General features: G+C 59.6%; 53 protein-coding genes and 1 tRNA gene. 29 read left to right on the top strand and 25 right to left on the bottom strand.

Annotation, left to right across the window (positions count from 1 at the left end; translation table 11 throughout):
* Nucleotides 1-69: 69 nt before the first annotated feature.
* The gene (locus KGB21_RS21335) at nt 70-972 is read right to left on the bottom strand and encodes a LysR family transcriptional regulator (RefSeq protein ID WP_223506627.1); all 903 of its coding nucleotides are present in this window, start codon (nt 970-972) and stop codon (nt 70-72) included.
* A 100-nt stretch (nt 973-1,072) separates the two neighbouring features.
* Between KGB21_RS21335 and KGB21_RS21330 the strand changes: the two genes are divergently transcribed.
* On the top strand, nt 1,073-1,822 hold the full coding sequence (locus KGB21_RS21330; RefSeq protein WP_223506626.1) for an SDR family oxidoreductase: 750 nt from the start codon (nt 1,073-1,075) through the stop codon (nt 1,820-1,822).
* Nucleotides 1,823-1,830: 8 nt separating this feature from the next.
* On the opposite strand, the gene KGB21_RS21325 is transcribed toward KGB21_RS21330, so the two are convergent.
* Nucleotides 1,831-2,109: a Rho-binding antiterminator gene (locus KGB21_RS21325; protein WP_223506625.1), complete on the bottom strand. Its 279-nt coding sequence runs from the start codon at nt 2,107-2,109 to the stop codon at nt 1,831-1,833.
* Between the two features lie 365 nt (nt 2,110-2,474).
* Between KGB21_RS21325 and KGB21_RS21320 the strand changes: the two genes are divergently transcribed.
* From KGB21_RS21320 to KGB21_RS21310, 3 genes are all read left to right on the top strand, one after another.
* On the top strand, nt 2,475-3,812 hold the full coding sequence (locus KGB21_RS21320; RefSeq protein WP_223506624.1) for an MFS transporter: 1,338 nt from the start codon (nt 2,475-2,477) through the stop codon (nt 3,810-3,812).
* A gap of 24 nt (nt 3,813-3,836) precedes the next feature.
* Nucleotides 3,837-5,099 (top strand): gallate dioxygenase, encoded by a 1,263-nt coding sequence (locus KGB21_RS21315; RefSeq protein WP_223506623.1) that lies wholly within the window; start codon nt 3,837-3,839, stop codon nt 5,097-5,099.
* A gap of 134 nt (nt 5,100-5,233) precedes the next feature.
* Nucleotides 5,234-6,481, top strand: coding sequence for an OprD family porin (locus KGB21_RS21310; RefSeq protein WP_223506622.1), 1,248 nt, complete (start codon nt 5,234-5,236; stop codon nt 6,479-6,481).
* Between the two features lie 1,392 nt (nt 6,482-7,873).
* On the opposite strand, the gene KGB21_RS21305 is transcribed toward KGB21_RS21310, so the two are convergent.
* Entirely contained in the window at nt 7,874-9,106 is a 1,233-nt protein-coding gene (locus tag KGB21_RS21305; RefSeq protein WP_223506621.1) for a LysR family transcriptional regulator, read from the bottom strand.
* 156 nt (nt 9,107-9,262) lie between these two features.
* Here KGB21_RS21305 and galB point away from each other — a divergent pair, with 156 nt between their 5' ends.
* The 5 genes from galB (at nt 9,263) to KGB21_RS21280 (ending at nt 13,748) form a co-directional block, all read left to right on the top strand.
* On the top strand, nt 9,263-10,009 hold the full coding sequence (galB, locus tag KGB21_RS21300; RefSeq protein ID WP_223506620.1) for a 4-oxalmesaconate hydratase: 747 nt from the start codon (nt 9,263-9,265) through the stop codon (nt 10,007-10,009).
* On the top strand, nt 10,006-10,722 hold the full coding sequence (locus KGB21_RS21295; protein WP_223506619.1) for a 4-carboxy-4-hydroxy-2-oxoadipate aldolase/oxaloacetate decarboxylase: 717 nt from the start codon (nt 10,006-10,008) through the stop codon (nt 10,720-10,722). Before galB ends, KGB21_RS21295 begins: the two co-directional genes overlap by 4 nt.
* Nucleotides 10,723-10,724: 2 nt before the next feature.
* On the top strand, nt 10,725-11,795 hold the full coding sequence (locus tag KGB21_RS21290; RefSeq protein WP_223506618.1) for a 4-oxalomesaconate tautomerase: 1,071 nt from the start codon (nt 10,725-10,727) through the stop codon (nt 11,793-11,795).
* A 63-nt stretch (nt 11,796-11,858) separates the two neighbouring features.
* Nucleotides 11,859-13,079 carry a helix-turn-helix domain-containing protein gene (locus KGB21_RS21285; RefSeq protein WP_223506617.1) on the top strand — a complete coding sequence of 407 codons (1,221 nt, stop codon included), beginning with the start codon at nt 11,859-11,861 and terminating at the stop codon, nt 13,077-13,079.
* A gap of 36 nt (nt 13,080-13,115) precedes the next feature.
* Nucleotides 13,116-13,748, top strand: a complete 633-nt coding sequence (locus tag KGB21_RS21280) for a PQQ-binding-like beta-propeller repeat protein (RefSeq protein ID WP_223506616.1) — start codon at nt 13,116-13,118, stop codon at nt 13,746-13,748.
* A 47-nt stretch (nt 13,749-13,795) separates the two neighbouring features.
* Here KGB21_RS21280 and KGB21_RS21275 read toward each other — a convergent pair whose 3' ends face one another.
* Nucleotides 13,796-13,957, bottom strand: coding sequence for a hypothetical protein (locus tag KGB21_RS21275; RefSeq protein ID WP_223506615.1), 162 nt, complete (start codon nt 13,955-13,957; stop codon nt 13,796-13,798).
* 61 nt (nt 13,958-14,018) lie between these two features.
* On the opposite strand from KGB21_RS21275, the gene KGB21_RS21270 reads away from it, so the two are divergent.
* Nucleotides 14,019-14,726, top strand: a complete 708-nt coding sequence (locus KGB21_RS21270; protein WP_223506614.1) for a TetR/AcrR family transcriptional regulator — start codon at nt 14,019-14,021, stop codon at nt 14,724-14,726.
* Nucleotides 14,716-15,492: a pyrroline-5-carboxylate reductase family protein gene (locus KGB21_RS21265; RefSeq protein WP_223506613.1), complete on the top strand. Its 777-nt coding sequence runs from the start codon at nt 14,716-14,718 to the stop codon at nt 15,490-15,492. The genes KGB21_RS21270 and KGB21_RS21265 overlap by 11 nt, the downstream gene beginning before the upstream one ends.
* Nucleotides 15,493-15,629: 137 nt before the next feature.
* Here KGB21_RS21265 and KGB21_RS21260 read toward each other — a convergent pair whose 3' ends face one another.
* A complete protein-coding gene (locus tag KGB21_RS21260; protein WP_223506612.1) occupies nt 15,630-17,666 on the bottom strand; it encodes an NADH:flavin oxidoreductase in 2,037 nt (678 codons plus the stop codon).
* A gap of 253 nt (nt 17,667-17,919) precedes the next feature.
* Between KGB21_RS21260 and KGB21_RS21255 the strand changes: the two genes are divergently transcribed.
* Nucleotides 17,920-18,828 (top strand): glycine betaine ABC transporter substrate-binding protein, encoded by a 909-nt coding sequence (locus tag KGB21_RS21255; RefSeq protein ID WP_223506611.1) that lies wholly within the window; start codon nt 17,920-17,922, stop codon nt 18,826-18,828.
* A gap of 358 nt (nt 18,829-19,186) precedes the next feature.
* On the opposite strand, the gene KGB21_RS21250 is transcribed toward KGB21_RS21255, so the two are convergent.
* Both KGB21_RS21250 and KGB21_RS21245 read right to left on the bottom strand, forming a co-directional pair.
* Complete coding sequence (locus KGB21_RS21250; RefSeq protein ID WP_223506610.1) at nt 19,187-20,047, bottom strand: CAP domain-containing protein; 861 nt, start codon at nt 20,045-20,047, stop codon at nt 19,187-19,189.
* A 259-nt stretch (nt 20,048-20,306) separates the two neighbouring features.
* On the bottom strand, nt 20,307-21,116 hold the full coding sequence (locus KGB21_RS21245) for an alpha/beta hydrolase (RefSeq protein WP_223506609.1): 810 nt from the start codon (nt 21,114-21,116) through the stop codon (nt 20,307-20,309).
* Nucleotides 21,117-21,167: 51 nt separating this feature from the next.
* Between KGB21_RS21245 and KGB21_RS21240 the strand changes: the two genes are divergently transcribed.
* The 3 genes from KGB21_RS21240 (at nt 21,168) to KGB21_RS21230 (ending at nt 24,193) form a co-directional block, all read left to right on the top strand.
* Nucleotides 21,168-22,445 (top strand): NTP/NDP exchange transporter, encoded by a 1,278-nt coding sequence (locus KGB21_RS21240; protein ID WP_223506608.1) that lies wholly within the window; start codon nt 21,168-21,170, stop codon nt 22,443-22,445.
* A complete protein-coding gene (locus tag KGB21_RS21235) occupies nt 22,442-23,386 on the top strand; it encodes an aldo/keto reductase (RefSeq protein ID WP_223506607.1) in 945 nt (314 codons plus the stop codon). Before KGB21_RS21240 ends, KGB21_RS21235 begins: the two co-directional genes overlap by 4 nt.
* Before the next feature lie 153 nt (nt 23,387-23,539).
* Nucleotides 23,540-24,193, top strand: a complete 654-nt coding sequence (locus KGB21_RS21230; protein WP_034150600.1) for a peroxiredoxin — start codon at nt 23,540-23,542, stop codon at nt 24,191-24,193.
* 143 nt (nt 24,194-24,336) lie between these two features.
* Here KGB21_RS21230 and yghX read toward each other — a convergent pair whose 3' ends face one another.
* From yghX to KGB21_RS21200, 6 genes are all read right to left on the bottom strand, one after another.
* Nucleotides 24,337-25,224, bottom strand: coding sequence for a YghX family hydrolase (gene yghX / locus KGB21_RS21225; protein WP_223506606.1), 888 nt, complete (start codon nt 25,222-25,224; stop codon nt 24,337-24,339).
* Nucleotides 25,225-25,365: 141 nt separating this feature from the next.
* Nucleotides 25,366-25,764 carry a heme-binding protein gene (locus KGB21_RS21220; protein ID WP_034150602.1) on the bottom strand — a complete coding sequence of 133 codons (399 nt, stop codon included), beginning with the start codon at nt 25,762-25,764 and terminating at the stop codon, nt 25,366-25,368.
* Nucleotides 25,765-25,785: 21 nt separating this feature from the next.
* Nucleotides 25,786-27,003: a glycolate oxidase subunit GlcF gene (gene glcF / locus KGB21_RS21215; RefSeq protein ID WP_223506605.1), complete on the bottom strand. Its 1,218-nt coding sequence runs from the start codon at nt 27,001-27,003 to the stop codon at nt 25,786-25,788.
* 3 nt (nt 27,004-27,006) lie between these two features.
* Nucleotides 27,007-28,071 carry a glycolate oxidase subunit GlcE gene (glcE, locus tag KGB21_RS21210; protein ID WP_223506604.1) on the bottom strand — a complete coding sequence of 355 codons (1,065 nt, stop codon included), beginning with the start codon at nt 28,069-28,071 and terminating at the stop codon, nt 27,007-27,009.
* Nucleotides 28,071-29,570, bottom strand: coding sequence for a glycolate oxidase subunit GlcD (gene glcD / locus KGB21_RS21205; protein ID WP_223506603.1), 1,500 nt, complete (start codon nt 29,568-29,570; stop codon nt 28,071-28,073). The genes glcE and glcD overlap by 1 nt, the downstream gene beginning before the upstream one ends.
* Before the next feature lie 322 nt (nt 29,571-29,892).
* Complete coding sequence (locus tag KGB21_RS21200) at nt 29,893-31,656, bottom strand: L-lactate permease (RefSeq protein ID WP_223506602.1); 1,764 nt, start codon at nt 31,654-31,656, stop codon at nt 29,893-29,895.
* Nucleotides 31,657-31,837: 181 nt separating this feature from the next.
* Between KGB21_RS21200 and KGB21_RS21195 the strand changes: the two genes are divergently transcribed.
* Nucleotides 31,838-32,074 (top strand): hypothetical protein, encoded by a 237-nt coding sequence (locus tag KGB21_RS21195; protein WP_034150607.1) that lies wholly within the window; start codon nt 31,838-31,840, stop codon nt 32,072-32,074.
* 381 nt (nt 32,075-32,455) lie between these two features.
* On the opposite strand, the gene KGB21_RS21190 is transcribed toward KGB21_RS21195, so the two are convergent.
* A complete protein-coding gene (locus tag KGB21_RS21190) occupies nt 32,456-32,875 on the bottom strand; it encodes an organic hydroperoxide resistance protein (RefSeq protein WP_034150608.1) in 420 nt (139 codons plus the stop codon).
* A gap of 285 nt (nt 32,876-33,160) precedes the next feature.
* Here KGB21_RS21190 and KGB21_RS21185 point away from each other — a divergent pair, with 285 nt between their 5' ends.
* From KGB21_RS21185 to KGB21_RS21170, 4 genes are all read left to right on the top strand, one after another.
* Nucleotides 33,161-33,541 (top strand): RidA family protein, encoded by a 381-nt coding sequence (locus KGB21_RS21185; RefSeq protein ID WP_034150609.1) that lies wholly within the window; start codon nt 33,161-33,163, stop codon nt 33,539-33,541.
* A gap of 185 nt (nt 33,542-33,726) precedes the next feature.
* Nucleotides 33,727-35,724 (top strand): peptidase U32 family protein, encoded by a 1,998-nt coding sequence (locus tag KGB21_RS21180; RefSeq protein ID WP_223506601.1) that lies wholly within the window; start codon nt 33,727-33,729, stop codon nt 35,722-35,724.
* Between the two features lie 216 nt (nt 35,725-35,940).
* Nucleotides 35,941-36,015: transfer RNA gene (locus tag KGB21_RS21175), tRNA-Gln, on the top strand.
* A 289-nt stretch (nt 36,016-36,304) separates the two neighbouring features.
* The gene (locus tag KGB21_RS21170; protein WP_034150611.1) at nt 36,305-36,766 is read left to right on the top strand and encodes a cupin domain-containing protein; all 462 of its coding nucleotides are present in this window, start codon (nt 36,305-36,307) and stop codon (nt 36,764-36,766) included.
* A 30-nt stretch (nt 36,767-36,796) separates the two neighbouring features.
* On the opposite strand, the gene KGB21_RS21165 is transcribed toward KGB21_RS21170, so the two are convergent.
* A complete protein-coding gene (locus tag KGB21_RS21165; RefSeq protein ID WP_223506600.1) occupies nt 36,797-38,209 on the bottom strand; it encodes an MFS transporter in 1,413 nt (470 codons plus the stop codon).
* 133 nt (nt 38,210-38,342) lie between these two features.
* Between KGB21_RS21165 and KGB21_RS21160 the strand changes: the two genes are divergently transcribed.
* Entirely contained in the window at nt 38,343-39,236 is an 894-nt protein-coding gene (locus tag KGB21_RS21160; protein WP_223506599.1) for a LysR family transcriptional regulator, read from the top strand.
* Nucleotides 39,237-39,304: 68 nt separating this feature from the next.
* Here KGB21_RS21160 and KGB21_RS21155 read toward each other — a convergent pair whose 3' ends face one another.
* On the bottom strand, nt 39,305-39,565 hold the full coding sequence (locus tag KGB21_RS21155; protein ID WP_034150614.1) for a hypothetical protein: 261 nt from the start codon (nt 39,563-39,565) through the stop codon (nt 39,305-39,307).
* A 400-nt stretch (nt 39,566-39,965) separates the two neighbouring features.
* Here KGB21_RS21155 and KGB21_RS21150 point away from each other — a divergent pair, with 400 nt between their 5' ends.
* Nucleotides 39,966-41,033, top strand: coding sequence for a hypothetical protein (locus tag KGB21_RS21150; protein ID WP_223506598.1), 1,068 nt, complete (start codon nt 39,966-39,968; stop codon nt 41,031-41,033).
* 16 nt (nt 41,034-41,049) lie between these two features.
* On the top strand, nt 41,050-41,403 hold the full coding sequence (locus KGB21_RS21145; protein WP_223506597.1) for a DUF1428 domain-containing protein: 354 nt from the start codon (nt 41,050-41,052) through the stop codon (nt 41,401-41,403).
* Between the two features lie 15 nt (nt 41,404-41,418).
* Here the strand turns inward: KGB21_RS21145 and KGB21_RS21140 are convergent, their stop codons facing one another.
* Entirely contained in the window at nt 41,419-41,613 is a 195-nt protein-coding gene (locus KGB21_RS21140) for a hypothetical protein (RefSeq protein WP_223506596.1), read from the bottom strand.
* 416 nt (nt 41,614-42,029) lie between these two features.
* On the opposite strand from KGB21_RS21140, the gene thpR reads away from it, so the two are divergent.
* Entirely contained in the window at nt 42,030-42,569 is a 540-nt protein-coding gene (gene thpR / locus KGB21_RS21135) for an RNA 2',3'-cyclic phosphodiesterase (protein WP_223506595.1), read from the top strand.
* 230 nt (nt 42,570-42,799) lie between these two features.
* On the opposite strand, the gene KGB21_RS21130 is transcribed toward thpR, so the two are convergent.
* From KGB21_RS21130 to KGB21_RS21110, 5 genes are all read right to left on the bottom strand, one after another.
* Nucleotides 42,800-43,897 carry a polyamine ABC transporter substrate-binding protein gene (locus KGB21_RS21130; RefSeq protein ID WP_034148933.1) on the bottom strand — a complete coding sequence of 366 codons (1,098 nt, stop codon included), beginning with the start codon at nt 43,895-43,897 and terminating at the stop codon, nt 42,800-42,802.
* A gap of 150 nt (nt 43,898-44,047) precedes the next feature.
* A complete protein-coding gene (locus KGB21_RS21125; protein WP_223506594.1) occupies nt 44,048-44,932 on the bottom strand; it encodes an ABC transporter permease subunit in 885 nt (294 codons plus the stop codon).
* Entirely contained in the window at nt 44,929-45,843 is a 915-nt protein-coding gene (locus tag KGB21_RS21120; RefSeq protein WP_223506593.1) for an ABC transporter permease subunit, read from the bottom strand. The genes KGB21_RS21125 and KGB21_RS21120 overlap by 4 nt, the downstream gene beginning before the upstream one ends.
* Entirely contained in the window at nt 45,840-46,982 is a 1,143-nt protein-coding gene (gene potA, locus KGB21_RS21115) for a polyamine ABC transporter ATP-binding protein (protein WP_034148930.1), read from the bottom strand. The genes KGB21_RS21120 and potA overlap by 4 nt, the downstream gene beginning before the upstream one ends.
* 330 nt (nt 46,983-47,312) lie before the next feature.
* Nucleotides 47,313-48,074: a gamma-glutamyl-gamma-aminobutyrate hydrolase family protein gene (locus KGB21_RS21110; RefSeq protein WP_034148929.1), complete on the bottom strand. Its 762-nt coding sequence runs from the start codon at nt 48,072-48,074 to the stop codon at nt 47,313-47,315.
* Between the two features lie 283 nt (nt 48,075-48,357).
* On the opposite strand from KGB21_RS21110, the gene KGB21_RS21105 reads away from it, so the two are divergent.
* From KGB21_RS21105 to KGB21_RS21090, 4 genes are all read left to right on the top strand, one after another.
* Nucleotides 48,358-49,734: a glutamine synthetase family protein gene (locus KGB21_RS21105; protein ID WP_034148928.1), complete on the top strand. Its 1,377-nt coding sequence runs from the start codon at nt 48,358-48,360 to the stop codon at nt 49,732-49,734.
* Nucleotides 49,735-49,940: 206 nt separating this feature from the next.
* Nucleotides 49,941-51,431 (top strand): aldehyde dehydrogenase, encoded by a 1,491-nt coding sequence (locus KGB21_RS21100; RefSeq protein ID WP_223506592.1) that lies wholly within the window; start codon nt 49,941-49,943, stop codon nt 51,429-51,431.
* A gap of 51 nt (nt 51,432-51,482) precedes the next feature.
* Complete coding sequence (locus tag KGB21_RS21095) at nt 51,483-52,766, top strand: NAD(P)/FAD-dependent oxidoreductase (protein ID WP_223506591.1); 1,284 nt, start codon at nt 51,483-51,485, stop codon at nt 52,764-52,766.
* A 262-nt stretch (nt 52,767-53,028) separates the two neighbouring features.
* A complete protein-coding gene (locus KGB21_RS21090) occupies nt 53,029-53,577 on the top strand; it encodes a cupin domain-containing protein (RefSeq protein ID WP_028623608.1) in 549 nt (182 codons plus the stop codon).
* Between the two features lie 204 nt (nt 53,578-53,781).
* Here the strand turns inward: KGB21_RS21090 and KGB21_RS21085 are convergent, their stop codons facing one another.
* The 3 genes from KGB21_RS21085 to KGB21_RS21075 all read right to left on the bottom strand — a co-directional run bounded on the left by KGB21_RS21085 (nt 53,782) and on the right by KGB21_RS21075 (nt 55,343).
* Nucleotides 53,782-54,273, bottom strand: coding sequence for a hypothetical protein (locus KGB21_RS21085; RefSeq protein WP_223506590.1), 492 nt, complete (start codon nt 54,271-54,273; stop codon nt 53,782-53,784).
* A 217-nt stretch (nt 54,274-54,490) separates the two neighbouring features.
* Nucleotides 54,491-54,916, bottom strand: a complete 426-nt coding sequence (locus KGB21_RS21080) for a hypothetical protein (RefSeq protein WP_223506589.1) — start codon at nt 54,914-54,916, stop codon at nt 54,491-54,493.
* Between the two features lie 208 nt (nt 54,917-55,124).
* A complete protein-coding gene (locus KGB21_RS21075; RefSeq protein ID WP_034148924.1) occupies nt 55,125-55,343 on the bottom strand; it encodes a PLD nuclease N-terminal domain-containing protein in 219 nt (72 codons plus the stop codon).
* Between the two features lie 157 nt (nt 55,344-55,500).
* Between KGB21_RS21075 and KGB21_RS21070 the strand changes: the two genes are divergently transcribed.
* Nucleotides 55,501-55,941: an anti-virulence regulator CigR family protein gene (locus tag KGB21_RS21070; protein WP_223506588.1), complete on the top strand. Its 441-nt coding sequence runs from the start codon at nt 55,501-55,503 to the stop codon at nt 55,939-55,941.
* The last annotated feature ends 216 nt before the right edge of the window (nt 55,942-56,157 follow it).

Raw genomic sequence — 56,157 nt, 5'->3', positions numbered from 1 at the left:
ATCGAAGGTTTTGCAGGACTTGCGTGGCTAATGTCGATTGACTGATTGAAACGAGGTGATCGTATGACTCTAGGTTTGGCGCCCGCCCAAGCGCAGCAACTCTTGCTGTACAAAATCCGCAAACAATTTGATCCGGATCGGCGTTAACGCGCCAAACGCATGCAGCGAATGAATCGCCATCGACGGCAAGCGTTGCTCGCACAGCACCTGCTGCAGCGCACCTGAATCCAGATCTTGCTGCACGGTGCATTTCATCAGGTAGGCGATCCCCATGTCGCCTAACGCGGCGGCGCGCAAGCCGAAGCCCGAGTCCAGGCCGATTCGTCCACGTGGGACCAGGGTTTCACCGTTTTCAAAGACGATGGGCAGTGTTCGCCCGTTCAGTTGATAGCGGGCGAAGGACAGGGCGCGCAGGTCTTCGATGGAGGTCGGTGTTGTCCATTCGCGCAGGAACGCCGGGGAGGCAACCAGTGCCATGTCGAGGTGGGCGAGGGTGCGGCTTTTCAAGTCACTGTCGACAAGGGTGCCGACGCGGAAAATCACATCGTAGCCTTCGCGAATCACATCTACGTGATGATCCAGTAAGGTCAGGTCCAGCTCCACGTCGGGGTGTTCGGCGAGGAATACCGAATTGATCCGCGGCATCAGCAACCGCCCCAGTTCGCTGGGCATGCTCACCCGTAAGTGACCACTCGCGCCGCCGGTATGGCGCAACGCGTCGGCAGAATCATCGATGGCTTGCAGCAGCGGTGCGACACGCTCGAAAAACGCCTGGCCTTCGGGCGTCAGACTGAGCATGCGCGTGGAGCGGCGAAACAACTTGGCGTTGAGTTCTGTTTCCAGCCGAGCAATGCCTTTTGATATCGCCGATGGCGTGGTGCCGGCGTTGCGCGCGGCGGCGCTGAACGAGCCGGCTTCGACCGCACGGACAAAGGCAATCAGGCTGGCCGACTGGTTCAACAGGCTGGGCATCTTGTGACTCCAGGGCACAACAGATGTGCCCTTTGCGGGACTGGTTGGCAGGTGGGCGAGCGCCATAATACTGCGCTACTTCAACTAGCGGAGTCAGCAAATGCAACGTCTTCAAGGAAAGGTCGCGGTCATCACCGGCGGCAACAGCGGGATTGGTTTGGCCTCGGCCTGTCTGTTCGCCAAAGAGGGCGCGCAAGTGATTGTCACGGCGCGTCGGCAAGACGTGCTGGACGATGCCGTCCGCCAGATCGGCCATGGTGCGATTGGCATCAAGGGCGATGTCGCAAGCCTTGAGCATCATGCCGACGTGGCCGGACAAGTCCGGGAGCAATTCGGTGCGCTGGATATCTACATGGCCAACGCCGGGGTGATCACCCTGACACCTTCGCATCAGGTCACGCCCGAAGCATTCGACGCGCAGTTCAACATCAACACGCGCGGTGTCTTCTTCGGTGTGCAGTCGGTCATGCCCTTGATGCGCGACGGCGGCAGCATCATTTTGACCAGTTCCCTGGCCGCCTCAAAAGTGCTCGACGGTCACGCGGTATATGCAGGTTCCAAGGCTGCCATCGCGGCATTCGCCCGTAATTGGGCACTGGAACTGCGCTCACGGCGGGTTCGCGTCAACGTGCTGAGCCCTGGCCCGGTGAACACTTCCATCATTGGCAAACTGGGCGTCTCGGAAGACGACCGCCCAGGGTTCATGCAGATGATGGCGGACATGATCCCCGCCGGCCGTTTGGGCGAGTCTGAAGAACTGGCGCAAGCGGCGTTGTACCTGGCGTCCAGCGACAGTTCGTTCGTCAACGGCATTGAATTGCACGTGGATGGCGGGATGTCGCTGGTCTGATGTCGACGCTACAGCTTGCAGGCGGCATCCGTAAGCAACACCCGACCGAACTGCGCGTTGGCGTCCAGTGGCGTGATGGCCAGCAGTTGGTCCAGACGGATCTCCTGCTGCCCGTCCGCAGTCACGACGACGAGGAATTCTTCCTTGTTGCTGGAGGTTCGCGTGGTCAGCGCTTTGGCCTTCAGTTGTGCGCCATCCTTCAACTCGATAACCAGTCGATATCGGCGCATGCAGAAGATCTCCAGATAGTCATGCAGGTCGCAGTTCATGGGTTGGTATTTGTCCATGTCGTTACTCCTGACAACGATGCGGGTTGAATGAGCATAGACAGATTGGAAATCAACTGTCTGTACGGGCCTCATCGCGGGCAAGCCACGCTCCTACAGGATTTGGACTGGGCCATTTTTTGTGTCCGGCATAAACCTTGTAGGAGCGTGGCTTGCCCGCGATGGCGCCGGTACAAACACCGCAGATATCCCTGAAAAAAATCACCCGATAAGAAAAACCGATACCCGCTTAAGGATTTCCCAGAGGCGGGGCGGGCACGTGCGGCTTTAGAGTCACGCCCAGCGTTCGATGGGTGGATGGCTGCCTGGCCAGCCGCCATTGCCGAGCCCGTCGCAATTTCTAAAAAAATAAGAAGGTGAAAAGCATGAGTCACGAAACGGTCGATATCAAAGCGTGGATCGACAACCGACCGGTTGCCAGATACCAGTGGCTCATCATGAGCCTGTGTTTCTTCGTTGTGTTGTTCGATGGCTTTGATGTCGCGGTCATGGGTTTTATCGCGCCTTCGCTGATTCAGGAGTGGGGGCTTTCCAAAGCGGCTTTTGGCCCGGTCATGAGCGCCGGCATGGTTGGCCTGGCCATTGGTGCCTTGACCGCTGGCCCTTACGCCGACCGTCTGGGCCGCAAGAAAGTGTTGTTGATTGCTGTGACAGGATTCAGCGTGCTGAGCCTGGCCTGTGCCTTTGCTCGCAACCCTTACGAACTGGCAATCCTGCGGTTGTTGACCGGCGTGGCCCTGGGCGCCGCAATGCCCAACACCACCACGCTGCTCTCCGAATACCTGCCGGCGCGCAATCGTTCGCTGTTCATTACCATCATGTTCACCGGTTTCAATATGGGGTCGGGGATGGGCGGTTTTCTCGCGGCCTGGTTGATCCCGCAACACGGCTGGCAATCGGTGCTGCTCGCGGGTGGCATCCTCCCGATGGTGTTGCTGCCGTTCCTTTGGCTGCTGTTGCCCGAGTCCCCGCGCTTCCTGGCGGCACGTAATGCATCGGCCAGTGAAATCGCCAAGGTGTTGAACAAGTTGGGCGGGCAGTTTTCGGCGAGCACGAAATTCACCCTGAGCGAGCCTCAGGTCCAGCACAAGGCACCGGTACGCAAGCTGTTCACCGAGGGTTTTCGGTTCGGCACGCTGGCGCTGTGGATGACCTACTTCATGGGCCTGCTGGTGATCTACCTGACCATGGGCTGGATGCCTACCTTGTTGCGTGAGGGTGGCCTGTCCATCGAGCGCGCAGCGACCATCACCGGTCTGTTCCAGATCGGTGGCACGGTTGGCGCGATCGTGGTCGGTTGGGCCATGGACCGCCGTAACCCGAACACCGTGATTGCCACCTCCTATGCCTTGGGTGGTGCATTCATCCTGCTGTTGGGGGCTTTCAGCCTGGAGTCGAGTCTGTTGGCGTTCGGCGTCGTCGCGGCAGGCTTCTGCATGAGCGGTGCGCAGACCGGCCTCAACGCTTTCGCGCCCGGTTACTACCCAACCGATTTCCGCGCCACGGGCGTCAGCTGGATGCTCGGTATCGGGCGTTTCGGGGCTATCTTTGGTTCTCTCATCGGTGGTGCGGTGCTCAGCCTTGGCCTGGGTCTGCCGCTGTTGTTCGCCCTGTTGAGCGTGCCGGCCTTCATCGCCGCGCTGGCGATCCTGGCTAACGGTCATGCACGGCGTCGGGTCAGTCAGACGTTGCTGGCGCAATAATTTTTTCGAACACAGGAACTTGTTATGGCACGCATCATTGGTGGCCTCGCTGTATCCCACACACCCACCATCGGCTTCGCGGTCGATCACGATAAACAGAATGAGGCTGCCTGGGCGCCGATCTTCGAAGGCTTCGAACCGATCAAGGTGTGGTTGAAGGAGCAACAACCGGACGTGTTGTTCTACATCTTCAACGACCATGTGACCTCGTTCTTCTTCGACCACTACGGCGCGTTCTCCCTCGGTGTGGACGAGCGTTACGAGGTCGCTGACGAAGGTGGCAACCCTCGTTCGTTGCCCGCCGTCGGTGGACATGCGGCGCTGTCGCGGCACATTGGCCAGAGCCTGGTGGCTGACGAGTTCGACATGAGTTTCTTCCGCGACAAGCCGCTGGATCATGGCTTCTTCTCGCCGATGTCGGCGCTGTTGCCCTGCGATCCGCAATGGCCGGTGGAAATCGTGCCGTTGCAGGTCGGCGTGTTGCAGTTCCCGATTCCCAGCGCGTTGCGTTGCTACAAACTGGGTCAGGCCCTGCGCCGCGCCATCGAAAGTTATCCCGAAGACCTGAAGGTGGCCATCGTTGCCACCGGTGGCGTGTCTCACCAGGTGCACGGCGAGCGCTGCGGTTTCAACAACCCGGAGTGGGACGCGCAGTTCATCGATCTGCTGGTCAACGACCCGATTCGCCTGACCGAGATGACCCACGCCGAGTACGCCACGCTCGGCGGCATGGAAGGCTCTGAAGTCATCACCTGGCTGATCATGCGCGGCGCGTTGTCGGCCACGGTGAAGAACCTGCATCAGGATTACTACCTGCCATCCATGACCGGAATTGCCACCCTGTTGCTGGAGAATCAGGACCGTCCCTTACCCGCTGAAGTGACCGAGCGCCACTTGCAGCACATGCAGCACCAGTTGGCCGGTATCGAAAAACTCGAAGGCACGTACCCGTTCACCCTGGAGCGCAGCGCCAAGAGTTATCGGCTGAACAAGTTCCTGCATCGCATGATCGAGCCGCAATGGCGCCAGCGTTTTCTCGAGGCACCGGAAGCGCTGTTCGAGGAGGGCGGGTTGAGCGAGGAGGAACGTGAGTTGCTGCGCCAGCGCGACTGGCGCGGGTTGATTCAGTATGGGGCGATTTTCTTCGTGCTGGAGAAGCTCGCGGCGGTGCTCGGGATTCCCAATCTGCAGGTTTACGCGGCGATGCGTGGCCAGAGCCTGGACGAGTTCATGAAAACCCGTAATCAGCAGGTGCTGTATTCGGTGGCGGGTAAAGCGCCACGCTGATCATCGGGCGATAACGCGTACCAGTAACCGGCGACTCTTCCCGAGTCGCCATCACCCATTTTGTTTGACCTCACTGTGCCGGCACTGAACGGGCGCAGGGCATTTCTTTACCCAAAAATCGGAAAACAATAACAATGAAGAACACCGTTAATCAGCGGTTCGTCTGCACGTTGGCCGTCGTCTCGGCGCTTCCCCTGGGGGCCTCGGCGGCCGGTTTTGTCGACGACGCCAGCGCTAACCTTAACCTGCGTAACTTCTACATCAATCGCAATTTCACCAACCCGGCTTACCCGCAAAGCAAGGCAGAGGAGTGGACCCAGAGTTTCATTCTCGACGCCAAATCCGGGTTCACCCAAGGCGTGGTCGGGTTCGGTGTCGATGTGTTGGGGCTCTATTCGGTCAAGCTCGATGGTGGCCAGGGTACTGGCGGCACGCAGCTGTTGCCGCTCGATAGCGATGGTCGTCCAGCCGATGACTTTGGCCGTCTGGCAGTCGCCGGAAAAATGAAAGTGAGTAAAACCGAGTTGAAGGTCGGTGAGTGGATGCCGGTGCTGCCAATCCTGCGTTCCGACGACGGCCGCTCGCTGCCCCAGACCTTTCGCGGTGGGCAGGTCACCTCGCAGGATATCGATGGCTTGACCCTGTACGGCGGCCAGTTCCGCCAGAACAGCCCGCGTAACGATTCGAGCATGGAAGACATGTTCATGCAGGGCAAAACTGCGTTCACCTCCGATCGCTTCAATTTCGTCGGCGGTGAATACAGCTTCAACGACAAACGCACGATGATCGGTGTGTGGAATGCCGAGCTGAAGGACATCTATCAGCAGCAGTACCTGCAAATCGTTCACAGCCAACCGCTGGGTGCCTGGACCCTGGGCGCAAACCTCGGTTACTTCTGGGGCCGCGAGGACGGCAGCGCCCGTGCTGGCGACCTGGATAACCGAACCGTTTCGGCATTGCTCTCGGCCAAATATGGTGGCAACACCTTCTACGTTGGCCTGCAAAAACTTACGGGTGACGATGCCTGGATGCGAGTCAACGGCACCAGCGGCGGCACCCTGGCCAACGACAGTTACAACAACAGCTACGACAACGCCCGGGAAAAATCCTGGCAGGTGCGCCACGACTACAACTTCGTCGCCCTCGGCATCCCCGGCCTGACGCTGATGAACCGCTACATCAGTGGCGACAACGTACACACCAGTGCAACCAGCGACGGCAAGGAATGGGGCCGCGAATCGGAACTGGCCTACACCGTGCAGAGCGGCAGCTTCAAAAGCCTCAACCTGCGCTGGCGCAACTCCAGCATCCGCCGGGACTACAGCAGCAACGAGTTCGACGAAAACCGCTTGATCATCAGCTATCCATTCAGCCTGCTTTAACACCGTCGACACAAAAACCTGTGGGAGCTGGCTTGCCAGCGATGGCGGTGTGTCAGTCACCCGTGATGTTGGATGTACCGGCCTCATCGCCGGCAAGCCAGCTCCCACAGGTATCGGCCGCGCGCACAAACGCGATGTACGCCAAAAATCCCCTGTAGGAGCTTGCCAGCGATGGCGGTGTGTCAGTCACCCGTGATGTTGGATGTACCGGCCTCATCGCCGGCAAGCCAGCTCCCACAGGTATCGGCCGCGCACACAAAAGCTGCGTTCGGCCACAATTCCCCTGTAGGAGCTGGCTTGCCAGCGATGGCGGTGTATCAGTCACCCGTGATGTTGGATGTGCCGGCCTCATCGCCGGCAAGCCAGCTCCCACAGGTATCGGCCGCGCACACGAACGCGATGTACGCCAAAAATCCCCTGTAGGAGCTGGCTTGCCAGCGATGGCGGTGTGTCAGTCACCCGTGATGTTGGATGTACCGGCCTCATCGCCGGCAAGCCAGCTCCCACAGGTATCGGCCGCGCACACGAACGCGATGTACGCCAAAAATCCCCTGTAGGAACTGGCTTGCCAGCGATGGCGGTGTGTCAGTCACCCGTGATGCTGGATGTACCGGCCTCATCGCCGGCAAGCCAGCTCCCACAGGTATCGGCAACGCACACGAACGCGATGTACGCCAAAAATCCCCTGTAGGAGCTGGCTTGCCAGCGATGGCGTTGTATCAGTCACCCGTGATGTTGGATGTGCCGGCCTCATCGCCGGCAAGCCAGCTCCCACAGGTATCGGCCGCGCACACAAACGCGATGTACGCCAAAAATCCCCTGTAGGAGCTGGCTTGCCAGCGATGGCGGCGTGTCAGTCGCCCGTGATGTTGGATGTACCGGCCTCATCGCCGGCAAGCCAGCTCCCACAGGTATCGGCCGCGCACACAAACGCGATGTATGCCAAAAATCCCCTGTAGGAGCTGGCTTGCCAGCGATGGCGGTGTATCAGTCACCCGTGATGTTGGATGTACCAGCCTCATCGCCGGCAAGCCAGCTCCCCAGGTATCGGCCGCGCACACAAACGCGATGTACGCCAAAAATCCCCTGTAGGAGCGGGCTTGCCAGCGATGGCGGTGTGTCAGTCACCCGTGATGTTGGATGTACCGGCCTCATCGCCGGCAAGCCAGCTCCCACAGGTATCGGCAGCGCACACAAACGCGATGTACGCCAAAAATCCCCTGTAGGAGCTGGCTTGCCAGCGATGGCGTTGTATCAGTCACCCGTGATGTTGGATGTGCCGGCCTCATCGCCGGCAAGCCAGCTCCCACAGGTATCGGCCGCGCACACAAACGCGATGTACGCCAAAAATCCCCTGTGGGAGCTGGCTTGCCAGCGATGGCGGTCTACCGGTCACCGGGAAAGTGACTGACTGTCCCGAACCAACGCCTGCTCACGAATCACCCGTCGAATCATCTCCATCAAGGCTTGGGCCACAGGCGAATGCAGGCAGCCGTTGCGATAAGTCAAACCGATGGCCCGGGTGGTCTGTTTCAGCTCCAGCGGCAGGATGCACAACTCACCGGAGGCAATTTCCTGTTCCAGTTGATGCGCAGAGACCGCCGCGAGCATGTCCGAACGCAACAACAACCCACGAATGATCGCCATGTCGGCGCTTTCCACTACCGGCCGGGGCGGCGCAATGCCAAACCGGGTGAAGCACTCATCGAGCATTTTCCGGGCCGGCGATCCGGCGCGGGGCAGCACCCACTGGGCGGAGCTGAGTTCGTCGTGCAAAGCCGTTTTCGAATACAACGGATGATTACGCCGCGCCAATACCACCATGTCTTCCGTAAGCAACGCCTCACCGGTCAAATCGCTGGCGTAGGCCTCCGAACGCAAGGCTCCGAAAATGAAATCGACATCGCCGGCGCGCAGTTCCGTCGCCAGCAAATCGAAGGGGCTTTCATTGGTGATCACCTGGATTTCCGGGTACTCGGCCACCATGCGCACGATGGCCTCCGGCAGTATCCGGGTGCGACCAAGGGGCAGGGCGCCGACATGCACCACCCCTTGCAGGGCGCCGCGCAGGGCGGTGATGTCGGTCTCGATATGGCGCAACTCGTTCAGCGCCCGACGGATCGGAAACAGGATTTCATGGCTGGCGCGGGTCGGCTGCAAGCCACGAGGTGTGCGCTCGAAGAGCGTCTGCCCGCAGCCATTTTCCATGACCTTGATGGTCGAACTGATCGCTGGCTGACTCAGGCCGAGCAGGCTGGCGACGGTCTGCATGTGGTGGGTTTCACAGAGTTTGACGAACACTTGCAGGCGTCGGGCCTGGAACAGGTAAAGCGGTTCGACCGCACGTTTATCCCCGCTACTCAACAGCCGTGGAACGCTTTCCAGCTCGGCGAGCACGCGGCGTGCACGGGGCAGCAGACGTTCGCCGTAATCGGTCAAACGCATGCCGTTAGCGTGGCGTTCGAACAGCACCACGTCGAGCCGGGCTTCCAGCTCGGAAATCGACCGAGTCACCACCGACTGTGCCCGATACAGGGCCACGGAAGCCTTGGAAACGCTGCCGTGATCGGCCACGCGGACAAAGGCGCGAACGTGCATCAGGCTGGGCAGTTCACTGGTTTCCATGGGGCGGCGGCTCTTCAGATCGGTGTTTGACTCGGACTATGCCGCCGCCCTGATCGAGTGGCAATAAAAAAAACGCATACCTGCAACACCGCAACGCATTACTCCGCAAGTGGGTGCGGTGCGATGCTCTTTCGAAACGCAGGAGGAGTATCCGCAATGATCGATTCACCGAAAAACGCACCGAAAAACGCGCTGGTCGTCAGCGCCCACTCTGCCGATTTCGTCTGGCGTGCGGGCGGTGCTATCGCACTGCATGCGCAACAGGGCTACAACGTGCACATCGTCTGCCTGTCCTTTGGCGAGCGCGGCGAGTCCGCCAAGCTGTGGCGCAAGGGCGAGATGAGCGAAGAGAAAGTCAAAAGCGCGCGCCGCGAAGAAGCCCAAGCGGCCGCCGACATCCTCGGTGCCAGCGTCGAGTTCTTCGACATCGGCGACTACCCGATGCGCGCGGACAACGAAACCCTGTTCCGCCTCGCCGATGTCTTTCGCCGGGTGCAACCGGAATTCGTCCTAAGCCACTCGCTGAAAGACCCGTACAACTACGATCACCCGTTGGCCATGAACTTGACCCAAGAGGCACGCATCATCGCCCAGGCCGAAGGCTACAAACCGGGCGAGAAAATTGTCGGTGCGCCGCCGGTCTACAGCTTCGAACCGCACCAGCCTGAGCAATGCGAATGGCGCCCTGACGTGCTGCTGGACATCACTTCGGTCTGGGACAAGAAATACGCGGCCATCCAGTGCATGGCCGGCCAGGAACATCTCTGGGAGTACTACACCCGCGTGGCCCTGCAACGTGGCGTGCAAGCCAAGCGCAATGTCGGGATCACCTCTAGCCGCGACATCATTTACGGCGAAGGCTATCAAAGCATCTTCCCGCGCGTGACGGAGAACCTGGGATGAGCGAGTTGATCGGAAAAACCGGCATCGTCGTACGCAACATCGCCCGGGCCGAACAGGCGCTGGTCGAAGAGCTGCAACGCTACGGCGTCGCGACGATTCACGAAGCGCAGGGCCGCAAAGGTCTGCTGTCGTCTTCGATCCGACCCATCCAGCGGGGCACCGTGATCAGTGGTTCGGCGGTGACGGTGCTGGTCGCGCCGGGTGATAACTGGATGTTCCATGTGGCCGTGGAGCAATGCCGTCCCGGCGATATTCTGGTGGTTGCACCGAGTTCGCCGTGCACTGATGGCTATTTCGGCGACCTGTTGGCGACGTCGCTCAAGGCCCACGGCGTGCGCGCATTGGTGATCGACGCCGGCGTGCGCGACACCCATACACTGCGCGAGATGGGCTTCCCGGTCTGGTCCCGCGCCATCAGCGCCCAGGGTACGATCAAGGAGACCCTCGGCTCGGTCAACCTGCCGCTGGTGTGTGGCGGTCAGTTGGTCAACCCCGGCGATGTGGTGGTAGCGGATGACGATGGCGTGGTCATCGTGCGTCGCGCTGACGTTGAACATGTGGTCGAGGCCAGCCGCGCCCGCGCCGATCTGGAAGAACAGAAGGCCCTGCGCCTGGCCAAGGGTGAGTTGGGCCTCGACATCTACAACATGCGCGGACGCCTGGCGGAGAAGGGTTTGCGGTACGTCGACAGCCTCGACGAACTCGGAGACTGAGCATGGGCCAGACACGAATTCCTTGCCTGCTGATGCGCGGCGGGACGTCGAAAGGGGCTTACTTCCTGGCCAGTGATTTGCCCGAGCAGCAGGCGCTTCGCGACCGTGTGTTGCTGGCGGTCATGGGCTCGCCGGATGCGCGGCAGATCGATGGCATCGGCGGCGGTGATTCGCTGACCAGCAAAGTGGCGATCATCAAGCCCTCGGCCCGCGCCGACGCCGATGTCGATTATCTGTTTGCCCAAGTGCTGGTCGACGCGCCGCGTGTCGATTACGGCCAGAACTGCGGCAACATCCTTGCCGGTGTCGGACCGTTCGCCATTGAGCGCGGGCTGGTGGCGGTGCAGGGTGATGTAACGCCGGTGCGGATCTTCATGGAAAACACCGGGCAGATCGCGATTGCGCATGTGCTCACACCGAGTGGAGCTGTCAGCTACGCGGGTGAAGCGCGGATCGACGGGGTGCCGGGTTACGCCGCGCCGTTGATCGTCGAGTTCGAGGATGTCGCTGGCTCCAGTTGCGGGGCGTTGCTGCCGACCGGCAATGCCGTCGATGTGTTCGAGGGTGTTGAAGTGACCTGCGTCGATAACGGCATGCCGGTCGTGCTGATCCGCGCCGGAGACCTCGGTCTCAGCGGCTATGAAAGCCCGGAACAGCTGGATGCGAATGCGCCATTAAAGGCGCGGATCGAGAAGATCCGACTACAGGCCGGCCTGCGCATGCACCTGGGCGATGTCAGCCAGCGCAACGTGCCGAAAATATGCCTCGTTGCGCCGGCGCAAGCGGGCGGAGCGCTCAGCACCCGCACCTTCATTCCCCATCGTTGCCACACCAGCATCGGCGTGTTCGGCGCGGTCAGCGTAGCCGTTGCGTGCCTGATCGAGGGCAGTGTGCCGGCAGGCCTGGCGCGTATCCCCGCGGGTGATGTGAAGCAGCTTTCAGTCGAGCACCCGACCGGCGAATTCACCGTCGAACTGCGTCTGCAGGACGGCGAATTGGTGGGTTGCGGGCTGATGCGCACCGCCCGATTGCTGTTTGATGGAAACGTGTGTGTGCCGGATACGCTCTACTGAGGGGTGAGATAGACTCATCACGGGGCTTTTCACGGCAGGAGTGACACGCGTGGCAGGACTGCAATGGACTCGCTGATCACCGCCGCAGCGCACGCGCTGGCGGCGGGCGATCCGCTCGGCGCGCTGGACCGCATCGCATTGCGCGACGATGCGCCTGCGTTGGCGCTGCGCGGGATCGCCATGGCGCAACTGGGTGATCTGGCGCGGGCCAAGGCGCTGGTGCGCAGGGCGGCGCGGGCCTTTGGTCCGAGAGAGGTCGTGGCACGAGCGCGCTGCATCGTCGCCGAAGCCGAAATCGCCCTGGCCTCGCGGGATCTCGGCTGGCCGGTGAAGGCGCTTGAAGCGGCGCGTGTCACGCTGGAGGCCCATGGCGACCTGGTCAACGCTGCCCACGCGCGATATCTGGACATCCGTCGTTTGTTGCTGATCGGGCGGCTTGATGAGGCCCAAAAAAATCTCGATGAGCTGGATCAGGCAACATTACCGCCATCCTTGCGGGCGACCCATGAACTGGTGGTGGCAGGGATCGCGATGCGACATCTACATTCCCACGCCGCGCGGGCCGCACTCGCCAGGGCTGAACTCGCCGCGCAACTCGCCGGTATTCCTGCGCTGACCGCAGAAGTCGAAAATGCGGCGTCGATACTGAACAGCCCCGCCGCACACCAGATCGTTGGTGGCGAAGAACGACCTCTGTTGCTCGACGAAGTGGAATCGCTGCTCGCCTCGACATCGCTGGTGGTGGACGCTTGTCGCTATGTGGTACGTGGCGCGGGCATGTCGGTTTCCCTGTCCAAACGACCCATCCTCTTCACCCTCGTGCGTACGCTGGCCGAAGCCTGGCCGGACGATGTGCCCAGGGCAACACTCATCGCCCGGGCCTTTCGGCTGAAACTCAGTGATGAATCCCATCGCGCCCGTTTGCGGGTTGAAATCGGGCGATTGCGCGCCACGTTGAAGCCTTTGGCGACGGTGACCGCGACCCGGCGCGGATTTGCCCTGGTCGCGCAGGTTTCACCGGACGTGGTGCTGCTGACGCCACCGGTCGAAGAAAAATATGCAGCGGTGTTCGCCTTGCTCGGTGACGGTGAATCCTGGTCCAGTTCAGCCCTGGCGATAGCCCTCGATACCAGCCAGCGCACCGTGCAGCGTGCGCTCGACACACTGGCGGCGGCAGGCAAAGTGCAGTGCTTTGGTCAGGGCCGCGCGCGGCGCTGGATGACCCCACCGGTACCCGGTTTCGCGACGACCTTGTTACTCCCGGTGCCGCTGCCCGGTGGCTAGGATGAACGCCACCAACCCCTTTCGAGGAACACCAAGATGAAACAGTCAGCCGCCGAAATCGTCCGTGAGTATGGCCCTTTTGAAGGTGTCGACACTGTGCACGGCCTGACCTGGGACGGTCAGCAGGTGTGGTTCGCCAGTGGCGAAAAACTCAACGCCCTCGATCCCGAAAGCGGAAAGACATCGCGCTCGATCGACGTCGCCGCCCATGCCGGCACCGCCTTCGACGGGACGCATCTGTTCCAGATTGCCGAGGACCGCATCCAGAAAATCGACCCTCGCACCGGTCAGGTTCTCTCCACGATCCCGGCCCCCGGTGGCGGCAACGACTCAGGGCTGACATGGGCCGAGGGCACGTTGTGGGTGGGGCAGTATCGCGAGCGCAAAATCCATCAGATCGATCCCGAGAGCGGAGCCATCCTGCGCACCATCGAATCCAACCGCTTTGTCACCGGCGTGACTTGGGTTGAAGGCGCGTTGTGGCATGGCGTTTGGGAAGGCGAAGAAAGCGAATTGCGCCGCATCGACTCGAAGAACGGCGAGGTGCTGGAAAGCCTCAAGCTGCCAACCGGGATCGGCGTGTCCGGGCTTGAATACGATGGCGGCGAGCGGTTTTTCTGCGGCGGTGGTTCGAGCGGGAAGGTGAGGGTGGTGCGACGGCCCTCTTGATTCCATGCGCCTAAGAAATACGGGCTTGATGAACCAGTGAATGATCATCAAGCCCGTCCAGACTCCTTGGCGCGAATCAGCGCGCCTTCGTCATTGATGTTCGGCTGTTTCAGCGCCAATCGGGCCAGGTAACCCGAGTAAATAATCGCCGCGATATTGCCAATCGCTCGTAACGTCGTCTTGAAAATGTACGCCGATGTACAGCGCATGTACGCCATGGATCGGGCGGTGTACAGTTGAGCGAATTTACCGAGATAGGCGGACCCGAAGATGTCGCAGACAGGAAGGGCGAAAACCAAGGCGCAGGATGCAGGATGGCGAGGCTCGGTCGATGTCTGGCTGGACGCCGCCTACGATGCCTTGAAGGAATCCGGTGTCGATGCGGTGCGGGTGATGCCGCTGGCCAAGCGTCTGAACTTGTCCCGCACCAGTTTCTATTGGTTCTATGAAGACCGCGAGCAATTGCTCGCGGCACTGCTGGCCCGCTGGAAGGACAAGAACAGCGGCGGCCTGGTGGGTCAGTGCGAGAGCTATGCAGAAAGCATTTCCGAGGCGATTCTCAATGTTTTCGAATGCTGGCTGAACCCGGAACTGTTCGACTCGCAATTCGAATTTGCCGTGCGCAGCTGGGCACTGCAATCGGCTGAGGTGGCCGCTGAAATCGCGCTGGCCGATGAGGCGCGAATCAATGCCCTGGCCGCCATGTTCCGCCGGTTTGGCTACGAAGCCGAGGCCGCCGATGCGCGGGCCAGGACGATCTACCTCACGCAAATCGGCTACATCTCGATGAAAACCACCGAGGACGTTGTGGTGCGTTTCCGGCGCATCCCGCAATACGTGACCGTGTTCACCGGCAAGGCACCGAAGCGGCGAGAACTGGATCGCTTCTTTGGCAAGTTTGGCTATGCGGAAAAAGAACCCGGGGTTTTCGGTCCGCTGGTTGAGATCTTGGAGGAGTTGCCGTCCGATGAACAATAAAACCCTGGGCATCATCGGCGGCACTGGCTGGCTGGGAAGCGCAATCGCCGAGGCGCTTCTGGACAGCGGGTTTATCCAGCCTGCCGGACTGTTTGTTTCAAATCGCTCTGGCCGCAGCCCATTGCGAGCGGACGTCCGGGTTCTGGCTGATAACCAGCAACTCGTGGCGCTCAGCGATGTGGTGATGTTGTCGATCCGGCCGGAACAATTTCCCGAACTGCAGATCGATGCCAGCGGTAAACAAGTCATTTCCCTGATGGCCGGGATCCCGGCGGCAGCTATCAGCGCAGCCACCGGTGCGCAGGAGGTAGTGCGGGCCATGCCGAATGCCGCCGTCGACATCAGGCAGTCGTACACGCCCTGGTACAGCGCCGGCAATCTTGGCGACGCAGATCGCAAGTGGCTGCAACGGTTTTTCGAATGTGTGGGTGCGGCGGATGAAGTGCCGAACGAAGACAACATTGATTACCTGAGTGCGTTGTCCGGCACCGGGCCGGCATTCCCGGCGTTGCTGCACCGGGCGCTGGCCAGTCAGGCAGTGGCGGCGGGCATTCCTTACGAGATCGCACAGCGTGCTGCGCGGGGCGTGGTGGTGGGAGGCGGGCAGCTGTTGGCCAGTCGCGATCCAGAACAAATGATTGAAGCGTTGATGGCTTACCGTGGCGTGACGGCGGCGGCGTTGCAGTCGATGACTGATCAGGACTTTGACGCCATGGTTGGAAGGGCATTACAGGCGGGCGCGGAGGTTGCGCGACGCGGTATGTAGCAAAACTTAAAACTGCTTTTGTGGCGAGGGAGCTTGCTCCCGCTGGGTTGCGCAGCGTCCCCAAAAATGGGCCTGCTGCGCAGTCCAGCGGGAGCAAGCTCCCTCGCCACAAGTTGATTGCACTATGCCTGTAAAGATCAGAGATCTTTCACCAGCCGCAATGCATCGTAGATCGCCGCGTGGGTGTTGCGTGCGGCCACGGCGTCACCAATCCTGAACAGCTGGAATTGCCCTTGTGGGTTGGTGACGATGTTTTGCGCCTTGCCCGCGATGAGGTCGTGCTGTTCCACCGCACCGCCGTTGCTCGAATGCGGACGCAGGTCGAAGTACAGATCGTCCAGGGGCAGGGTGCCGTGGTTGACCACGACCTGATCGACAACCCGCTGTTTGTTGACCTTGCCGTAGTCACTGCCGAAGGTCGCAAGCAGGCGGCCATCTTGTTTTTCGACCTTCTCGACGCGGTAGGTGACGGTGAAAGTGACGTCCAGGTCCTGCAAGCTGCGCATGTACGGCACCAGGTTCATGGCCATGACTTCCGGTGCAAACGCGCGGTCAGGTGTGACGATTTCCACGGTCGCGCCGCTTTTGGCTATGACTTCGGCAGCCTGCAACGCGGCATGGTCACCGGCGTCGTCGAAGATCAGCACGTGACGACCGGGTTTGATGTCACCGGAAATAATGTCCCAGGTCGACACCACTAACTCGTTGCCTTGAGTCAGCACTGCAGTGTCTGGCAGGCCACCGGTGGCGACGATCACCACGTCCGGCTCATGGGCCAGCACCGTGTCGGCTTCGGCCCAGGTGTTGAAGTGGAACTTGACCCCCAGTCGCTCGCACTGGGCCATCCGCCAATCAATAATGCTGATCATCTCGCGACGACGCTCATTTTGCGCCGTCAGCCTGATCTGACCGCCGGGACGATCCGCTGCCTCCAGTACGGTCACGTCATGGCCACGTTCACCGGCGACGCGCGCCGCTTCCAGCCCTGCGGGGCCGCTGCCGATGACCAGGACCTTGCGCCTGACCGCCGCCCGGGGAATCTCGTGGGGCATGGTGGTTTCCCGACCGGTCGCGGCGTTGTGAATGCAATAGGCGGCGCCACCCTGATAGATACGATCCAGGCAGTAGTTCGCCCCCACGCAGGGACGAATATCTTCTTCACGTTTCTCGATGATCTTGCGCACGATGTGCGGGTCGGTCATGTGCGCGCGGGTCATGCCAACCATGTCGACTTTGCCCGAGGCAATCGCGTAGCGCGCGGTGGCCACGTCCGGGATCTTCGCTGCGTGGAAGGTCGGGAAGCCGGTGGCCGAGCGAATTTCACCGGCGAAGTCCAGGTGCGGCGAATTGCGCATGCCCTGGATCGGAATGACATCGGTCAGGCCAGCATCCGTGTCGATGTGGCCGCGCACCACGTTGAGGAAATCCACCAGCCCGCTGTCCTTGAGCATGTGTGAAACCCGCATGCCTTCGCTGGCGTTGAAGCCACCAGGCAACTGCTCGTCGCCGGTATAGCGCACGCCGAGCAGGAAATCCTCACCAACCCGCTGGCGTATGCCCCGCAGGATGTCGAAGGTAAAACGCATTCGGTTTTCCAGCGAACCGCCGTAGGGGCCGTCCAGTTCGTTGGTCAGAGGCGACCAGAATTGGTCCATCAAATGCCCGTAGGCTTGCAGCTCCAAGCCATCCATGCCGGCCGCCTTCATGCGCTCGGCCGCGTCCACGTAGTCCTTGATGATCCGCTCGATGTCCCACTCTTCCATTTTTTTCGGGAAGGAGCGGTGTGCCGCCTCGCGGTGGTGGGAGGGCGACACTACCGGTAGCCAGTCGGCTTTGTCCCAGCGGGTGCGACGGCCCAGGTGGGTCAACTGAATCATCACTGCCGCGCCGTGTTCATGGCACTCGTCGGTCAAATCTTTCAGCCATCCGACCACCTCGTCCTTGTACGCCAGCACGTTGTTGAACACCGGTGGACTGTCCCGGGATACCGCTGCGGAGCCTGCGGTCATGGTCAGGGCCACACCGGCCTTGGCCCGTTCGACGTGGTAGGCACGGTACAAATCCTTGGGCATGCCGTCTTCCGGGTAGGCCGGTTCGTGCGAGGTGGTGATGATGCGGTTTCTGAGGGTCAGGTGCTTGATCTTGTACGGCTGCAGCAACGGATCGCTGGACATGGCGGTGCGCTCCAAAAGTGGGCTTCATCAGGCTCGGCGACTTGAAATTAGGATAACTGTACACGTGTGTCAATGGTGCGTGACACAGGTGTACATTTTGCTTGCGCAGGGCAATCGTCGTGGATAAGATCGGCGCATAAGGAGAAGGGATCGGCTCAACCGACCCGCCGCGCAAGACTGCATTTTTCACGACCGTAAGGCCGTTCAAATTAAGACCAACCTGCCAATAACAACCAAAACAGGAAAACGCTTGATGAACGCTCATTCGCCGTATCGAAAAAGAATTTGTGCCGGATTGATCGGCGTGGCACTCGCCGCTGGCGCCGGGCTGACGCAAGCCGCGGAACCGAAGCCCGTGCGCATTGGTTGGGTCAACTGGTCGGATACCGAGATCACCGTCAAGCTTGCCACCACGGCGTTACAGGACCATCTCAAACAACCAGTGAAACTGGTCATGGCCGACATCGGCATCCAGTTCCAGGCGTTGGCCAACGGCAATATCGACCTGATTCCGATGGTCTGGCTGCCGAGCACCCACAAGGCGTTCTACGACAAATACAAGGACAGGCTCGAAGACCTCGGCGTGCTTTATGAAGGGCGGATCGGCATGGCTGTGCCCACATCCGTACCCGAGAGTGAAGTGTCCAGCGTGGAGGACTTGAACAAGCCCGAGGTCAGGGAAAAACTTGAGGGCAAGATCCTTACCTCAGAGGTGGGGAATGGCCAATACAAGCTCACCGAAAAGGCCATCAAAGAATACAAACTCGACGGCTACAAACTGGTGGCGTCCTCCGAATCCGGGATGCTCAACGAGCTGGATCGCAACCTGAAGCGTGATAAATGGTCATTGGTCAACGCCTGGAGCCCGCACTGGATGTTCTCCAAGTGGTCGCTGCGTTACCTGGATGACCCGAAACAAATCTTCGGCGGCGCCGAGCAGATTCACGCCATGGCTCGCAAGGGATTCAGTCAGGAGTACCCGGAGGTGGCGTATTTCTTCGCCCACTACTCGATTCCCCGGGCCGATCTTGAAGCGCTGATGATGCAGGCGCGGCAGAGCTCCTCCGACAAGGTGGTTGCTGACTATTACGCAGCCAACAAGCCGCGTTTCCAAGCGATGTTCGAAAACACTGAGCAGCGGGTGAGCAGTCGGCAGCCTTGATGGCGCCATCGCCAGCAAGCCGGCTCCTACGGATTGGGGGATGTGTTCGGGATTTGGGCTGACGCAAAACCTGTAGGAGCCCGGCTTGCCGGCGATGGCGATTTCATGGGCGCTATCGCCAGCAAGCCGGCTCCTACGGATTGGGGGATGTGTTCGGGATTTGGGATGACGCAATACCTGTAGGAGCCCGGCTTGCTGGCGATGGCGATTTTACGGGCGCTATCGCCAGCAAGCCGGCTCCTACGGATTGGGGGATGTTTTCGGGATTTGGGTTGACGCAAAACCTGTGGGAGCCTGGCTTGCCGGCGATGGCGATTTTATGGGCGCTTTCGTCAGCAAGCCTTATGCTGCATTCCCCTTACTTCGCGCCGAACAACATCGTCCAGTAAACCCCTTCATCACTGCGCGCGTCCGTCGCGTAGCCAGCGCCCACTTGAGTGAACATCGGGTTCATCAAATTCGCGCAATGCCCTGGGCTGGCGAGCCATCCCGCCATTGCCTTGCTCGGCGAGCCTTGGCCGGCGGCGATGTTTTCGCCTATCTGCCGGCCGCGGAAGCCGGCGGCTCTCGCCCGGTCGGCGGGCATGTCACCGTCGGGGTCCTGATGCGCGAAGTAATTGCCGTAGGCCATCGCTTTGCTGTGCCCTTGCGCCGCAGCACCAAGGCTGGCATTCCACACCAGTGGCCGGGCGGCGGCAAAGCGCTGGCGACCGCAGAGCCGTGGCTTGGAACGGGCGGCGTTGACTTGAGCCAGCAAATCCTTGCTAACGGATCGGGTATCACTCATTTGCCGGTCGAGCACCGGCCGCGCCAGCACCACTTGCCACTCACCGCGGCTGCGACTGACGCCAATGTCGGCGTACTGGCTGTCCAGCAGTGCCGCACAATGGTTGCTTTGCATCTGATCGAACGCTTCTTCGGCATCCTGCGCACCGACCACGCGGATTGTCCGCACGGTCACGGCTTGGTAACCGTTCGCTTTTAACCGATCACGCAAACCGCCACCGTAGCCGATCGGCAAGGCCAGGTTCGAATTCAACGCCAGTGGCGATAAACGCTGGGCAGGACGCCGCTCGCAGCGTTGCGGATGGGCACGGTAATCATTGATCGCTTCCACCAGTTGCCGTTCCGCACTGGCGTGGGCGGGGCTGGCAATCAGGGGAAGCAAGGTAAACAGGCACAGCGAAGTGAAGCGCAAGGCGAGGGCGGTTTGGCGCATGGGGCGGACAGCTCTGATGAGATGACGACGATTAGGGAGGAATTGGCGCCGATCTAAGACTGGCGCCTTGAGACAAGGTTCGCGGGGGAGAAAAGTATATTTGCTGGCAGGCTGTTCAGGCGCAAACTGTAGGATCAACGATCGCCGTCAAATTGACCTTGATACATAAACCGCAACTGTAGGAGCTGCCGCAGGCTGCGATCTTTTGATCTTGATCTTGAAAAAATCAAGATTGAAAGATCGCAGCCTGCGGCAGCTCCTACAGGTCAGGGTCGTTCGCAATCAACCCATCCCCCAATGCCTTGAGGTACTCAGGGCTGTCACTGATCGAATTGTGCCCCGTGCCGGGAATCACCTGCAGCGTCGCCACGCCCTTGGCGAAATGGCTGTAGAGCCGCCGGGTGCTTGACCCGGGAATCACTTCGTCATGCTCGGCGGCGATCAGGCGCGTCGGCACCGTGATGTGTTCGGCATAGCGCCAGGATTCGAATTTGTCCTTCAATAACCACCTCACCGGAAACCAGCGAAACTGCCGGGCCGCGAGTTCTTCAAGGCTGTTGTAAGGCGTGATCAGCAGCAATTTCGCCGCCGGGCGGTAACTGGCCAGGCGAACGGCGACTCCGGAACCCAGGCTGCGCCCGACCACGGCAATCTGCGGATGATCGGTGTAGACCTTGTCAAACAGGGTCATGGCATCGCGGGCAATTGCTTCCTCGGAAGGGGAGCCGGTGCTGCCGCCGTAACCCCGGTAATGCAGCAAAAACAGGGCATGGTCGGGGAACGCCTCTGCGAACGACGGCAGGCTGCGCGAAACGTCCTCGGCATTTCCGCCAAAATAGATCAGCGCTTTCGGGCCATCGTGCGGCCTGACCGAAACCAGCACCTGTGCGTCTTCAACGGGCAGCGTGAGCAACGTTTCAGCGCTGTCGATGGCGCGGGGTTGCGGGAAGTAGATGAGCGCGCGCTGAAACACGAACAGCGCAGCGCAGAGCGCCAAATAGACCGCTGCGGGGATGACGACGAGTAACACCAGGGTACGAGACATTCGGCTAACGTTAGTGGGCGGCATTGACGGCTCCGGGTGCTGACAGAGTGTAGCTGGCGGTAAAGGAGGGCTCCGATGCCCAACATGCCTCAATGGCTCGATGTACGGCCGACTGAAAGAGCGGCCCTGTTGCTAGGTTTCGCCTTCCATTTTTGCGTGCTGGCCAGCTATTACCTGGTTCGACCGCTGCGCGACGCCCTGGGTCTTGAAGGCGGCGCGGACAAGTTGCAGTGGCTGTTCACCGCCACGTTTGTGGTGATGCTGCTGATGGTTCCGGTGTTCGGTGCGTTGGCTTCGCGCCTGCCAGCCACGCGGTTCGTGCCGTTGATCTACCGGGTGATCGCCTTGTCGATGCTGGTGTTTGGCCTGCTGATCGCCAATCACGTCGCACCGGTAATGGTCGGGCGGGTGTTTTTCGTCTGGATCAGCATCTACAACTTGTTCATCGTCTCGATTTTCTGGAGCGTGCTGGTCGACCGCTTTTCCAGCGAGCAAGGGCGGCGCTTGTTTGGCTGCATTGCGGCGGGCGGCACGCTCGGCACGTTTATCGGGCCGCTGCTGGCGGCCACCATGGCCACTCGTCTGGGCCCGCTGGCCTTGACCGTCGCGGCGGCGGTGTTACTGGAAGTCGCCGTGCGTTGCTATCGAGCCTTGTTGTCCAGGACGCAATCACAGTCCGGCAATCCGTTACTCGACGAACGGCGCATGGGCGGCAGCATACTCGGCGGAATCACCCTGATCCTGCACTCGCCGTACCTGTTGGGGCTAGTCCTCTTCATGCTGTTGCACACCAGCGCGGCGACCTTGTTGTATTTCGAGCAAGGACGAATTGTGGCTGGCAGCTACGCTGATGTAGGCAGCAGGACGCAATTCTTCGCCATCGTCGACTTGATCGTGTCGGCCCTGACCTTGACCTTCCAGCTGTTGCTGACGGCGCCGTTGATCCGTCTGGTCGGGATTGGCGGGGCGCTGGCAGCGTTGCCGTTGGCGACGATCGCGGCCTTCGTCGCCATGGCATTGGCGCCCGTTCCGACGACGGTGGCGCTGGCTCAGGGGCTACGTCGCGCCGTCGAGTTCGCCATCGTGCGGCCGGCGCGGGAGGTGTTGTGGACCGTGGTCAGCCGCGAGGAGAAGTACAAGGCCAAGAATGTCATCGAAACGCTGGTCTATCGCGGCGGAGATGCCGCCAGTGGCTGGTTGTCCGCCGGTTTGACGGCGCTGGGCGCGGGGTTCGGCCTGGTGGCAGTGGTCATCGTGCCGTTCGCCGGGTTGTGGGGCGGGTTATGTCTGTGGCTGGCCAGACAGCAGGCGCAACGTGCCGAACCTGATCGTCAGGAGAGGGGGATTCCATGAGCGATCCTGACGGTTACACCCGCAGGAAAATACTCACGCTGGCTGCCGGTGTTTCGGCGGTCTTCACGCTCGGTCCGGCCGGGGCGCAATCCACGCCGACGACCGAAACAGGAGGCAAGACCATGCAGACCCGCGCCATTCCATCCAGCAAAGAGCTACTGCCCATTGTCGGGTTGGGCACCTATCGCGGTTTTAATGTGGCGCCTTCGGATCCCGCCTACAGAGAGCTGCCCGCGGTACTGCATGCGTTGTTCGAAAAGGGCGGGACGGTGGTCGACAGCTCACCGATGTACGGTCGCGCCGAACAGACCACGGGCCAATTGCTGTCAATCCACGAGCCGCGTTCGCCGGCGTTCCTGGCTACAAAAGTGTGGACCCGTGGCCGTGAGGAAGGCATCGCGCAAATGGAGCAGTCGTTCAAGCTGTTGCAAACCGACCGCATCGACCTGATGCAGATTCACAATCTGCTGGACTGGCAAATCCATCTGCCGACCTTGCGGAATTGGAAGGAAGCAGGGCGCATTCGCTACATCGGCATCACCCACTACACCTCGTCGGCCTACGAAGAAGTGGAGGCCGTGCTGAAAGCCGAGCCGCTGGATTTTCTGCAAATCAACTATGCCCTGGACGATCGCGCCGTGGAGAAACGCATCCTGCCGCTGTGCCGCGAGAAAGGCGTGGCGGTGATCTGTAACCGGCCCTTCGGTGGTGGCGGCCTGATTGGCCGGCTCAAAGGCAAACCTTTGCCGGGCTGGGCTGCGGAGGTCGGGGCCAAGAGCTGGCCGCAACTGGCGCTCAAATTCTTGCTGTCAAATACAGCGGTAACCTGCGTGATTCCCGGTACCGGAAACCCGCGTTACATGACGGAAAACGCAGGCGCCGGTTTCGGCCCGATGCTCACCGATGCCCACCGTCATCAGTTGATAGCATTAGTGGAATAACGTTGAAACAAGGGATTACACAGTGCATGTCCCGGTTTCCGGCGGGTCATGGAACCTCTCCTATACTGAGTCGCGTCAACAGAATCTCATGCCGCTGGAGCCGCAGTCGGCACCCTGACGGCGTCCCTGTCCATCACAGCAAGGAGATCGATAATGTCTATCCGTATTGGCGACGAAGCACCGGATTTCACTGCCGAAACCACCGAAGGCAAGCTCAACTTCCACGAATGGATCGGCAACGGCTGGGCCATCCTGTTTTCCCATCCGAAGGATTTCACACCGGTCTGCACCACAGAACTGGGTTACCTGGCCAAACTCAAACCGGAATTCGACAAGCGCAACACCAAGGTCCTGGGGCTGAGCATCGACCCGGTCAGTGATCACAACAAGTGGGTCGGTGACATCGAGGAAACCCAGGGTACCGCCGTCAACTATCCGCTGATTGGTGATGAAGACCTGGTGGTGGCCAAGCTCTACGACATGATCCACCCCAATGCCAGCGGCGGCTCGCGCACTGCCGTCGACAACGCCACCGTGCGTTCGGTGTTCATTGTCGGCCCGGACAAAAAGGTCAAGGCCATGTTGATTTACCCGATGAGTGCCGGGCGCAATTTCGATGAAGTGCTGCGCCTGCTGGATTCGCTGCAACTCAATGCCAAACACACCGTGGCAACCCCGGTGAACTGGCGTCCGGGGGAAGACGTGATCATCCCGACCTCAGTATCTGACGAGGATGCGAAGAAGAAATATCCGGATGGCTTCAAGACGCTCAAACCGTATCTGCGCACGGTGGCGCAACCGAAGTGAGGCGTTAGCCTTTAGTCCGCCATCGCCAGCAGGCTAGCTCCCACAGGTGACTGAGTCGATACCAAAATTCAATCACGACTCAAAACCTGTGAGAGCGAGCCTGCTCGCGATGAGGCCAGCCCTGCTGGCCGGTTGACTATCGATCAAACCAAATACTTGCGAAACCACCCCAACGTCCGATCCCACGCCAGCTTCGCCGCCGCTTCGTCATAACGCGGCGTCGAATCGTTGTGAAAACCATGATTGGCCCCAGGATAAATGAACGCCTCATAGGTCTTGCCGTCGGCTTTCAGCGCCTTCTCATAGGCAGGCCAGCCTTCGTTGATCCGCGTATCAAGTTCGCCGAAGTGCAGCATTACCGGCGCCTTGATTCTGGCGACGTCTTTGCTCTCGGGCTGCCGACCGTAAAAGGACACCGCCGCACCCAGTTCCGGATAGGCCACCGCCGCCGCATTGGTGACGCCTCCGCCGTAGCAGAATCCGGTGATACCGACCTTGCCGCTCCCCGCGTCATGTTTCATCAGCCATTCGATGGCGGCGAAAAAGTCATTCATGAGCTTTTCGGGATCGACCTTTGCCTGCAGCTCTCGACCCTTGTCGTCGTTACCGGGATAGCCGCCGACCGAGGTCAGGCCATCCGGGGCAAGAGCAATGAAACCAGCCTTGGCCACACGCCGGGCAACGTCCTCGATGTAGGGATTAAGCCCGCGGTTTTCATGCACGACCACCACACCCGGGACCTTGCCGGTGACTTTCGCCGGGCGCACCAGATAGGCACGAACCTGCCCGTGGCCCTTGGGTGAAGGGTAGGTGATGTACTCGGCGATGATGTCCGGGTCAGTGAATTCGACTTGCTCGGCGAGTGCGTAATTCGGGCTCAAGGACGCCAGCAGGGCGCTGGCCGTCAAACCACCGAGGGTGAACAACGCCGCACGGTCGAGAAACTCGCGCCGGTTGATCAGGCCGTGGGCGTAGTAGTCGTAGAGTTCCAGCAGTTCCGGGGCAAAGTCTTTCGCAGTGAGACGGGTCATCTGTGCGGTTCCTCTGTGTCTGGTTTAACGCATACCTGTGGGATAAACATTGCCATTGTAGGAGCTGCCGAAGGCTGCGATCTTTTGGCGGCATCGAAGTAAACAGAATCAAGATCAAAAGATCGCAGCCTTCGGCAGCTCCTACAGTGAATCCGCACCCGCTTTCGCGACTTGCGCATCCTGCTCGGCCTTGACCCCGGACACGCCAACCGCGCCGATCACCTGGCCGTCGACAATGATCGGTACGCCACCTTCCAGGGACGTCAGCAACGGCGCCGACAAAAAAGCATGGCGCCCGCCGTTGACCATGTCTTCATAACCCTTGGATTCGCGCCTGCCCAAGGCCGAAGTCCGGGCTTTTTCCGTGGCGATGTACGCGCTGATGGGCGCGGCACCGTCAAGACGTTCGAGGGCCAGCGGGTGGCCGCCGTCATCGACTACGACAATGGTCACCGCCCACTGGTTGTTCTGAGCCTCGGTGCGAGCAGCGGCAAGGATTTGTCCGACTTCGGTCTGGCTCAGGATGGCTTTGCTTTTCATGAGGAACTCTCCAGGGCTGGGTTAGTGCGACGCGGCGTCGACCAGTTCGATCCAGTGCCGCACAGGTGTCCGGCCAGCCCCGTCGAGGTGCGACTGACAGCCGATATTAGCCGTGACAATGACTTCGGGATAACCGCTTTCCAACGCATGCATCTTGTTGTCGCGCAGTTGGCGGGCCAACTCCGGCTGGGTCAGCGAGTAAGTGCCCGCCGAGCCGCAGCACAAATGGCCATCGGGCACGAACGTGAGGTTGAAGCCAAGGCGCTCCAGCAGCGTTTCGACCGCGCCACCGAGTTTTTGCGCATGCTGCAACGTGCACGGGCAATGGAAGGCCAGGCGTTGGGCATTGTGTATCCCGAGTCGCTCCAGCGGTTCGTTACGCAACACTTCCACCAAGTCCTTGGCCAGTGCACTGACGGTTTTTGCTTTCTCGGCATAAGCCGGATCGCTGCTGAGCAGATGACCGTAGTCCTTGATGAAAGCGCCGCAGCCGCTGGCGGTTTGCACGATGGCCTCGGCGCCTTGTTCAATGCTGGGCCACCAGGCGTCGATGTTGTGACGGGCGCGATCGAGGCCGGCGGCCTGAGCGTCCAGGTGATAATCCACCGCACCGCAGCAACCGGCCTCGCGAGCTGGGGTGACGCTGATCCCGAGTCGATCCAGCACCCGTGCAGCGGCCACATTGGTATTGGGCGACAGGCTCGGTTGCACGCAACCTTCCAGCATCAGTACGTGTCGGGCATGACCGGTGGCGGGGCGCGCCCTGGCCTGCGGTGCACTGCGCGGAAGCTTGCTTTGCAATATGTAGGGCAGCAATGCCCGGAACATCTGGCCGCTGCCGACCAGGCTTTTGAACAAATCTGGGCGAGGGACCACGGTACGCAATCCCTCGCGCAACAAGCGCTGGCCGATCGGGCGCGGTACCGCCGCATCCACCACCGCCCGGCCGATGTCCAGCAGGTTGTGGTAATCGACACCGGACGGGCAGGTGGTTTCGCAGTTGCGACACGACAGGCAGCGGTCCAGATGTTGCTGGGTTTTTTGCGTGACCTCGTTGCCCTCCAGCACCTCTTTGATCAGGTAGATGCGCCCTCGCGGGCCATCCAGTTCATCGCCGAGCAATTGATACGTCGGGCAGGTGGCGTTGCAAAAACCGCAGTGCACGCAGGTGCGCAAGATGCGCTCGGCTTCTTCGGCGCGGGGTAGTAGGCGGGCTTGTTCGCTCAATGTGGTCTGCATGGCTTAAAGCTCCGCGTACAGGCGACCGGGGTTGAAGATGCCCCGTGGGTCGAGTTGCTGTTTGAGGTTCTGGTGGTAGCGCATCAGGGGGGTGGGCAAAGGTTGGAACGGGCTGTCAATCAAACCATGGCTGTAGCAAGTCACATGGCCGCCGACCTCATCGACCACTTGGCGGATAAAACCGGCCTCGGCGTCAGATTTGAGCCAGCGCTGAGCACCACCCCAGTCGATCAGTTGCCTGCCGGGCAACGACAACTTGGGTGTGTTGTTTGGCAAGGATAGTCGCCAAAGGGGTTGGTCCTCATCGAAGAAACTCAGGCGTTGTTCGTTGAGATCGGCCCAGTACGAAGCGTCCAGTAGCTCACCGCCCAAGCGGTCATGGGCCGCTGCAACCGAACCTTCGCCGCCCTCAAGCCGCAAGTGCAGGCGCTGACCGTCATGACACGCAGCGCTGATCGGCAACGGTTGCTGGCCCCATTGCGCCAGGTGCGCCAAGGCGCGGTCGCTGTCCATGTCCAGGCTGATGCTCAAGGATTGCCGGGGTTTGGGCAGGACCTTGAGTGAGACTTCGGTGATCAGCCCGAGCGTGCCGTAACTGCCGGCCATCAGGCGCGACAGGTCGTAGCCGGCGACGTTTTTCATGACTTCGCCACCGAAGCGCAGGTGCTTGCCGTGGCCTGTAATGACCCGCGTTCCGAGGACGAAATCGCGCACCGAACCCGACCACGGACGACGCGGTCCCGATAGCCCGCAGGCAATCATCCCGCCGACGGTGGCAGCGTCACCGAAGGAGGGTGGCTCGCACGGCAGCATCTGTTGCGCGGCATCCAGCGCTTGCGCGAGTTCGGCCAGCGGTGTGCCGCAACGTGCCGTGATCACCAGTTCCGTCGGGTCATAACTGACGATGCCTCGGTGGGCGCGCGTGTCGAGTATTTCTCCCGCCGTTACGCGTCCCAGGAACGCTTTGCTGTTGGAACCCTGAATGCGCAGCGGCGTGGCGTTTTGCAGTGCCTGGTTGACCTGCTCCAAAAGCGTGCTGCTGTCATCGAAATCCTGTTCGTTGCTCATCAGAAACGCTCCAGTTCCGGGAAGGGCATCTGACCCATATGAACGTGCATGGCGCCAAACTCCGCGCAGCGGTGCAGCGTCGGAATGTTCTTGCCGGGGTTGAGCAGACCGCTCGGGTCGAACGCGGCTTTGACCGCATGGAACAGGGTCAGCTCATCGCTGTTGAATTGCGCGCACATCTGATTGATCTTCTCGCGGCCCACACCGTGTTCACCGGTGATACTCCCGCCGACTTTCACGCACAACTCGAGAATCTTGCCGCCCAAGGCTTCGGCGCGGTCGAGCTCTCCCGGTTGGTTGGCATCGAACAGGATCAGCGGGTGCATGTTGCCGTCACCGGCGTGGAACACGTTGGCCACCCGCAAGCCGTACTCGGTCGACAACTCGGCGATGGCGTGCAACACGCCGGGCAACTCACGGCGCGGAATGGTGCCATCCATGCAGTAATAGTCCGGTGACAGGCGACCCACTGCCGGGAACGCATTCTTGCGCCCGGCCCAGAAGCGCACGCGCTCGGCCTCGTCCCTGGCCTGGCGCACTTCGGTGGCGCCAGCCTGTTCCAGCACTTGGCGTACGCGGTTGCAGTCATCGTGGACATCGGCTTCAACGCCATCGAGTTCGCAGAGCAGAATGGCTTCGGCATCGACCGGATAGCCCGCGTGGATAAAATCCTCGGCGGCGCGGATTGCCAGGTTGTCCATCATCTCCAGGCCACCGGGGATGATGCCGGCGGCAATGATGTCACCCACCGCTCGCCCGGCTTTTTCAACGGAATCGAACGCCGCCAGCAACACCTTGGCCGATTGAGGTTTGGGCAGCAGTTTGACCGTCACCTCGGTGATCACCCCGAGCATGCCTTCAGATCCGGTAAACAACGCCAGCAAGTCGAGGCCGGGCGAGTCGAGGGCGTTCGAGCCGAGGCTCAGGTATTCGCCGTCGACGGTGAAGATGTCGACCTTGAGCACGTTGTGCACCGTCAGACCGTACTTGAGGCAATGCACGCCACCGGCGTTTTCCGCGACATTGCCACCGATGGAACAGGCGATTTGCGAGGACGGGTCGGGCGCGTAGTACAAGCCATACTGGGCGGCAGCCTGGGAAATCGCCAGGTTGCGCACCCCCGGTTGAACCCGTGCCGTACGGGCGGCGGGGTCGATGTGGAGAATCTGGTTGAAGCGCGCCATGACCAGCAACACGCCTTTTTCCAGGGGCAAGGCGCCGCCAGACAAACCGGTTCCGGCACCCCGGGCGACCACCGAAACGTGCCGCTCGTGGCATACCCGCAACACGCCCTGGACTTCCTCAATGTCCCGCGGCAGCACCACCAGCATGGGCGTGGTGCGATACGCGGAGAGTCCGTCGCATTCGTACGGCTTGAGTTCTTCCTGCTGGTGCAGGATCTCCAGCTCCGGCATCTGCGTTTGCAGGGCTTGTAATAGCGCGTTTTTGTCGACTTCAGGCAGGGCGCCGTCAACACGTTCATCGTAGAGAATGTTCATCGGCGCACGACCCTCGTTTGTTGTTCTGTGAGGTCTGTTTGCGTAAACCACTGATTTTCATCATTGGCCTGTAACGTGCTGCTGTCTATGCCTTGTTTGTCCCGTTGTTGCAGATTTTTATTCAATTAATTTTGCCTGGCACGCCGACCAATCACTGTAGGAGCGAGCCTGCTCGCGAAAGCGGTGGGTCAGTCACATGGATCCATGATGTATCACCGCTATCGCGAGCGGGCTCGCTCCTTCAGTTAACAAAAAGCCCGAATGGGGAGGCCATCCGGGCGAGGGGAGAAGATTTACAGGGCAATGTACCTACGCTGTCGATTCAATGTCCGCCCACCACCATGGAACTGAATGGCTCGACGTACGCCTGCAACGTCACCAGCCCACCGACCAGGATCGCCAGGATGATCGAGTGGAAGAACACGTAGCGCAGGATTTCCCCTTCGTGCCCGTACCAGCGAGTCGCGGTTGACGCCACCACGATCGACTGGGCATCGACCATCTTGCCCATGACCCCGCCGGAACTGTTGGCGGCGGCCATCAATACCGGGCTGAGTCCCAATTGTTCGGCAGTGACTCGCTGCAATCCGCCGAACAGCACGTTGGATGCGGTGTCCGAACCGGTCAACGCCACGCCGAGCCATCCGAGCAGGGTGCCGAACATGGGGTAGAAAATCCCCGTGGCTGCAAACGCCAGGCCCATGGTCGCGTCCAGCCCCGAATATCGCGTGAGGAATCCGAGCGCGAGCATGGCAACGATGGTGATCAGCGAGTAACGCACAACCCAGATCGTTCGCAGGTATTGATGAATGAGTTGCGGGATGGAGTAGCCCATCAGCAACCCGCCGAGGATCGCCGACAGCAGAATCCCGGTGCCGGTGCTGGTGAACCAGGTGAATTTATAGATCGCTTCTTCGGTTTTCGGTGCAGGCACCACCGGTGGAACCTTCTCGATCTGCTGGTGAATCGTGCCGAACGTCACGATCGGGGCGAAGATCGGGTTGGCTTCGCGCATCGGCTTGCCCTGAGGGTCGAGTTTCGCCGAGTTGGTGGCTGGATCAATCGCCGGGCGGGTATCGAACATGTTTTTGAAGCCCTGAGTACCCCAGGCAAAAACGAATACCGTAAGGATGATCCACGGCATCCAGGCGCGCATGACCGCAGGTTTGGCATCGCTGGCAAACGCTGCGCTGGCGACCGGTTTTTCGTCGTGTTCTTCGGCAATTTTCGAGTTGTCGACCCGCCCGGACAACGCTGCGGAGGTGTGTATGGTGGCCGGTTTCCACACCTTGAGGAAACCGGTCAAGCAGGCCATGGAGATCAGCGCGGCAATCACGTCCACCAGCATCGGCCCGTGATAGTTGGAAACGATGAATTGCGGAACGGCAAAACTGACGCCGGCAATCAGGATCGCCGGCCAGATTTCCAGCATCTTGCGCCAGCCGGCGAAGGCCCAGATCAGCCAGAACGGTACGATTACCGAAAAGAACGGCAATTGCCGGCCGACCATCATCGACAGCTCCATCTCATCCAGACCGGTGACCTTGGCCAAAGTGATGATCGGCGTACCCAAGGCACCGAAAGCCACAGGCGCGGTGTTCGCAATCAACGCCAGGCCCGAAGCGGCCAGCGGTGAGAAGCCCAAGCCGATCAGAATCGCCCCGGTCACCGCCACCGGTGTACCGAAACCGGCGGCCCCTTCGAAGAAAGCACCGAAGCAGAAGGCAATCAGCAGCAATTGCAGGCGTCGGTCATCGGTGATCCGCGCGAGCGAGTCCTGGAGCACTTTGAACGAACCGTTCTCGGTGGTCAGGCGGTGCAGGAAAATGATGTTCAGGACGATCCAGCCAATGGGCAGCAATCCGTTGGCCGCTCCGTACAACGCCGCCGAACCGGCCATACTGGCGGGCATGCCGAAGGCGAAGATTGCGATCACTAGCGCGGACGCGAGGGCCATCAATGCCGCCAGGTGCGCCTTGACATGGAAGAACGCCAGCGCCGCCAGCATCACCACCACGGGCACGGCGGCCATCAGGGTAGATATCACCGGGTTATTGAACGGATCGTAGATTTGCTGCCAAACCATGTTCCACCTCTGCTTTTTATTGTTGGACGTGCAGACCCCAGGGGGGGCGGTGGCTTGTAGTATAGGTGGCATTTCGCCGCTGTCAGGCCGAGCCTTCGGTCCCGTGAATACGCCCTGTTTCGCTGGGCTGAGCTAGCATGGCCAATAGGGTCGGAAAACCAGCAATGGGAGGAATGCCGCAATGACTGAGCGCCATGAAGAGCACAAGGAGACGCTGTCTAACGGATGCAGCATCAGGGTCAAGGCTGAAATACAAAAGGACGGTTCGTTGAAGATGCTTATCGGCGTATACGGACCTGATGGCTCGGTCATTAACGAGAACCTCGATCCCAAGCCCCACATGCTGGACATGGAAGCAGCGATGGATTGGGGAATTGATATCGCCAAGGGCATTGGAAATAGCCAGAGAACGTTGTAGACCGGCCTTTTTTGAGTGCAGCCTGCCGCAATAGCATTTTTCCGTCCTGCCGCACTTTTTGCAGGATGAAATCGGTCTAAAAACACCACACCACACGCTGAGTGCTTTGCTACTCTGAAGGTGTAGGTGAAAACGCAGACTGATGCGCAAGCGGATAGCGAGGACGCGTGGGGCGCGCTCCGAAGGGTACACGGTTAGAAAGATCTCCGCGCTGAGATCCAGCCCTTATGCCGTGTGAAGCAGGACAGCACAAAACTGTTCTGTGGGAGTCCTGATAAACCTTGTAAGCCAGAGACCAGCACTGGCCACCTACTTGATTAACCGAAGCCCGCCTTGTGCGGGCTTCTTCATGTCTGAAGGCAGCCAGGCTGGCTGACGCGGTTACACCAGTTTGATGGTGACGTCGATATTGCCGCGAGTCGCCTTGGAATACGGACAAGTCTGGTGAGCCGCGTCCACCAGCGCACGGGCCAGCTCCGGGTCGAGTCCCGGCAGGCTGACATTCAGGCGCGCCTGGAGGAAAAAGGCATTTTCGCTCTTGCCCAGATCGATTTCAGTCGCGACGGCAACGTCAGTCGGCAACGTCACTTTCAAGGCAACGGCTGCCTTGCCCATGGCGCCAATGAAGCAGGCCGACCAACCGGCACCCAGCAGTTGTTCGGGGTTGGTACCGCTCCCGGAAGAGCCGGGCGGGGAAAGCTTGATGTCCAGGCGTCCATCGTCGCTGTGCGACTCGCCTTGACGGCCGCCAGTGGTGACGGTCTTGCCGGTATACAGCACGGTATCGATTTGATTGATCATGTGCGCTCCTGAGAAATTTTTCGGCGATTCGGTCAGCTGAACCGCGACGAGCGCACTTTTTCATTTTTATGTACTTGGCATATGTCCTGACCGGACGGTTGTGTATCGCTGTGTAAATTCGGCGCTGGTAAATACACATCGATACAAACGTGCTGTTTTTGCCAGGCGACACAGTCCACTGATCAATCAGGGCGCTGCGGCTTTTCGAGCTTATTCAGGGACGGCCTGACAACGGGTCTGTAAACTACCCACCATCCCCGTTTTCACCTCAAGCAAGAGATCCCCATGGCAAACCAAGACATCTCCTTTCTCCCTGATCCCGATGCGGACTCCATTTCCTCTGACGTCGCCGGTTTCGGTGGGCTGCTGGTCAGCACGCAGATTCCGACCCGCGCAGACGGTAGCCTGGAACTGGGCGGCATCGTCGAGCAGAGTGAATGCACCCTGCAGGCGCTAAAGGTTGCACTGGAGCGCGCGGGCAGTTCGATGGACCGGGTTCTGCACCTGACCATCTACCTCACCGACATGGCTGACCGCGCCGCTTTCAACGAGGTCTACAAGCGCTTCTTCGCCAAACCGTGGCCGGTGCGCGCCGCCGTCGGTGTGGCGTCGCTGGCGGTGGAAGGCATGCGCGTTGAAGTGACTGCGATGGCGGCCAAGGCTTAAAAGCCGCTCGCAAGGGCAGATCAAAAGATCGCAGCCTGCGCGTTTCCCTGTAGGAGCTGCCGCAGGCTGCGATCTTTTGATCTTATCTGGCTGGCAAACAAGCCATCGGGCAGCCTGCGGGTGCCGGTCAAGCGTTTCGCCGCTACAATGCGCACCTTGACCGTGACAAGCCAGACTAAAAAAACATGTCCCTACCCAAGCATCACCTTGAATTGCTCAGCCCCGCCCGCGACGTAGCCATCGCCCGCGAGGCCATCCTGCATGGCGCTGACGCCGTGTACATCGGTGGCCCGAGCTTCGGCGCGCGCCACAACGCCAGCAATGAGGTGAGCGACATCGCCCAACTGGTGGAATTCGCCCGTCGCTACCATGCCCGCGTGTTCACCACCATCAACACCATCCTGCACGACAACGAGCTGGAGCCGGCCCGCAAGCTGATCCATCAACTGTACGATGCCGGCGTCGATGCGCTGATCGTCCAGGACCTCGGCGTGATGGAACTGGACATCCCGCCGATCGAGCTGCACGCCAGCACCCAGACCGACATCCGTACCTTGGCGCGGGCGAAGTTCCTCGATCAGGCCGGTTTCTCGCAACTGGTACTGGCCCGCGAGCTGAACCTGCAAGAGATCCGCGCCATTGCCGACGAGACCGATGCGGCGATCGAGTTCTTCATCCACGGCGCACTGTGCGTGGCGTTTTCCGGACAGTGCAACATTTCCCACGCGCAGACCGGCCGCAGCGCCAACCGTGGCGACTGCTCCCAGGCCTGCCGTTTGCCGTACACCCTCAAGGACGAGAAGGGTGGCGTGATCGCTTACGAAAAGCACCTGCTGTCGATGAAGGACAACAACCAGAGCGCCAACATTCGCGCACTGGTCGAGGCGGGCGTGCGCTCGTTCAAGATCGAAGGGCGCTACAAGGACATGGGCTATGTGAAAAACATCACCGCCTATTACCGCCAGCGCCTGGACGACGTCCTCGAAGATCGCCCGGACCTGGCTCGCGCCTCCAGCGGCCGCACCGCGCACTTCTTCATGCCTGACCCGGAAAAAACCTTCCACCGCGGCAGCACCGATTACTTCGTCACTGACCGCAAGATTGATATCGGCGCTTTTGACTCGCCGACCTTCACCGGTTTGCCAGTGGGCGTGGTCGAGAAAGTCGCCAAGCGTGACATGCAGGTCGTGACCCACGAACCGCTGTCCAACGGCGACGGCCTCAACGTGCTGGTCAAGCGTGAAGTGGTGGGTTTCCGCGCCAACATCGCCGAACCCAAAGGCGAGTTCGAGGAGGACGGCGAGAAACGCTATCGCTATCGCGTCGAGCCCAACGAGATGCCGGAAGGCATGTACAAGCTGCGTCCCAACCATCCGTTGAATCGCAACCTCGATCACAACTGGCAACAGGCGTTGCAAAAGACGTCTTCCGAGCGCCGTATTGCCCTGAATTGGGTCGCTCGCTTGCGTGAAGAACAGCTGGAATTGATCGCTACCAGCGAAGAGGGCATCAGTGCCAGCGTCACGCTGGACGGCCCGTTTGGTGCAGCCAACAAGCCGGAACAGGCGCTGGAGCAATTGCACGATCTGCTTGGCCAGCTGGGCACTACCCAGTACCACGCTGTCGACATCAAGCTGGACGCGCCGCAGGCGTACTTCATTCCGAACTCGCAGCTCAAAGCCTTGCGCCGTGAAGTGATTGAAGCCTTGACCGAGGCGCGGGTCGCCGCCCATCCGCGCGGCAGCCGTAAAGCCGAGACCACGCCGCCGCCGGTGTACCCGGAGTCGCACCTGTCGTTCCTGGCCAACGTCTACAACCAGAAGGCTCGCGATTTCTACCATCGCCATGGCGTCAAATTGATTGATGCGGCCTACGAGGCTCACGAAGAATCAGGCGAAGTGCCGGTGATGATCACCAAGCATTGCCTGCGTTTCTCCTTCAACCTGTGCCCGAAACAGGCCAAAGGCGTGACTGGCGTGCGCACCAAGGTTGCACCGATGCAGTTGATTCACGGCGATGAAGTGTTGACGCTGAAGTTCGATTGCAAGCCCTGCGAGATGCACATCATCGGCAAAATGAAAGGGCATATTCTCCACTCGCCGCAACCGGGCAGCGTGCAGGAGGTCGTCGGCCACATCAGCCCCGAAGACCTGCTCAAAACCATTCATCGCGCGCCTCACTGAGTACCGGGCAAGCGCGACGTCATGGCGTCACGCTTGCCCAGGCACTTCAGCGGATCGAGCGGAGAATAGTCGCCAGGCAGATTGTGCTGAATGTTGATTAATGGTAAGTGGCTGTTTTAGAACAAATTAATTTTTCATTGGGGCTTCCAATACCCGATAAAAGTTGTTAAATTTCCGCCCACTCTTGCAACGGCTCAAACGGGCTCTAGCAGATACAGGGGCGTCGCCAAGCGGTAAGGCAGCAGGTTTTGATCCTGCCATGCGTTGGTTCGAATCCAGCCGCCCCTGCCATATTCGATGCTCATCCTGACTTGGTCGGCAGCTGTCGCGAGTTGAGGATGAACGTAATACCAAAAACGCCAACCGGTCTCCGGTTGGCGTTTTTTGTGTCTGCCAGTTTTTCCTGGGAGAGGGGCATGGCTGGCCCGTGTATCTGAACGTATCCCTCGTGGCAAAAACTACCTGCGCATACAAAAGCATGGGCATGACGACACGTAGGCGATACACGATGACCGTCTAATGAGGTTGCCGCACAACGGCACCCCGCGCTTTTTTACCCTGCGCTCATTGGAGAATTGCGATGTCCCGAAACAATAAAAGTAAAGTCGCTGGCCTGCTCGGCATCGCCCTCGCCACGGCATTCACGGCCTTCGCCGGCCTTTCACAAGCCCAGGAAACGAAGCCTGCCGACGCTGGGCAAGCACCGGCGAAAAGCTGGCAGACAGGGCTCAAGCGTACCGACCTGGTACGTCGCGACCTCGACGTTGAAGGGCGTGAAGTCATTCAGGTTCGCGTTGATTTCGATGCGGGCGTGGTGTCGCCAAAACACTCCCATCCGGGCGTCGAAGTCGCCTACGTGATTGACGGCACCTTCGAATATCAACTTGAAGGGCAGCCGCCGGTAACGCTCAAGGCCGGGGATTCGTTGTACATCCCGGCTGGTACTGCGCATGTGGCGAAGAATATTGGTCAAGGCAAAGGCTCGGAACTCGCGACCTATATCGTGAAGAAAGACACGCCGTTGGTGGTGCTGGAAAAGTAAGTGCCCGCTCGCCCGCCTGCACCCATTGGTTCAGGCGGGCTTTTTGCGTTGAAGAACCCATGCAATGCAGCAGGCGACGACGATCAGTCCCAGCGCGACCCTGAAAGTCGTGCGCATTCCTATCGCAATCGCCTCCGGGTGCGCGGTGCTGATGTCGACTGCGGCCGAGGTCAGGACGAACACTGCGCCCATTGCGGATGCGCCTGTGATCAACCCGAGATTTCGCGACAGGCCGAGCATCCCGGCAATCAGGCCCCGTTGATCCGGTTGAACATCGGCCATGACAGCGGCGTTGTTGGCGGTCTGGAACACGGCATAGCCCAGGGTGATGACCACCATGGGCGCGAGGTAGCCGCCGACGCCCAGCGTTTCCGGCAGCATTGATAGCGTGAAGCAACCGAAAACGAGGGCGACGAGCCCGGCGATCGTCATGCGCTGCGTGCCGAAGCGGTCGGCCAAACGCCCGGCGGGTACGCTAGTCAACGCGGCGACCAGCGGACCGACCGACAGCACCAGGCCAAGCGAAACGGCTTCCAAACCAAGCGCCTGCGACAGATAGAACGGCCCGACCACCAGCGTTGCCATCATCACCGTGGTCACCAACAGGTTCATCGCCAGGCTGCAACTGAGCCGCACATCGCGGAACATGGCCGTTCGAATCAGCGGTGCAGCCACTCGCGTTTCAACCCTTACAAATAGGCCAATGCCCAGGCCAGCGGCCAACAACAAGCTGATGTTCAGCGCACCGAAATGGCCGCGCCCGAGCGTCATGGCCAGCGCATAAGCGGCGAGTGTCAGGGTCAGCACCAGTGTGCCCAGCGGATCGAAACCGGCGGTTTTCAGTTTCTGATGATCGGCAGGCAGGTAACGATGGGCGAGGTACAACGTCAGCAGGCCCAAGGGGATGTTGATCAGGAATATCGCCTGCCAACCGAATCCGGCAATCAGCAGGCCACCGAACGACGGTCCCATCGCGGTGCCGATGGCCGACATCGTGCCGAGCAGGCCCATGGCACTGGCGGTCTTTTCCCTTGGCACCGTTTCGCCGACGAATGCCATGGTCAGTGCCATCATGATCGCCGCGCCAAGGCCTTGCAGCGCCCGGGCGCCAATCAGCATCCCGAGGTTGGGCGCAAGGCCACACAGGGCTGAAGCCAGCGTAAACAATCCAATGCCAATCAATAGAAGTCGGCGACGGCCCGTCAGGTCGCCGAGGCGGCCAACGCTGACGATCAGTGTGGTGATGGCCAGCAAGTAAGCCAGGACGATCCATTGCACCTGCGCAAAGGAAGCGTCGAGCGCCAGCGCCAGCGTCGGCAAGCCCACATTGGCGATGCTGGTACCGAGCGATGAGAGCAGCATCGACAGCGACAGGCTGGTCAGCGCCCATCGCACCGACCTCGTCCGCTGCGGACTCTCTACGACTGCTGTTGTGGACGTCATGGCATCGCTCTTTTCTGGCCGCTCCGGATTGGAGCTATCAGAAAATTACACTCACGCCTAACATGGCGGAAGACGCACCGGTTGCACTAAATACGTGTGTTAAACGCCATGTCATATCGTCGCGGGGCACTGCATGTCGAATCCCGATTTCAACTTGTTGATCACCCTTGATGTGTTGCTGGCTGAAGGCACTGTGGCGGGTGCTGCAAAACGCTTGGGCTTGAGCCCTTCGGCAATGAGCCGGGCGTTGGCGCGGTTGCGTGAGACCACCGGCGATCCGTTGCTGGTCCGGGCCGGGCGCGGTCTGGTGCCGACGCCGCGAGCACTTGAACTGCGCGACCGGGTCCGCCAACTGACGCAGGATGTCGAGGCTGTGCTGCGCCCGGCCGAGCAGCCTGACCTCATGCAAGTGGTGCGCACTTTCACGCTGCGTACCCGTGAGGGCTTCGTCGAAAATTTTGGCTCGAGCCTGATCGCTCGCGTTGTTTCTGAGGCCCCGGGCGTGCGGCTGCGTTTCATCCATAAGCCGGACAAGGACAGCGCAGGGTTGCGTGACGGGACGGTCGATCTGGAAACCGGCGTAGTGGGCAAAGCCGCCAGCCCTGAGTTGCATACGCAAGGTCTGTTTCGTGACCGTTTGATTGGCGTGGTGCGCCCGGGGCATCCGTTGAGTCTTGGCGACGTCACGCCTGCGCGCTATGCGGCGGGGCTTCACATCAGTGTGTCGCGCCGGGGGCTGGACAAGGGGGGGATTGATGAAGCATTGCAAGGGCTGGCGCTTGAGCGGCAGATCGTAACCGTCGTGTCCGGATTCTCGACCGCGCTGTCACTTGCACGAACGAGCGATCTGATTGCCACGGTGCCCGAGCGGCATACCACCAACCTGCGATCCGGCATGCACAGCTTTGTACTGCCGCTGTCACTGCCGGAATTTACCGTGGCGATGATCTGGCATCCCCGACTGAATGCCGATCCAGTGCACCGATGGTTGCGAGGTTGCCTGAGGGATGTTTGCGCTACTTCTTAACATCAAACCGGTTATTCCGTTTCTGTCGTTCGACATGAAGGCAATAGCTCTATCGTAGATTCCACGTCTCAGAAGTACTGATTCCGGCGTGTGCCAGCGGCGAGTTCAGTCGCCAGCAAATGCTCGGCCAATACGTCATTGAGAAAGCGGAACTGATCGTTGAGCCCGATCACTTCGTTGTTGAAGTGATTGCCGGCTGCCGGAATCAGCAGGTCTTCGAATTTTTCGTCAAATACCAGGGTCAACACTTTACGAGACTCGTATGACTGCGAGTAATAGTTGGTGCCGAATTCCGGGAAGCTCACGGAAAGGGTGACGGACTGGATCATGACGTGCGCTCCTCGGACAGGACGAACCAGGCAAATGCGCTCAACGTGAAGGCCGTCAGGGCCAGGCAGGTCAGGAGATGGATTAGCATGATTAGACCCTCCGTTTCAGGGTTTGGTGTTGGGTTGAAAGTGATCCTACGCTGACGGTTGTGGGGAGGAAGGCATTCGTGACGATGGTGAATATCGATGGGAGTGATGGCTGGTTTGATGGTGTCTTCCAGGGCCTCATCGCGGGCAAGCCCGCTCCCACAGGGACCGATTTGACTGCGAAACTTGTGGGAGCGGGCTTGCCCGCGATGAGGCCTTGAGCAACACCAGGAAATGCTGCCACCTATACTCAAATCAGGGCATTTTCGAACCCGGACATTCCGCCCGGAACCGAATTCAGGAAACCGCGATCTTGAACCTGCGTTCGCTGATCGTCGTCGTGCTGGTGGTGTTGGCGGGATGCGCCACGTCCCCGCGTGCCCCTGTGGAAGTGCCGCAAGTGATGATTGCCCCGAGCACCTGGCAGCAAGTCGACCGGGAAATTATCGATGCGTCGCAATCGGCCACCGATCAGACCAAAATCTACGCGCGCGGGGCCATGGATTACTGGCGCACGCGGGTCTATCAGTTGACCGAAGAGAATTTCATTCCCTGGTTCAGCAGTTACTGGACCCAGGAGTGGCTGTCGATGAAGGTCAGTTGGTATTCCATCAGTAGTAACAAAGACGAGCAAGATGCTTCGGCAAAGCGACTGGCCGCTTATTTGCTGGAGAAATATCAGGAGAAAGTGCTGGCTCCGGCGGCGCTGGAGGTTGATCCGGATGCGATCCTCAGTCTGGCGGCGGCGTTCTATGTGGACATTCTCAAGGAAGACTTGCAGAAGATTTCCCAGCGTCATGGCGTGCCAATGGCTCAGCTCAATGGCCGCATCCAGAAAGTCCCGGCGATTGCCCTTGGGCCGCCAGCTGCCAGGAATGCCTCGCTTTACCAAGTGGTACACACCGAGCAATTGACCGCGTTGCCGGCGTACGCCGCGTTGGTCGACAAGGTCCATAAGGCGGGTGGCGACAAGGGCGTTGGCTCGACGGACACCGCCATGGCGCCGGTGGCCAAGCGCGCCAGTCAACGGATGGAAGCCGAGATGGCCCCGCGCGGGGCGGCCAGTGCGGTGGCGGCGGTTGCGGGAAAACTGGCCGGTGCGTTGATTTCAGTCGGCGTGGCGGGGGTTCGGGCGATCATTCAGGCCAACGACCGGCCGGACAGCGAAGCGCTGATCCGCAGCAGCCTGGGCAACACGTTCGACAAGGCCTGGACGAAGCTGGTGCAGAACCCGACCACCGGTGTGATGGCGGGCACCTTGTACATGGCGGCGCAGATAGAGGGGAGCCTGGCGCAGAGTGCCGTGCCGTCGGTCGGTTCGGATGGAGGGTCTGTCGATTGGAGCCCGACCCAGTCGACTAATCAGCAGATCAGCCCATGACCCAAGGAGAACCCTCATGTCTTATGTTGATGGCTTTGTCATTGCTGTGCCCACCGCCAACCGCGAAAAATTCAAGAAGCACGCCGAGGAGGCCGCCGCCATTTTCATAGAAAACGGCGCGCTCAGCCTCGCCGAGTGCTGGGGTGACGACGTGCCTGACGGCAAGGTGACCTCATTTCCCATGGCGGTGAAACTCAAGGAGGACGAAACCGTGGTGTTTTCCTGGATCGTCTGGCCGGACAAGTCCACCCGTGACGCCGGAATGGCGAAACTGATGACCGACCCGAGGGTACAACCCGACGTCAACCCAATGCCTTTCGATGGTCAGCGGATGATATTCGGCGGTTTTGAAATGATCGTGAAGGCTTGAACTGATATCGCAGGGTCATTCCGCCGCCGGGGTGATCCTGCAACTCTTGCGATTGCGGATTTCGAGGTCGGTCGGCCGCTCCCGAATGAACTCGAAACGCGGCTCGCCTTCGCTGTAATGCACCAGCCAGCCCCATTCCAGCTCGAACTCATCCTGACCGGGTTTGGGCGGCGCGGCCCACCATGGTTCCTTGCTGAGGATTTGTCGCATGGTCCCCTCCGGTTGATTCGCTTGCTTCAACTATAACGCCATACCTTGTGGCGAGGGAGCTTGCTCCCGCTTGAGTGCGCAGCGCTCACAAAATGGTCGGGGCCGCTGCGCAGCCCAGCGGGAGCAAGCTCCCTCGCCACGGGTTAGTGGTGTGATGATTTCCATCGGGCGATTCGGGCGATGCCGATGGCTGAGTGGGTTCAGGATCCGACGTGTGAGAGTGGCTTTGCCCTGTACCCCACCCGCAATATCCCAAGGCAGCCGTATTTGTGGCGAGGGAGCTTGCTCCCGCTTGAGTGCGCAGCGCTCACAAAATGGTCGGGGCCGCTGCGCAGCCCAGCGGGAGCAAGCTCCCTCGCCACAGGTTCAAGCGATTTCTTTGTACACTCATGCGATATCCCGCTGAGGTGTCATGCATGAATGACGAATCCCGCGAACCGTTCAAACGGCTGTTCTTCGCGCTGGACTGCCCACCTGCACAACGCAAGGTCATCGCCCATTGGCGTAGCGCCTTGCAATTGCGCAGCGGTCGCCCGGTGCCGGTTGAGAATTTTCATCTGACCTTGAAGTTTTTGGGCTCTGTTGGGATCGCGCAGATCGCGGACATCTGCACGGCGGCCGCGTCGGTGCGCACGCCGGGTGAGCGCCTGACCGTGGCGCTTGATCGGCTGGATGTCTGGCGCAGGGCAGGGGTCCTGGTGCTGGCGCCCGAGCAGGCATCACCAGCATTGTTGCGGCTGGTGTATGACCTGGAACAGGCGTTATTGCCGCTTGGTCTGGAGGATGCGCCACGGGAATTTCGTCCGCACCTGACCTTGGCGCGTGACTATCGGGCACCGGTTCCCGAGTCCGCTACGCCCCCCGAATTTATCCTGCGCGCCGATCGCTTCACCCTGTTCGAATCGCACAAGGGTCGCTATCGCGCGTTGGCCGAGTGGCCGTTGGGCGGCGCTTGATCGCGAACAAAAAAAAGGCGCCCGAGGGCGCCAAACTTCACCTTAACCGAGGAGCCAGGTGAGCGATGCAGCGGTGGTAAGGCGCTGCATGAATGGAAATCGGTGGATCTGATTTGTATGTTGGATGTAATGGCCCCATCGCCAGCAAGCCGGCTCCTACAGGAGATGTATACGGTCACTGACCATTGTAGGAGCCGGCTTGCTGGCGATAGCGCCTTGCGCTTCAGCGATTATTTACCGAGTTTCACCTTGGTCCAGCCACGGGTCATGATCCGCTGCACGGCTATCGGCTGGTCAGGAATGGCATACAACGTGGCCATCACCGCTTCGGGCGGGTACGAGCCCGGTTCGTTGCGAATCGCTTCATCCACCAACGGCGTAGCCGCCGCGTTGGCGTTGCTGTAGCCGATGTTGTTGGTGATCTCGGCGATGATGTCCGGGCGCATCAGGAAGTTCATGAACAGGTAAGCGTTCTCGACGTTGGCGGCATCGCGCGGGATCGCGACCATGTCGTAGAAACTGCCGGCGCCTTCTTTCGGGATGCTGTAGTCGATCTTCACCTTGTCCCCGGCTTCCTGGGCGCGGGCCTTGGCCTGCAGCACGTCGCCGGAATAACCGACGGCCACGCAGATGTTGCCGTTGGCCAGGTCGGAGATGTACTTCGACGAATGGAAGTACGCCACCGACGGGCGAATCTTCATGAACAGCGCCTCGGCTTCGGCGATGTGCGCCTTGTCCTGATCGTTCACCGGGTAGCCCAGGTAGTGCAGGGCAGCAGGGATCATTTCGGTCGGCGAATCGAGGAAACTGATGCCGCAGGCTTTGAGTTTTTCCGCGTTTTCCGGCTTGAACAGCAAGTCCCAGGAGTTGGTCGGCGCGTTGGCCCCGAGCACTTCCTTGACCTTTTCCGGGTTGAAGCCGATGCCGATCGAACCCCACATGTACGGGAACGCGTGGCCGTTATCCGGGTCGCTGGCGGAGGCGTTTTTCAGCAGCACCGGATTGAGATTCTTCCAGTTCGGCAGCTTGGATTTGTCCAGCTCCTGATAGACGCCAGCCTTGATCTGCTTGGCCAGGAAACTGTTGGACGGCACGACGAGGTCGTAGCCGGATTTGCCTGCCAGCAGGCGTGCTTCAAGGGTTTCATTACTGTCGAACACATCGTAGGTCACTTGGATCCCGGTCTCGTCTTCGAACTTCTTGACGGTGTCCGGGGCAATGTAATCCGACCAATTATAGACGCGCAGAACCTTGTCATTGGCCTGGGCGCCAGAGGCGATCGCGCCCAATAAGGACAGTGTCAGCAGAGTCCTGCCAAACATTTTCATCGGTACAACTCCATTTTTCTTATTCAGAACACAAAACCTGTGGCGAGCGAGCTTGCTCGCGCTTGAGTGCGCAGCGCTCTCAAGATTTTTGGGGCCGCTTCGCAGCCCAGCGGGAGCAAGCTCACTCGCCACAATGGGATTGCCATTACCTCAGGCGGTGGCTCCAGCCATTTGCTTCTTCGGTTGTTGCCACGACTCGCTCGCCGTCTGTTCCATCGCTTCCTGGATCGCGCGTTTACGGCTGGCTTCGGCGCGGCGGCTGAAGTACCAGACCATGAAAGTCACGATCGACACGGCCAACAAAATCAGACTGGCCACAGCGTTGATCTCCGGCTTCACGCCCAGACGCACCGCCGAGAACACTTCCATCGGCAGAGTCGTGGAACCCGGACCGGAGACGAAGCTCGCCAGCACCAGGTCATCCAGCGACAGGGCAAACGACATCATGCCGCCGGCCGCCAGTGATGGCGCAATCATCGGAATGGTGATCAGGAAAAATACCTTGAACGGCTTGGCCCCGAGGTCCATGGCCGCTTCTTCGATGGACAGGTCCAGCTCGCGAAGGCGGGCGGAGACTACCACTGCCACGTAGGCGGCACAAAACGTGGTGTGGGCGATCCAGATCGTGACAATGCCACGTTCCATCGGCCAGCCGATCAACTGCGCCATGGCCACGAACAGCAGCAACAGCGACAGACCGGTAATCACCTCAGGCATTACCAGCGGCGCGGTGACCAGTCCGCCGAACAGCGTGCGGCCCTTGAAGCGCGTAACGCGAGTCAACACGAATGCCGCCAGCGTCCCCAGTGCTACCGCGGCAATCGCGGTGTAGCAGGCGATTTCCAGCGAGCGCACCACCGAGCCCATCAACTGTGTGTTGTCGAGCAGGCCGGCGTACCACTTGAACGACCAGCCACCCCACACCGTCACCAGTTTCGAGGCGTTGAACGAGTAGATCACCAGAATCAGCATCGGCAGGTAGATGAACGACAGGCCGAGCACCAGCATCAATTTTGAAAAACCGAAACGCTTCATCCCCGTGCCTCCATCTCTTTGGCCTGACTGCGGTTGAACAGCAGAATCGGCACAATCAGGATCAACAGCATCACTACCGCCAGGGCGGACGCCACCGGCCAGTCGCGGTTATTGAAGAACTCTTGCCACAGCACGCGGCCAATCATCAGGGTCTCGGGACCGCCCAGCAGTTCCGGGATCACGAACTCACCCACCACAGGAATGAACACCAGCATGCAGCCGGCAATGATGCCGTTCTTGGCCAGCGGTACGGTGATTTTCCAGAAGCTGTTGAAGGTGCTTGAGCCGAGGTCCGACGCCGCTTCCAGCAAGCTCTGATCGTGCTTCACCAGGTTGGCGTAGAGCGGCAGGATCATGAATGGCAGGTAAGCGTAAACGACCCCGATATACACGGCGGTGTTGGTGTTGAGGATCTCGATCGGGTGCGAAGTCAGGCCGGTCCACATCAGGAACCCGTTGAGCAAACCGTTGTTGCTGAGGATGCCCATCCACGCGTAGACGCGGATCAGGATCGCGGTCCAGGTCGGCATCATGATCAACAGCATCAAGACGTTTTGCGCTTCCTTGCTCGCCTTGGTGATCGCGTAGGCCATCGGGAAACCGATCACCAGGCACGCCAGCGTGCTGAACAGCGCGACCTTCAACGAACCGAGATAAGCCGAGAGGTACAACTCGTCTTCACCCAGCAAGGTGTAGTTGCCGATGTTGAGCATCAACTCGAATTTCTGCTCGGTGTAGGTATAGATCTCCGAGTAGGGCGGAATCGCCAGTGCGGCTTCCGAGAAGCTGATCTTCATCACCAGGAAGAACGGCAACATGAAGAACAGGCACAGCCATACGAACGGAATGCCGATGACCAGTTTTCGCCCACTGGGCACCAGGCGCAGGAATTGCTGATTGAAGGTTCTCATGCGCGCAGTACCACGCCGCTGTCATCTTCCCACCACACGTAGACCTGATCGTCCCAGGTCGGACGTGCACCACGGCGTTCGGCGTTGGCCATGAACGACTGCACCACCTTGCCGCCAGGCAGCTCGACGTAGAACACCGAGTGGCCGCCGAGGTAGGCGATGTCGTGCACCTTGCCGCTGGACCAGTTGTAGCGGGCGTCGGGCTTGGTGGTGCTGACCAGCAGTTTTTCCGGGCGGATGGCGTAGGTGATCGACTTGTCCTGCACCGAAGTGCTGACGCCGTGACCGACGTAGATCTTCTGTTCCAGGTCTGGACTGTGGATGATCGCGTGACCTTCCAGGTCTTCTACCACGGTGCCGTCGAAGGCGTTCACGTTGCCGATGAATTCGCAGACCATGCGGCTGACCGGCGCTTCATAGATGTCGACCGGGCTGCCGATCTGGGCAATCCAGCCCAGGTGCATGATCGCGATGCGCTGGGCCATGGTCATGGCCTCTTCCTGGTCGTGGGTCACCATCACGCAGGTCACGCCGACGCGCTCGATGATTTCCACCAGCTCCAGTTGCATCTGCGAACGCAGCTTCTTATCCAGCGCGCCCATCGGTTCGTCGAGCAACAACAGCTTCGGACGTTTGGCCAGGGAGCGGGCCAACGCCACGCGCTGACGCTGACCGCCGGACAACTGATGGGGTTTGCGCTTGGCGTATTGGGTCATGTGCACCAGGCGCAGCATTTCTTCTACGCGGGCGTCGATTTCTGCGGCGGGCAAACGGTCCTGCTTGAGGCCGAAGGCGATGTTCTGCGCCACCGTCATGTGCGGGAACAGCGCGTAAGACTGGAACATCATGTTGATCGGACGTTCGTACGGCGGCATGTCGGTGATGTCGACACCGTCGAGTAGAATCCGCCCTTCGGTCGGGCGCTCGAAGCCGGCGAGCATGCGCAGCAGCGTCGATTTACCGGAACCGGAACCACCGAGCAGGGCGAAGATTTCGCCCTGATGGATTTCCAGGGACACATCGTCCACGGCGGTGGTTTCGTCGAACTTCTTGGTGACGCGATCGACTTTCACCAACACCTTTTTCGGTGCCTGGTGACCTTCAAGAGCCTTCCTGTAAATGCTGGAGGCGTTTGCCATGTGAAACTCCCAACAGGTTTCAGTCGTCGGGCCAACGCGGCCTGACTTAATAGTTGATTGCAAACCCTGCCGGGTGCGGTCCCCTGTAGGAGCTGGCTTGCCAGCGATGAGGCCCTGACAGTCGATATCATTGTTGACTGACAGACCGCCATCGCTGGCAAGCCAGCTCCTACAGATCCGCGCACCCGTTCGGGTTAATTCGGCGCTGCCATCCTGGCTGCCTGGTAGTGCTTGTTGTTATTGCAGTGTGTTGTTGTCGTGAGTCACGGATGCACAGAAGCGCACCCGCCAGACACACGGGGGCAGTAATTTGATTAATCGGGTTTTAAGTCAGCGCGAGTTACGCAGCGCCGCCCGTTGCCGGCACGCTTCGCCGAACGCCTGGAAAATCTTCAAGTAGGGCGGGTTGTCCAGAACCTGCCATTCCGGGTGCCATTGCACGCCGAGGGCGAAGGCCTTGCTGTTTTCCACCGAGACCGCCTCGATCAAGCCATCGGGCGCGACGGCTTCGGCGCGCAGGCCGGGAGCGAGTCGGTCGATGCCTTGGCTGTGAATCGAGTTCACCTGGAATTCCGAAGGCAGATCCAGCGCTTCGAACACACCGCCCACCTGCACACTGACGTCATGCGCCGGTGCGTACTGCACCGCCAGGTCGGGATGGTTGGCTTCGCGATGATCGAGGAAGCCGGGGAGTTCATGGACCTTCTGATGCAGGCTGCCACCGAACGCCACGTTCATCTCCTGAAAGCCCCGGCAGATGCCGAGCACCGGAACGCCCGCCGCAATGGCCGCGCGAATCAGGGGAAGGGTGGTGGCGTCCCGCGCCGGATCGTGATCCGTGCCGGGGGCGCTGGCCGGGCCTTGATAGTGGAAGGGTTCCACGTTCGACGGCGAGCCGGTCAGCAACAGACCATCGAGCTGCGGCAGCAGGTCTTCGATTTCGGTCAGTTCAGCCAGGGAAGGAATGACGACAGGCAGCCCCAGCGCCGCAACGCTGACAGCACGCAAGTACTTGTCGCCGCTGACGTGGTAGGGGTGCAGGCCAATCTGTTTGACGCATGCAGTAACGCCGATCAATGGCTTGAATGCCATTTTTATCACCTCGAAGTTTCACACTTGAACGAGCTTTTCCGGAGCTTAGCCTTGTTGATTTTAATTAACAACTCTCATGTAAAAAATTCTAAACGCCGCACGTCTGAAGCTGAGGATTTACATGTGTTCCAAGGATGATTTGGCACTCTTGTGCCGCTCAGAGGCCCGAAAATAAACGTTGAAAGGCCAAGTGTTCGCTATTGACTTCACTTTGCCTTTCGGATTGACTGGCTGCGTGAAAGGGCGGTGAACATAATAATTAACAGTAGAAAATAGGTGCATCATGTCGGTCCCTCTGCGTACCGTTCAACTCAACGAAGCAAACGCATTCCTTAAGAAATATCCTGAGGTTTTGTACGTCGACCTTCTGATTGCGGATATGAACGGTGTGGTGCGCGGTAAGCGCATCGAACGCACCAGTCTTCATAAGGTTTACGAGAAAGGCATCAACCTGCCGGCGTCGCTGTTCGCTCTGGACATCAATGGCTCCACGGTGGAAAGCACCGGCCTGGGCCTCGACATCGGCGACTCCGATCGAATCTGCTACCCAATCCCTGGCACCCTGAGCATCGAGCCATGGCAGAAGCGCCCAACCGCGCAACTGTTGATGACCATGCACGAACTGGAAGGCCAACCGTTCTTCGCCGACCCGCGTGAAGTGCTGGCCAACGTCGTGCGCAAGTTCGATGAAATGGGCCTGACCATCTGTGCCGCGTTCGAACTGGAGTTCTACCTGATTGACCAGGACAACGTGAACGGTCGTCCGCAGTCGCCACGTTCGCCAGTATCGGGCAAGCGTCCGATGTCGACCCAGGTCTACCTGATCGACGATCTCGACGAATACGTCGATTGCCTGCAAGACATCCTCGAAGGCGCGAAAGAGCAGGGCATTCCGGCTGACGCCATCGTCAAGGAAAGCGCCCCGGCGCAATTCGAAGTCAACCTGCATCACGTGGCTGACCCTATAAAGGCTTGCGACTACGCGGTCTTGCTCAAGCGTCTGGTGAAGAACATCGCCTACGACCACGAGATGGACACCACCTTCATGGCCAAGCCGTATCCAGGCCAGGCGGGCAACGGTCTGCACGTACACATTTCGATTCTGGATAAAGAAGGCAACAACATCTTTGCCAGCGAGGATCCCGAGCAGAACGCCGCGCTGCGACACGCGATCGGCGGTGTGCTCGAGACCCTGCCGGCGCAGATGGCGTTCCTCTGCCCGAACGTGAACTCGTACCGCCGTTTCGGTGCACAGTTCTACGTGCCGAACTCGCCGAGCTGGGGCATCGACAACCGTACCGTTGCGGTCCGCGTACCCACCGGTTCGCCGGATGCAGTGCGTATCGAACACCGTGTGGCTGGCGCCGATGCCAACCCGTATCTGCTGATGGCTTCGGTTTTGGCCGGTGTGCATCACGGTCTGACCAACAAGATCGAACCGGGCGCCCCAGTGGAAGGCAACAGCTACGAGCAAAACGAGCAGAGCCTGCCGAACAACCTGCGCGACGCACTGCGCGAGCTGGACGACAGCGAAGTCATGGCCAAATACATCGACCCGATGTACATCGACGTGTTCGTGGCGTGCAAGGAGAGCGAGTTGGCCGAGTTCGAGAACTCCATTTCGGACCTTGAGTACAACTGGTACTTGCACACCGTTTGACGGCGTTGGCGGCGTACACAAAACCTGTGTACACCGCCAACCCTGTAGGAGCTGCCGAAGGCTGCGATCTTTTGATCTTGATTGAAAAAAAGCAAAGTCAAAAGATCGCAGCCTTCGGCAGCTCCTACAGGGACCGTATTTCAAATTTTTGATTTTGACGGGCCTCAGTCCCGCGATCACCTTTATCCCTGCGTCGAGTCACAACCATGACAATTACTCGCAGCGACTGGGAGCAACGCTTCCAGTCCCTGACCATCGAAAGCCGCGCCTTCATCGACGGCCAATATTGCGCAGCCGCCAGCGGCGCCACGTTCGAATGCATCAGCCCGGTGGACGGTCGCTTTCTGGCGAACGTGGCCAGCACCGACGAAGCCGACGCGAACGCCGCAGTCGCCGTCGCACGCCGCACCTTTGAATCCGGCGTCTGGTCCAACCTGGCCCCGGCCGAGCGCAAGCGCATCCTGATCCGTTTCGCCGATCTGATCCTGGCCAACCGGGAAGAACTGGCGTTGCTCGAAACCCTCGACATGGGCAAGCCGATCAGCGACGCCATGAGCATCGACATCCCGGCAGCCGCCAACGCGATCCGCTGGACCGCCGAAGCCATCGACAAGATCTACGACGAAGTCGCCGCCACGCCACACGATCAACTGGGTCTGGTGACGCGCGAAGCGGCTGGCGTTGTTGCCGCCATTGTGCCGTGGAACTTCCCGCTGATCATGGCCAGCTGGAAATTCGCCCCGGCCCTGGCAATGGGCAACTCTTTCATCCTCAAACCTTCGGAAAAGTCGCCGCTGACCGCGATCCGTATCGCGCAACTGGCGCTGGATGCGGGCATCCCCAAAGGCGTGTTCAACGTCCTGCCGGGCTACGGCCACACCGTTGGCAAGGCATTGGCGTTGCACATGGACGTTGACGTGTTGGCCTTCACCGGCTCCACAGCGATTGCCAAGCAGCTGATGATCTACGCCGGGCAAAGCAACATGAAACGCGTTTGGGCTGAAGCCGGTGGCAAGAGCGCCAACGTGGTGTTCGCCGACGCACCGGACTTGCGCGCCGCAGCGCAGGCCGCCGCTGGCGCCATCGCGTTCAACCAGGGCGAGGTCTGCACCGCAGGTTCGCGTTTGCTGGTGGAGCGTTCGATTCGCGAGCAGTTCATACCGCTGTTGGTGGAAGCGCTGCAAGCCTGGAAACCAGGGCATGCCCTTGATCCTTCGACATCGGTCGGCGCAGTCGTCGATCAGCGTCAACTGGACAACGTGCTGCGCTACATCGGCATCGGCAAAGAGCAGGGCGCCCAACTGATCGCGGGCGGCAGCCGCACCCTGGAAGACACCGGTGGCCAGTACGTGGAACCGACGATTTTCGACGGTGTGACCAACGCCATGACCATCGCCCAGGAAGAAATCTTCGGCCCGGTGCTGTCGGTCATCACGTTCGACACGGCGGAAGAGGCTCTGGCGATTGCCAACGACAGCATTTACGGCCTGGCCGCCGGTGTGTGGACCAGCAACCTGAGCAAGGCCCACACCTTCGCCCGTGGCCTGCGCGCCGGCAGTGTCTGGGTCAACCAGTACGACGGCGGCGACATGACCGCGCCGTTCGGCGGGTTCAAGCAGTCCGGTAACGGACGGGACAAATCGCTGCACGCGTTCGACAAGTACACCGAGCTCAAAGCGACCTGGATCAAGCTTTAATAACAATAAAGCGGCGGTCGCCGGCTCTGTCGGCGGCCATCGGAGAAGTCTATGAAACAAGCACATGTAAACAGCTACTACGCCGCCACCCGCAACTTCACCGGCGATTTCCCGGTGCTGGAAGGGGCGGTTGATTGCGACGTCTGCGTGATCGGCGCCGGCTACACCGGCCTGTCCTCGGCGTTGTTCCTCGCTGAAGCCGGCTACAGCGTCACCGTGCTGGAAGCCGCCAAAGTCGGCTTCGGTGCCAGCGGTCGCAACGGCGGCCAACTGGTCAACTCCTACAGCCGCGACGTCGATGTCATCGAAGAGCGCTACGGCGACAAGACCGCCGAAGTCCTCGGCAGCATGATCTTCGAAGGCGCCGACATCATTCGTCAGCGCATACAGCACTACGACATTCAGTGCGATTACCGTCCCGGTGGCATCTTCGCGGCGATGAACAAGAAGCAGCTCAAAGGCCTGGCCGAGCAGAAGAAGAGCTGGGAACGCTACGGCAACAAGAACCTGACACTGCTCGGCGAAGCCGACATCAAGCGCGAAGTCGGTTCCGATGCCTACGTCGGCGGTCTGCTGGACATGCAGGGCGGCCACATTCACCCGCTGAACCTGGCTCTTGGCGAGGCTTCGGCAATCATCGGCCTGGGCGGCAAAATCTACGAACAATCGGCTGCGGTGGAAATCACCTACGGCGAGCCCATCACCGTGCGCACCGCCAAAGGCCTGGTGAAAGCCAAGTACCTGCTCATCGCCGGCAACGCCTACCTGCCGCAGGGGCTCGACAACCGCGTGACCAGCAAGAGCATGCCGTGTGGTTCGCAGATCGTCGTCACCGAGCCGTTGTCGGAAAAACAGGCCCGCAGCCTGATCAAAAACAACTACTGCGTTGAAGACTGCAACTACCTGCTCGACTACTACCGCCTGACGGCTGATAACCGCTTGCTCTACGGCGGTGGCGTGGTCTACGGCGCCCGTGAACCGGACGACATCGAGCAACTGATCCGCCCGAAAATCCTCAAGACCTTCCCGCAGTTGAAGGACGTGAAAATCGACTACCGCTGGACCGGCAACTTCCTGCTGACCATGTCGCGCATGCCGCAATTCGGCCGTATCGAGAAAAACGCTTACTACATGCAGGGCTACAGCGGCCACGGCGTCACCTGTTCGCACCTGGCCGGCAAGTTGATCTCGGAAATGATCCGTGGCGACGCCGAGCGTTTCGACGCGTTTGCCTCGCTGCCGCACATGCCGATGATCGGTGGCCGTACGTTCTCGGCGCCGTTGACCGCCCTCGGCGCCGTGTACTACTCGCTGCGCGATCGTTTCGGCATCTAAGCATTACCTCACCGGCGGCTACCTCATCAGGTGCCGCCGGTTTTTACCTGAAACACCACATTCCCCTGTAGGAGCTGCCGCAGGCTGCGATCTTTTGATCTTGATCTTAAAAACAAAATCAAAAGATCGCAGCCTTCGGCAGCTCCTACAGCTACACCACCAAACGTGATTTAATAGCCGCCTTTCACGTTTCCGGGACCGGAAAAACGGCGTAATTCGCGCCTGCTCCTCACCCCTTACGTTCCAAGCACATAAGGCTGTCATGGACACGGGCTCACGACTCAAATTAGTACGCGAAAGCTACAAACTGTCCCAGCGCGAGCTGGCCCGGCGTAGCGGCGTCACCAATGCCACCATCTCCCTGATCGAACAGAATCGCGTCAGTCCTTCCGTCAGCTCATTGAAAAAGCTGCTCGAAGGCATTCCCATGTCCCTGGCGGACTTCTTCACTTTCGATCAACCGCCACGCGAGCACCAATACGTCTTCCGCGCCAACGAACAACCCGACCTCGGCCGCCACGGCCTGCGCCTGCTGCTGATCGGCGCGTCTGTACCGAGTCGGCAAATGCGTCTGCTGCGTGAACAGTACGCGCCAGGTGCAAGTTCCGGGGAAGAGCCGATTGTGCATTCCGAAGGCGAGGAGTGCGGGCTGGTGACGCGGGGTACGGTTGAGTTGACGGTGGATGGTCAGATCAGTGTGCTCAATGCCGGGGACGGGTATTACTTTCCGACCACCTTGCCGCATCGGTTTCGCAATATCGGTCAGGATGAGGCGGAAATCATTAGTGCGAACACGCCGGCGAACTTCTGATTTTTCAGGCGCGCTACTTTTGATGCCGACCAACGTATGAAAACGTGTCGCCATTTTAAATGACTGGGCCTTCGAGAATAATGTGGCGAGCTACCATGTAGACTGCCACATTATTTTAGTTGTGAAGTTTCCAGCACTAAAATACGTCTGAGCCAACGGTCTATAAGGGACGTTTATACAAGAAGTTAAAATCTAAGCAATGATTCACGGTATTTGTCCAGGTTGCAGAATTTGTTTCCACGTCCAAAACCACCCTCCACCATCTGGGCCATCAAAATCAACCGCGATACCTACCTGGTAAGGATCGTACCAATAATTGATTACGCGCATTGATACCTCGTAATTGTGCCAAGCTCCATCTTGCCACATCGCATCAGGGGAATTAACTTGACTAATATATGGGCCTCGTTTTGTCGCGATATTAATATTTGCCCGAAACTTGTGTGGATAACCAGGTGGTCCGCTCATTATATATCTGGTTGATCTAAATACTAGGTAGTCACCATCTAGTTTGTATTGGAATTCTACGGTTGCGGTGAATCTGTTTGCTCCTCCATCTATCCCTCCGGTTGCAGTAATATGTCCATTTTTTGCATCACTCCAAAATTTTTTTGAAAGGATGGCGTCATAGGGTTCAATGTAACAACCATCTTTCTCAAGATTAATTGTTATGTCGTCGGCTTCTGGTTTTTCCACGGTATCACCTGTCTGGACGGAATTTTTTAAATGCCAGTCAGAGAATAAGCAGTGGTATTTGTTATAGGAGCTGTCATAAATGACAGTTTTATATACTGTTTATTTATATAAAAGTTTATTTTAGGATCAAAGTTATCACAGATCTGATTCGTACTTTGCTTGATGGATAGACGAAGTTTAAAGTTTAATTCCGATGCCCATTCAGGCGTCGTTTGTTTTACTTCGCCTTCCAGTGCCCCCCACCCGATTCGCAATCAATCCTCGCCTGATCAATATACTCTGCACCGTAGTAATAGGTCGTGACCTGAGCATTGTCGGGAATATTCAGCGACTGGCTGTTCTTGTCCTTGCTGGTGGAATGAGGATTGGCCAGCGATTCCTGGGTCAGTGTGGCGATGCACGTGGCCTGATAATGATCGGCGCAGTGTTCGACTTTCTTCTTGGTGCTGGTCAGCATGTCTTTGCTTTCGTTGCTGCATGACCAGTCGATGGAGTTGACTGGCATGCCTTCGTACTCGTAGCAACTGTGGGATTCAACGACGGGAACGGAAGGGCTTTGCGAGCGGGTCAGTACATCGCAGCCTTCGGCGAAGGCAAGGGCAGGACAGAGGCAGGCGATTAGAAGCAGCAGTCGACTGTTCATCGGGGTTTCCTCTCCAAGGGCGCCAAGACTCGGCGCTGACAGAGATTCGAGGCCTCAATGAAGCGCGCGGTTCCATCCAGTTATGGTCGGTGGCGAGGGCGCTTGCTCCCGCTGGGGCGCGAAAGAGGGACTGCTACGCAGTCCAGCGGGAGCAAGCTCCCTCGCCACACGTTTTCGTTGTATTGAGATTTTTATGTAACCAGCGACCTTATTGTCGGGCCTGCGCTGGATCCGGGTTATGCGTGATGTGCTTCGGTCCCGCCAAAGCCCACAAAATCAGGCCAATCAGCGGCACAAACACGATCACCACCATCCACACCCCTTTGGTGCTCGCTTTCCCTTCGCTCTTGCGCAACCGGTTAATGGCCCACAACTCGATCAGCAGAAGAACGGCTGCCAGTACGATCCACGTTGTTTCGATCTGCATTGAGTCACCTCCTGATAGTCTTTCAGTTAGGTGGGCAGGTAGATACAGGGTTCATTTAATTTGCAGTTTTCGAAAGCGGCGAAGGATGATCCGGTGAACGAACTGTCTGCATCGCGTCTAAATTTCAGGGAATATTCCCGTCACGAAGGAACGACTCATGATCAGGTCTCGATCGTTGATTGCAGCAGTTACATGTGTGGCATTGGTTTGTGGCTCAGTGACTGCACTGGCCGACCCTGGTAAAGGTCAGGGTAACGGCAAGGCGGAGCACGGTAACCAGGGCAGCCACGGCAACAAGAGCAAGGATTCCGGGGATTGGAGCCATGGCCCAAGCATCAATCGCGGCAGCGTTTTGGGGGTTATTGGCGAAAACCGTGACTACTGGAACCCGGGTCCGGCCTTGCCTCCGGGCATTCAAAAGAACCTCGCTCGGGGCAAACCACTGCCACCCGGGATTGCCAAGAAACTGGACGGTCGGTTGATTGGCAGGTTGCCGCATTACGACGGCTATGAATGGCAGCAAGTCGGCACGGACTTGATTTTGATCGCGCTGGCCAGCGGGCTCATTTACGAAATTCTCGATGGCGCGTTTGACTAGGGGGCACTTGATCCGTCTGTCGACGAACTTGAACTGTCGGGGCGTTATCGCGTCAAAAAGATTGCGATATCAACCCCCTACGGAAGCAATCATGCTTTTAAAAAACAAGAGTCTCGTAGCCGTTATGTCCTGCGCCCTGATGCTGGCCGCAGCCCCATTACTGCCGAATGATCTGTCTGTCATCAACTCCGCTTTCGCCAAAGAAGGTGGTGGTGG

The organism is Pseudomonas sp. GL-RE-29 (genome assembly GCF_019947275.1).
Taxonomy (GTDB): domain Bacteria; phylum Pseudomonadota; class Gammaproteobacteria; order Pseudomonadales; family Pseudomonadaceae; genus Aquipseudomonas; species Aquipseudomonas fluorescens_A.
The sequence above is the reverse complement of the archived record's forward strand: the minus strand, read 5'-3'. Positions and strand labels throughout refer to the sequence as shown.

Bases quoted from the DNA above. Each gene is read 5' to 3' on its own strand.
- KGB21_RS21335 (WP_223506627.1), bottom strand. From the start codon at position 972: ATGCCCAGCCTGTTGAACCAGTCGGCCAGCCTGATTGCCTTTGTCCGT.
- KGB21_RS21330 (WP_223506626.1), top strand. From the start codon at position 1,073: ATGCAACGTCTTCAAGGAAAGGTCGCGGTCATCACCGGCGGCAACAGC.
- KGB21_RS21325 (WP_223506625.1), bottom strand. From the start codon at position 2,109: ATGGACAAATACCAACCCATGAACTGCGACCTGCATGACTATCTGGAG.
- KGB21_RS21320 (WP_223506624.1), top strand. From the start codon at position 2,475: ATGAGTCACGAAACGGTCGATATCAAAGCGTGGATCGACAACCGACCG.
- KGB21_RS21315 (WP_223506623.1), top strand. From the start codon at position 3,837: ATGGCACGCATCATTGGTGGCCTCGCTGTATCCCACACACCCACCATC.
- KGB21_RS21310 (WP_223506622.1), top strand. From the start codon at position 5,234: ATGAAGAACACCGTTAATCAGCGGTTCGTCTGCACGTTGGCCGTCGTC.
- KGB21_RS21305 (WP_223506621.1), bottom strand. From the start codon at position 9,106: ATGGAAACCAGTGAACTGCCCAGCCTGATGCACGTTCGCGCCTTTGTC.
- galB (WP_223506620.1), top strand. From the start codon at position 9,263: ATGATCGATTCACCGAAAAACGCACCGAAAAACGCGCTGGTCGTCAGC.
- KGB21_RS21295 (WP_223506619.1), top strand. From the start codon at position 10,006: ATGAGCGAGTTGATCGGAAAAACCGGCATCGTCGTACGCAACATCGCC.
- KGB21_RS21290 (WP_223506618.1), top strand. From the start codon at position 10,725: ATGGGCCAGACACGAATTCCTTGCCTGCTGATGCGCGGCGGGACGTCG.
- KGB21_RS21285 (WP_223506617.1), top strand. From the start codon at position 11,859: ATGGACTCGCTGATCACCGCCGCAGCGCACGCGCTGGCGGCGGGCGAT.
- KGB21_RS21280 (WP_223506616.1), top strand. From the start codon at position 13,116: ATGAAACAGTCAGCCGCCGAAATCGTCCGTGAGTATGGCCCTTTTGAA.
- KGB21_RS21275 (WP_223506615.1), bottom strand. From the start codon at position 13,957: ATGCGCTGTACATCGGCGTACATTTTCAAGACGACGTTACGAGCGATT.
- KGB21_RS21270 (WP_223506614.1), top strand. From the start codon at position 14,019: ATGTCGCAGACAGGAAGGGCGAAAACCAAGGCGCAGGATGCAGGATGG.
- KGB21_RS21265 (WP_223506613.1), top strand. From the start codon at position 14,716: ATGAACAATAAAACCCTGGGCATCATCGGCGGCACTGGCTGGCTGGGA.
- KGB21_RS21260 (WP_223506612.1), bottom strand. From the start codon at position 17,666: ATGTCCAGCGATCCGTTGCTGCAGCCGTACAAGATCAAGCACCTGACC.
- KGB21_RS21255 (WP_223506611.1), top strand. From the start codon at position 17,920: ATGAACGCTCATTCGCCGTATCGAAAAAGAATTTGTGCCGGATTGATC.
- KGB21_RS21250 (WP_223506610.1), bottom strand. From the start codon at position 20,047: ATGCGCCAAACCGCCCTCGCCTTGCGCTTCACTTCGCTGTGCCTGTTT.
- KGB21_RS21245 (WP_223506609.1), bottom strand. From the start codon at position 21,116: ATGCCGCCCACTAACGTTAGCCGAATGTCTCGTACCCTGGTGTTACTC.
- KGB21_RS21240 (WP_223506608.1), top strand. From the start codon at position 21,168: ATGCCCAACATGCCTCAATGGCTCGATGTACGGCCGACTGAAAGAGCG.
- KGB21_RS21235 (WP_223506607.1), top strand. From the start codon at position 22,442: ATGAGCGATCCTGACGGTTACACCCGCAGGAAAATACTCACGCTGGCT.
- KGB21_RS21230 (WP_034150600.1), top strand. From the start codon at position 23,540: ATGTCTATCCGTATTGGCGACGAAGCACCGGATTTCACTGCCGAAACC.
- yghX (WP_223506606.1), bottom strand. From the start codon at position 25,224: ATGACCCGTCTCACTGCGAAAGACTTTGCCCCGGAACTGCTGGAACTC.
- KGB21_RS21220 (WP_034150602.1), bottom strand. From the start codon at position 25,764: ATGAAAAGCAAAGCCATCCTGAGCCAGACCGAAGTCGGACAAATCCTT.
- glcF (WP_223506605.1), bottom strand. From the start codon at position 27,003: ATGCAGACCACATTGAGCGAACAAGCCCGCCTACTACCCCGCGCCGAA.
- glcE (WP_223506604.1), bottom strand. From the start codon at position 28,071: ATGAGCAACGAACAGGATTTCGATGACAGCAGCACGCTTTTGGAGCAG.
- glcD (WP_223506603.1), bottom strand. From the start codon at position 29,570: ATGAACATTCTCTACGATGAACGTGTTGACGGCGCCCTGCCTGAAGTC.
- KGB21_RS21200 (WP_223506602.1), bottom strand. From the start codon at position 31,656: ATGGTTTGGCAGCAAATCTACGATCCGTTCAATAACCCGGTGATATCT.
- KGB21_RS21195 (WP_034150607.1), top strand. From the start codon at position 31,838: ATGACTGAGCGCCATGAAGAGCACAAGGAGACGCTGTCTAACGGATGC.
- KGB21_RS21190 (WP_034150608.1), bottom strand. From the start codon at position 32,875: ATGATCAATCAAATCGATACCGTGCTGTATACCGGCAAGACCGTCACC.
- KGB21_RS21185 (WP_034150609.1), top strand. From the start codon at position 33,161: ATGGCAAACCAAGACATCTCCTTTCTCCCTGATCCCGATGCGGACTCC.
- KGB21_RS21180 (WP_223506601.1), top strand. From the start codon at position 33,727: ATGTCCCTACCCAAGCATCACCTTGAATTGCTCAGCCCCGCCCGCGAC.
- KGB21_RS21170 (WP_034150611.1), top strand. From the start codon at position 36,305: ATGTCCCGAAACAATAAAAGTAAAGTCGCTGGCCTGCTCGGCATCGCC.
- KGB21_RS21165 (WP_223506600.1), bottom strand. From the start codon at position 38,209: ATGACGTCCACAACAGCAGTCGTAGAGAGTCCGCAGCGGACGAGGTCG.
- KGB21_RS21160 (WP_223506599.1), top strand. From the start codon at position 38,343: ATGTCGAATCCCGATTTCAACTTGTTGATCACCCTTGATGTGTTGCTG.
- KGB21_RS21155 (WP_034150614.1), bottom strand. From the start codon at position 39,565: ATGATCCAGTCCGTCACCCTTTCCGTGAGCTTCCCGGAATTCGGCACC.
- KGB21_RS21145 (WP_223506597.1), top strand. From the start codon at position 41,050: ATGTCTTATGTTGATGGCTTTGTCATTGCTGTGCCCACCGCCAACCGC.
- KGB21_RS21140 (WP_223506596.1), bottom strand. From the start codon at position 41,613: ATGCGACAAATCCTCAGCAAGGAACCATGGTGGGCCGCGCCGCCCAAA.
- thpR (WP_223506595.1), top strand. From the start codon at position 42,030: ATGAATGACGAATCCCGCGAACCGTTCAAACGGCTGTTCTTCGCGCTG.
- KGB21_RS21130 (WP_034148933.1), bottom strand. From the start codon at position 43,897: ATGAAAATGTTTGGCAGGACTCTGCTGACACTGTCCTTATTGGGCGCG.
- KGB21_RS21125 (WP_223506594.1), bottom strand. From the start codon at position 44,932: ATGAAGCGTTTCGGTTTTTCAAAATTGATGCTGGTGCTCGGCCTGTCG.
- KGB21_RS21120 (WP_223506593.1), bottom strand. From the start codon at position 45,843: ATGAGAACCTTCAATCAGCAATTCCTGCGCCTGGTGCCCAGTGGGCGA.
- potA (WP_034148930.1), bottom strand. From the start codon at position 46,982: ATGGCAAACGCCTCCAGCATTTACAGGAAGGCTCTTGAAGGTCACCAG.
- KGB21_RS21110 (WP_034148929.1), bottom strand. From the start codon at position 48,074: ATGGCATTCAAGCCATTGATCGGCGTTACTGCATGCGTCAAACAGATT.
- KGB21_RS21105 (WP_034148928.1), top strand. From the start codon at position 48,358: ATGTCGGTCCCTCTGCGTACCGTTCAACTCAACGAAGCAAACGCATTC.
- KGB21_RS21100 (WP_223506592.1), top strand. From the start codon at position 49,941: ATGACAATTACTCGCAGCGACTGGGAGCAACGCTTCCAGTCCCTGACC.
- KGB21_RS21095 (WP_223506591.1), top strand. From the start codon at position 51,483: ATGAAACAAGCACATGTAAACAGCTACTACGCCGCCACCCGCAACTTC.
- KGB21_RS21090 (WP_028623608.1), top strand. From the start codon at position 53,029: ATGGACACGGGCTCACGACTCAAATTAGTACGCGAAAGCTACAAACTG.
- KGB21_RS21080 (WP_223506589.1), bottom strand. From the start codon at position 54,916: ATGAACAGTCGACTGCTGCTTCTAATCGCCTGCCTCTGTCCTGCCCTT.
- KGB21_RS21075 (WP_034148924.1), bottom strand. From the start codon at position 55,343: ATGCAGATCGAAACAACGTGGATCGTACTGGCAGCCGTTCTTCTGCTG.
- KGB21_RS21070 (WP_223506588.1), top strand. From the start codon at position 55,501: ATGATCAGGTCTCGATCGTTGATTGCAGCAGTTACATGTGTGGCATTG.